The organism is Betaproteobacteria bacterium (genome assembly GCA_009377585.1).
GTDB lineage: Bacteria > Pseudomonadota > Gammaproteobacteria > Burkholderiales > WYBJ01 > WYBJ01.
The window spans coordinates 63917-105562 of sequence record WHTS01000008.1 but is presented as its reverse complement, the minus strand read 5'-3'; the positions used below and the strand labels follow the sequence as shown (position 1 = coordinate 105562).

Below are 41646 nucleotides of genomic sequence, written 5' to 3'. Positions count from 1 at the left end.
CAAACGGCGCGAAAAAGACCCTTGAGATAGAGCGCCTCGAAGAAAACGCACGAACAAAATCCACGACGTTCATCCCGACCAATTCACACGACTATCGGAACGACGATGACACCGATAGATGATCTTGCCGCCATCCTCCCGCGCGAGTCCCTCCGCGATCAGCCATTGCCGGCGCCGGGCGAGCGCGTTTCTTGCCTCCCGGCCGAACCCGCCGTCGCGGAGCGGGACCGGCGCGTCGGCAATCAGCTCGCGGTCGAGCCAGGTGGCGGCGCTTACCGTCACCTGGGCGTCGAGGTCGACGAGCGACAGCACCCGCGCGCCGAGCTGCCTGGTGCGTCCGGTATCGTAATCCCGCGCACGGCTCTCGAAGTCGTCGGGGATGCGCCAGCGCTCGGCGTCGAGGCGCTCGACGATGCCGGCCCGGCGGAGCGAACGGAAGAACCGCCTTAAGCCGCATCCAAGCTCGCCCGTGGGATCAGCCCGGTCAGCCACACCAGCGGATGCTTCGGGTCGATGATCGCCTCAGGCGCTTGCGGAACAGGTCGGCCTCGCCGGAAGACGGGCGGGACGGTCGCATCGCAAATACCCCGGAAAACGCACCTCGAACGGCGGATATCCGGCATTCTCCAATCCTTCGACCGCCAGGGGAATCCCCTGAAACCAACAGCGTGCGTGTTTTTCAGGGTGACTCTTTCGCCAATAGCCAGGGCGGCTGTCATCGAGACAGCCAGGAACGCAGCACCGCGACAATCGTGAGGCCCACGAAGAAATGGTGTGTGGCGCTTCCTGTCGCTGACCCTGCTGTCATCCAACTGTCACTTAAACGTCATACGGATGTTAGCTGCGGGCCCTAAAAAGGTGCTGGCGGTGGTCGATCGAGCGAAGGACCGAGGAAGTGCAGAGGTCCCAATCGACCCTGCCTTGGGTTCGGCGCAAACATCAAACATGGAGAGAGCCAAATGAAAAAACTGTTCCACGCCGTTGCAGCGGCCAGCTTCGCACTCGCCGCCACGCTCGCCCCGGCAATTGCTGCCGAAATCTCCGGCGCTGGGGCCACCTTTCCCTATCCGATTTACGCCAAGTGGGCGGATGCCTACAAGAAGGAGACCGGTATCGGGCTGAACTATCAGTCGATTGGCTCCGGCGGCGGCATCAAGCAGATCAAAGCCAAGACCGTAACGTTCGGCGCTTCCGATGCGCCACTCTCCGGCAAAGACCTCGAGGAGACCGGCTTGGTTCAGTTCCCCATGGTCATGGGCGGCATCGTCCCGGTCGTGAACCTTGATGGTATCACTGCTGGTGAGCTCGTGCTCGACGGCCCGACCGTCGCCAGCATCTTCCTCGGCGAGATTACGAACTGGGACGATCCCGCTATCAAGAAGCTCAATCCGAGCGCCGAACTCCCGAACCAGGCGATTGCCGTCGTTCACCGTTCCGACGGCTCGGGCACGACCTACAACTTCGCCTACTATCTGGCGGAAGTCAGCGAGAACTGGAAGTCGAATGTCGGCGTCAACACATCATTGCAATGGCGGGTCGGCATCGGCGCCAAGGGCAACGAAGGCGTCGCCAACAACGTCGCCAACACCAAGAGCTCGATCGGTTACGTCGAATTCGCCTATGCCCTGCAGAACAAGCTGACCTACACCAACATGGTCAACAAGGCAGGCAAGGTTGTCGCTCCGACGTCGGAGGCCTTCCAGGCCGCGGCCGCGAATGCCGATTGGAAGTCCAAGCCGGGCTATGGCGTGATCCTGGCTAACCAGCCCGGCGACACCTCATGGCCGATGACCGCGGCTACCTGGATCCTCATTTACAAGAATCCGCAGGATCCCGCCGCCGCCGCCGAGGCGCTCAAGTTTTTCGCCTGGTGCTATCGCAACGGCGGCAAGATGGCGGAAGAGCTCGACTACGTGCCCATGCCCGCCAATGTGGTCGAGGATATCGAGAAGACCTGGGCTGCCGAGATCAAGGACGCGAGCGGCAAGCCGCTCTCCGCTACGACCAACTGAATACCGGCCGTGCCGGGAAAGGCGTCGCCTGGCGTCTTTTCATCTCATGTCGGGCGATTTGTGCGCGCGACTGTGAGACCGCTTTACGGGCCGAACCCAGAGTGCATCTTGGACGACATCGGAGGGAAGTTGCCGCTACCGCCTATCCAGAGACATGACGCGACGGATGGGCGCTAAGGGGCGCCTTTGTGAGCGCCGCCGATTCCTTTTCACGACTCGCCGTGTTCCGGCGGTTGCGGAGCCGCGATGCCGTCTTCCGCATCCTCACCCGGACGTCCGCGCTCGGGGTGCTGATGGTCCTTGGTTCCGCGATCGTGGTGCTCGTCTCCGGGGCACTGCCGGCGCTGCGCGCCTTCGGTCTCGCGTTTCTGACGACGGAGATGTGGAATCCGGTCACTGAGAAGTTCGGCGCGCTCGCCCCGATTTACGGCACGCTGGTCACATCGGCCATCGCCATGACGATCGCGGTGCCCGTCAGTCTGATGATCGCGGTGTTCCTGACCGAGATTTGCCCCATGCGGCTGCGCCGACCGATCGGCATTGCCATTGAACTGCTCGCCGGCATCCCCAGCATCATCTATGGCATCTGGGGGTTGTTCGTGTTCGCCCCGTTCCTGCAGCACACACTGCAGCCGTTCCTGATCGAGTTGTTTGGCCCTGTTCCGGTGCTCTCCACCCTGTTTGCCGGTCCTCCTTATGGCATTGGCATCCTCACCGCGGGGCTGATTCTTGCGATCATGGTGCTGCCGTTCATCGCCTCGATCTCTCGCGATGTGTTCGAGGCCGTGCCGCCGGTGCTCAAGGAGGCGGCCTACGGCGTAGGCTGCACCACATGGGAGGTCGTCCGCTACGTCGTCCTGCCGTATGCGCGGGTGGGGGTGATCGGCGGCGTCATGCTCGGCCTTGGCCGCGCGCTTGGCGAGACAATGGCGGTGACCTTCGTCATCGGCAACGCACACCGTGTTTCTGGCTCGATCCTGGCCCCTGGCACGACCATCTCGGCAACCATCGCCAACGAGTTCACCGAGGCCGTCGGCGACCTCTACAGCTCATCCCTCATCGCGCTTGGATTGATCTTGTTCGTCATCACGTTCATCGTGCTCGCCCTCGCACGCTATCTGCTGATGCGCCTGGAGGATCGGGTAGCCCCATGAGCAATCTTTACAGATCCCGCCGCCGCCGCAACGGGCTCGCGACGTGCCTGTCACTGGCGGCGACGTTCCTTGGGCTCAGTTGGCTGGTGCTCATACTTGCGGTATTGCTGTGGAAGGGGTTCAGCGGTCTCTCCGTTCAGGTTTTCACCGAGATGACGCCGCCGCCGGGGTCAGTCGGCGGCTTGCTCAATCCGATCGTCGGCAGCTTGATCATGACGATGCTCGCCGTTGCGATCGGCACACCGGTCGGCATCCTCGCCGGCACCTATATGGCCGAATACGGACGCCACGATAAGCTGACCAGCGTGGTGCGTTTCATTAATGACATTCTGCTCAGTGCGCCCTCCATAGTGATCGGCCTTTTCGTGTACGAGATCATGGTCTATCCGATGGGCCACTTTTCCGCCTGGGCAGGGGCGGTGGCATTGGCGTTGATCGTCATTCCCGTTGTCGTGCGGACGACCGAAGACATGCTATTGATGGTATCAAACCCATTGCGGGAGTCCGCTTTCGCGCTCGGTCTGCCGCGGGCCTATGTCATTCGCCACGTTTGTTACCGGGTCGCTCGCGCTGGAATGCTGACGGGCGTTCTGCTCGCCGTCGCGCGCATCAGCGGTGAAACGGCGCCGCTCCTGTTCACAGCACTTAACAATCAGTTCTGGAGCACTAATCTTGATGCGCCGATGGCAAGTCTGCCGGTCGTCATATTCCAGTTCGCTTTAAGCCCGTACGAGGATTGGCAGAAGCTCGCCTGGACCGGCGCGCTCATTATCACCTTGGCGGTGCTCGCGCTCAGCATCGTTGCACGCGCCGTCGCAGCATCGAGAAAAGAGCCATGAACCTCGCGTCGCACTCGGCCCCGAAGGTCACCGATATGTCAATCGATGTCGATGACCTGAAGGAAAGGCTCTCGATCCACAACCTGAACTTTCACTATGGCGACAGCAGAGCGCTGAAGGATATCAACTTGTCGCTTTATCAGAACAGGGTGACAGCCATCGTCGGTCCCTCTGGCTGCGGAAAGTCGACCCTGTTGCGCGCGCTCAATCGAATCTATGATCTTTATCCCGCCCAGCGCGCTACCGGCGAGGTGATGTTCGACGGCGAGAACATCCTGTCGCCCAGGCAGGATCTCAACTTGCTGCGCTCGCGTATCGGCATGGTGTTCCAGAAGCCGACACCTTTTCCTATGTCGATTTACGAGAACATCGCCTTCGGCATCAGGCTCTACAACCGCATTCCGCGCTCCGAACTCGATGGGCGCGTCGAAGCCGCATTACAACGTGCCGCGCTCTGGGACGAGGTTAAGGACAAGCTTTCGACCAATGGCTTGAGCCTATCGGGCGGGCAGCAGCAGCGTCTGTGCATTGCGCGGACCGCGGCGCTCAAGCCGGAGGTGATCCTGCTCGATGAGCCATGCTCGGCGCTCGACCCGATCTCCACTGCCAAGGTCGAGGAGTTGATCGACGAGCTCAAGAACAACTACACGATCGTCATCGTGACCCACAACATGCAGCAGGCGGCGCGCGTCTCCGACTTCACCGCCTTCATGTATCTCGGCGAGCTCGTCGAGTTCGGCGCGACCGATCACATGTTTACGTCGCCACGTGAGCCTCGCACCCAGGATTACATTACCGGTCGCTTCGGTTGAGCCAGGACCATCACCTTTATGCATCACTGACCTGATGCTCCCCTTCGGTCCCTCATGGATAGCGAGAGTCCTTGGTCATCTTGCGCTGCTCCCCAACACGCCCTCGGTGGGCGTTAGAGTTTTCCGGCCTCGGACGCCGACGTAAAAAAAAGAAAGGCTGCACAAGCGGTTAAGCTGGTGCGGCCTCTGTTAGACTGAAGTTCCTGCTCATTGCAGTGAGCTTGAGGGCTGTAAAGGCAGGCCATTCAGCGTGTTATTAGCGCGGAGCGGGTGCAGAATGTAGCCATGTAATTGGCTTGCAATGCGTGGGAATTGGTGTAGTATGTACCCATGCATATCGACATGGTGCCGAACCGCGGCGCGCGCCCGGCGTATCTGCTGCGCGAGTCCTATCGCGAAGGCACGCGCGTTCGCAAACGCACGCTCGCCAATCTGTCCGCACTCTCCGACGAGCAGATCCTCGCCATCCGTGCCGTGCTGCGCGGCGAGCAACTCGGGCCCGTTGCGCAACACTTCGAGGCGATCGCCTCGCGCGCTCATGGCCATGTGCAGGCCGTCAGTGTAGCCATGCAAGCCCTGGGATTCGAGGCGCTGCTGGGGTCGCGACCGAGTCGGCAGCGCGATCTGGTGTGCGCGATGGTGGCCGCGCGGGTGCTCGCCCCGCACACCAAGTTGGCGACCACCCGCTGGTGGCACAGCACGACCTTGGCCGAAGACTTCGGCGTGGCCGATGCCACCGAGGACGAGCTGTACGCGGCAATGGACTGGCTGCTGGAGCGACAAGCTCTGATCGAGAAGAAGCTCGCCGCGCGTCATCTACGCTCGGGCGGGCTGGTGCTCTATGACTTGTCGTCGAGCTATTTCGAAGGCCGCTGCTGTCCGTTGGCGCGCATCGGTCACAACCGTGACGGCAAGAAGAACAAGCTCCAGGTCAACTACGCGCTGGTCAGTGCGCCCGGGGGCTGTCCGGTGGCCGTCTCGGTGTACGAGGGCAACACCGCTGACGCGCAGACGCTGCTCCCGCAGGTCAAGCGATTACGCGAGGCGTTCGGCATCGACACGCTGGTCATCGTCGGGGACCGGGGCATGATCTCGCAGAAGGCGATCGAAGAGCTTCGTGGTCAGCAAGGCGTGAGTTGGATCACCGCGCTCAAGAGCGCGCAGATTCGCTCCTTGATCGATCAGGGCGGTCTGCAGTTGGGGTTGTTCGATGAGCGCAACCTCCTGGAGCTAACGCATCCCGATTTCCCCGGCGAGCGCCTGGTGGCGTGTCGCAATCCGCAGCTTGCCCAACGCCGGGCCCACAGGCGCCAGGAGCTGTTACACGCGACCGCGGGCGAACTGGACAAGGTGCGGTTGATGGTGGAGCGCAAACGCCTGCGAGGCACCAATAAGATCGGCGTGCGCGTGGGGCGCGTGGTCGACAAGTACAAAATGGCCAAGCATTTCGAGCTCACCATCGAAGCGCAGTGCTTCGCCTTTCGCATCCGCGATGAGCACCTCGCCCAGGAAGCCGCACTCGATGGCATCTACATCCTGCGAACTGCCCTTGGCGCCAAGTCGATGGACGCGCCTCAGGTCGTGCGCAGCTACAAGTCGCTCAGCGACGTCGAGCGCGCTTTTCGCTGCCTGAAGACCGTGGACCTCAAGGTGCGCCCCATCCACCACCGACTCGCCGAGCGCGTGCGAAGCCATATCTTCCTTTGCATGCTCGCCTACTACGTCGAGTGGCATATGCGAGCGGCGTGGCGTTCGCTGCTGTTCGCCGATGAAGACCAACAGGCCAAGACCGTGCGCGATCCCGTCGCCGCAGCACAACGCTCTGTCGCCGCCGAGCGCAAAGCCCTACGCCATACCCTACCCGATGGAACCACGGCACACAGCTTCCGTACCCGCCTGGACGAACTGTCCAGCATCGTACGAAACACCTGCCGAGCTCCCAACGCCGACACCAACGCGGCTACCTTCCAAATCGTGACTACGCCAAACCCGAAGCAGAAACGCGCGCTCGATCTGCTCCATACCATTACCGTGTAGACAGAGCACCGACAACCAAAGACGGCGTAACTGCACGCCTCTTCAGCATAATCGTGCTCTCGCCAAGTAGGAACTTCAGGTTAGACGGTAACGCGCAAGAAGTTGTACGGTCCGTGGTTGCGGGAGCTCGACGCGAGTCGGCACGGCCGCCACGCGGCATCCGAGGCGCGCGCCTCGGCCTCATTAAAGGGACGAGGCGAGGGGCTTCATGGAAGGCCGGCTGTGCCCCCAGTCGGATTTCAGATCGGTACGCTTAGCGAATGTCGGTCTCGGCCAATGCGTGCCGGCGAATACATGCTGCAGGTCTGGCACCCGCGCATGGACGGCGCCGAAAGCGCCACCGCGCAGCGCATGCGAATCGATGCGGATGCCAAGGCTGCCTGGACGGTGAAGCTCAAGCCGGATCTGCGGCCGCGGCGCGCGCCGCACGCGCACGGCGGGGGCTACCACTAGGACTGCGTCATGCCCGCAAGCGGGCATCCAGAAATTCGAACTCGACCGTCCTGGATTCCCACTTGCGCGGGGGTGACGAAGAAACGGAAGCTCACCGCAACGACGCGTTGATCTTCTCGAGCGTGGTCGCGCCCGGGCAAAGCTCCTTGGCGCCGAGCGTGTTGAACGGCGTCTCGGCGGTCTTCAGGTGCGCGTGCAGGTCCTCGGGCTGCGGATCGACGAACAAGAGTCCCGTCACCACCTCGCCCTGGGCCTGGCGCTGCTGCACGAAATTCATTGCCCCGATGCGGTCGTGCGGATCGTAGTCGGCGGCGAGCTTGCGCAGCCGCAGGACCGAGCCGTCGTGCTGCGTGACCGAGACCACTTCGCCTTCGGCATAGTCGACCGTGATCTCCTCGCGCTTGGGCCAGTAGTCGAAGTCGATGCGGTTGACCGGCTCGTTGTGATCGCGCACGTATTCGTAGCTCTTGGTGCTGCCGGCGTGGTTGTTGAACGCGACACAGGGGCTGATCACGTCGATGAAGGCGGCGCCAGGGTGCACGATGGCCGCCTTGATGAGCGGCACCAGCTGGTTCTTGTCGCCGGAGAAGCTGCGCGCGACGAAGGTTGCGCCCAGCTGCAGCGCCAGCGCCACCAGGTCTACCGGCGAGTCGCTGTTCACGACCCCACGCTTGGATTGCGAGCCCTGGTCGGCGGTGGCCGAGAACTGACCCTTGGTGAGACCGTACACGCCGTTGTTCTCGACGATGTAGAGCATGTTGACGCCGCGGCGCATGACATGCGCGAACTGGCCGATGCCGATCGAGGCCGAGTCGCCGTCGCCCGAAACACCGAGATAGATGAGATCCCGATTGGCGAGATTGGCGCCGGTCAGCACCGAAGGCATGCGCCCGTGCACGCTGTTGAAGCCGTGCGAATTGCCGAGGAAGTAGTCCGGCGTCTTGGACGAGCAACCGATGCCCGAGAGCTTGGCGACGCGGTGCGGCTCGATATCGAGCTCCCAGCAGGCCTGGATGATGGCGGCGCTGATGGAATCGTGGCCGCAGCCCGCGCACAAGGTCGAAATCTTGCCTTCGTAGTCGCGCCGCGTGTAGCCAACCTTGTTGATGGGAAGCGTCGGATGATGCAGCCGGGGTTTGGCGATATAAGTCATGACACCACCTTCTTGAAAGGCACCACGGTGTGTGCGCTGGCGTGGCGCGCGATCTCGTCGACGATGTAGCGCGCGGTGATCGGCGTGCCGTCGTAGTGCAGCACCGGGATGAGCCGGTTCTGGTTCACGCCCGCCTCATTGACCAGCAAGGTCTTCAACTGCGCATCGCGGTTCTGCTCCACCACGAACACCCACGGGTGGGAGTTGCAGAAATCCACGATCTCGTCGGCGAACGGGAAGGCGCGGATGCGAAGCGCATTGACCAGGATGCCGCGCTCGGCGAGCGCGTCCAGCGCTTCGGCCATGGCCGGACTGGTGGAGCCGTAGAAGATCGCGCCGAAGCGCGCCGGTTTCGGCGCCGGCAGCAGCAGCGGCTTCGGCACCAGGGTTTTGGCCGTCTCGAACTTGCGCAGCAGCCGCTGCATGTTCTCCATGTAGTCGGGGCCGGCCTCGCTGTAGCGCGCGAACCGATCCTTGGTGGTGCCACGCGTGAAGTAGCCGCCGCGAGTCGGATGGGTGCCGGGGAGCGTGCGGTACGCTATGCCGTCGCCATCGACGTCGAGATAGCGGCCGAACTCCGTCCCGGCCTCGAGCCGCTCGTAGCTCATGAGCTTGCCGCGATCGTAGGCCTGCGCGTCGTCCCATTGCAGCGGATCGCACAGGCGCGTGTTCATGCCGATGTCGAGGTCGGTCATCACGAACACCGGCGTCTGCAGCCGCTCGGCCAGGTCGAGGGCTTGCGCCGTGAAATCGAAGCACTCCTTCGGGTCCTCGGGGAACAGCAGCACGTGCTTGGTATCGCCGTGCGAGGCATAGGCGCAGGCGAGCACATCGGATTGCTGCGTGCGCGTCGGCATGCCGGTGGAGGGGCCGCCGCGCTGCACGTCGATGATGGTCACCGGGATCTCGGCGAAGTACGCCAGGCCGATGAATTCAGTCATGAGCGAAATGCCAGGGCCCGAGGTCGCCGTGAACGCGCGCGCGCCGTTCCAGCCGGCGCCGACGACGATTCCGATCGAAGCGAGCTCGTCCTCGGCCTGGACGATCGCGAACTTGTTCTGCTTTGTTTGCGGGTCGACGCGGTGGCGCTGGCAGAAACGCTGAAAGGCCTCGGCGAGCGAGGACGACGGCGTGATCGGATACCAGGCGCATACCGTCGCGCCGCCGTAGACCGCGCCCAGCGCCGCGGCGCTGTTGCCTTCGAGGAAGATCTTGTTGCCCACCTTGTCGGTGCGGCGCACCTTGATCCCGAGCGGGCATTGCAAATTGGAAAGCGCGTAGTCGCGTCCCAGATGCAGCGCCTTCACGTTCGAATCGAGCAACTTCTCCTTGCCCTTGTATTGCTCGGAGAAGAGCTTCTCGATCACCGCCGGATCGATATCGAGCAGCGCCGACAGCGCACCCACGTAGATGATGTTCTTGAACAGCTGCCGCTGGCGCGGATCGGTGTAGGTCGAATTGCAGACCTCGGTGAGCGGCATGCCGATCACCTGGATGTCGTCGCGAAACTTCGATTTCGGCAGCGCGCGAGTCGAATCGTAGAACACGTAACCGCCGGACTCGATCTCCTTGATGTCGCGCTCCCAGGTCTGCGGATTCATCGCCACCATGAGATCCACGCCGCCGCGCCGGCCAAGATAGCTCTTCTCGGTAACCCGCACCTCGTACCAGGTCGGCAGCCCCTGGATGTTGGACGGAAAGATGTTGCGCGGGCTCACCGGCACGCCCATGCGCAGGATGGCCCGGGCGAACAGCTCGTTGGCGCTGGCCGAGCCGGAGCCGTTGACGTTGGCGAACTTGACGACGAAATCGTTTACCGCCTCGATGGGCTTCATGATGTCTCTCTTATGCCGCCTTGCGTCCGGGTGCGGGCGCCTTGCCGCGGCAGGTGGGGCCGGCTTGCGTCATTTCGAGGTAGAACTTCTGCATGTCCCAGGCGCCGGTCGGACAACGCTCGGCGCACAATCCGCAATGCAGGCAGACATCCTCGTCCTTGGCCATGATGCGCCCGGTCTTGAGCGCCTCCGAGACGTACAGGTCTTGCGTGGCGTTCGCGGCCGGGGCGTTCAGGCGCTTGCGCAAATCGGTCTCTTCGCCGTTGTCGGTGAAGGTGATGCAGTCCATCGGGCAGATGTCGACGCAGGCGTCGCACTCGATGCAGAGGCTCGTGCTGAACACCGTTTGCGCGTCGCAATTGAGACAGCGCTGCGCTTCCTTGAACGCCGTCGCCGGATCGAAGCCCTTCTCCACCTCGACCTTGATGCTCTTCAGCGTCACGCGCACGTCGTTCCACGGCACCTTGAAGCGCTGATCGAGCGAGACGTCGTTGTCGTAGCTCCACTCGTGAATACCCATCTTCTGCGACACGAGGGTCACCATCGGCGCGGGCCGCAGCGCGATGTCTTCGCCGCCGCAGAGCTTGTCGATCGAGATCGCGGCTTCGTGGCCGTGCGCCACCGCCCAGATGATATTCTTGGGGCCGAACGCAGCGTCGCCGCCGAAGAAAACGCCCGGGCGCGTCGACTGGAATGTCGTCTCGTCCACCTTCGGCATGCCCCATTCGTCGAACTCGAGACCGATGTCGCGCTCGATCCAGGGAAACGCGTTCTCCTGGCCGATCGCGATCAGCACGTCGTCGCATTCGAAGTGGTGGTCGGGCTCGCCGGTGGACACCAGGCGCCGGCGTCCGCGGGCATCGTACTCGGCCTTCACCTTCTCGAAGGTCATCCCGGTGAGCCGCCCGTTGTCGTGCACGAAGGCCTTGGGCACGAGGAAGTTGAGGATCGGAATGCCCTCGTGGGTTGCGTCTTCCTTCTCCCAGGGCGAAGCCTTCATCTCCTCGTAGCCGGAGCGCACGATCACCTTCACGTCGTCGCCGCCCAGGCGCTTGGACGAGCGGCAGCAGTCCATCGCGGTATTGCCCCCGCCCAGGACGATCACCCGCTTGCCGATCTTGTCGATGTGACCGAAGGAGACGCTCGAGAGCCAGTCGATGCCGATATGAATGTGCGCCGCAGCTTCCGCACGCCCGGGAATATCGAGGTCGCGCCCGCGCGGCGCACCGCAGCCGACGAAAATCGCATCGTAGTTCTGCGCCAGCAGCGCCTTCAGGCTGTCGATCTTCTCGCCCAGGCGCATTTCGAGGCCGAGATCGGCGATGTAGCCCACTTCCTCGTCGATCACCGTCTCGGGCAGCCGGAACTTGGGGATCTGGGTGCGCATCATGCCGCCGCCCTGCGGGTCCTGGTCGTAGACCACCAGGTGGTAACCGAGCGGCGCGAGATCGCGCGCGACGGTGAGCGATGCGGGGCCGGCGCCGATGAGCGCGATGCGCTTGCCGTTCTTCTGCTTCGGCGCCTTCGGCAGACGGGCGCGGATGTCGTCCTTGTTGTCCGCCGCGACGCGCTTGAGCCGGCAGATCGCGACAGGCTCCTTGCTCTGGCCATCCTCGACACGCCCGCGCCGGCATGCCGGCTCGCACGGACGGTCGCAGGTGCGACCCAGAATGCCGGGGAAGACGTTCGAATACCAGTTGATCATGTAGGCGTCGTCGTAACGCCCTTGTGCGATCAAGCGGATGTATTCGGGGACGGGTGTGTGGGCCGGACACGCCCACTGGCAATCGACAACCTTGTGAAAGTAATCCGGGTTTCGGATATCGGTGGGGTTCAACCCTGTTCCTCCGCGCTCGCAGTCATTCCACGTGTAGCCCGCATGCCCCGGGAAACCATTTAGGAAAGCGGGGCTTAAGCCGGCATAAACGACTTATGGTACCGCGCGGATGACGGTACTGGAAGAATCATGGCCTGCGCAGCCGGAGAAGCGACGGCCGCCTGTGACTTCCTTGACGCAATGGCCCGGGCCGTCGGGGCGCCGCACCGCCCGGGCCCCGGGCAAACGGAGGGCGCCGGATGAGGTCCGCGCCGCCCGCGCCGGCGGGTCAAAGCGCAGGCAGCCGGCTCGCCTGGCACCGTCGGCCCCCCTCGCGGTACGAAGAAGCCGCGCGTTCCGTTCCGCTCGACCTGGGCTGCGTGCACGCTGGGCAAAGCGGCACGCCGCTATGCGTTGGAGCGTTTCGCCATCGGCCGCTTCGTCGCGGACTGGGAATACGCGCTCGCCTCGGTCACGCGCCAGTCACCCCCATCCGGCGCCCACCGGATTGCGGGCATCCGCAATGCGGCGTACCGGGTTCCACAGTTCGTTGCGGAGACCGTCAGTGAAGGATGCGAATCGAAGCACGCAAATCGATACCGGAAATGCCGAGCCGAAAGAGGCGCCGCAGCCGCCCGCGCCGGACAAAGCCCATCGCGCGCGCGCCGGTAGCAGCGAGCATCACGAGAACCAACGCAGCATGGGTGTCGGCGCCGATCACGTGACCGACGCAATGCGGCGCGACAAGCGCGGTACGTTTCCATGATCGGGCGGGAATAGCCATTGCGCGATGAACCGGACAGGAAGCGGTGCAAGCCCGCGCCGCCGTCCGATCTATCCGCACCTCATTCTAAAGGAGTAGACCATGAGACTCAATCGAACCCCAATCGCAGCGGCGCTATGCTGTATGGCGCTCGCATCAGCGCCGATCGCGTTCGCAGCCGGCGATAGCAGCAGTACCAGCAGTACCAGCGGTACCTCCGGATCGACGATGAACCGTTCCGATTCCAGCATGAGCGGAAGCGGCTCCGGTACGACTTCGTCGACGGATTCGCAAACCGTGCGTCAAGCGCAGCAGGCGCTGGCGGACAAGGGCCACAATCCGGGTCCGATCGACGGCGTCATGGGGCCGCAAACGCGCGCCGCGCTGCAAAAGTACCAGCGGCAGAACAACCTCAGCGGCGCGAGCGGCCTGGATAAGCAGACGCTCGATTCGCTCGGCGTGCAAGCGAGCTCCTCCACGGGCAGCAGCGGCAGCATGGCGGGCAGGACCGATAGCGGGAGCTCCGCAGGCGGCACCGGCTCGACGACGGGCGGCTCCGGCGGGCATGCCGGCACGGGTAGCAAGTTCCCGTCGAGTAGCAGCAGCGCCGACCAGGGCACCGCCAGTGACGGAGCGGCCAACAGCCGCTACCCGACACCGGAGTCCAGGGGTGGCGGCTCGCGCGATAGCGGCGCTTCCGCCGGCGGTACCGGCTCGATGAGCGGCGGCGCAGGGGGTACGGCGCGCACACCGAATCCTTCGCCGTCGGGCAGCAATGCCTCGCAAGGCACCGCCAGCGACGGCGGGCCGACGAGCAGCAATCCCTCCGGCGGGACCAAGTAATACAGTGTCGTTTGTTCTCTTCGATGGAGCGGACCTTCGGGTTCGCTCCATTTGTCTGTCTGGTTGATCGGTGCAACGCACTCAGAGCCCACTTGGCGAATTCCGGCTGTAGCAGCGGCTCGCTCAGGTGCAGGTATGGAGCGTGCGGCCGAACCGGCGCGTCTTCTATGACGGATTCGAGGCCGGCCAACAAGGAGATCCGCCCATGGAAAGCCGCGTCAACCTGCTGGGTCATTCCGTACACCAGATGCTCGTCGTTTTCCCGCTTGGCCTGCTCGCCACCTCGGTCATCTTCGACCTGCTCTTCCTCGCGAACCGAGAGCCCGAGATGGCCATCGCCGCGTATTGGACGCAGGCCGCCGGGCTGATCGGTGGCCTCGTGGCCGCACCGTTCGGATTGCTCGACTGGACGAAAATCCCGATCGGCACCCGCGCCAAGCGGGTGGGTGCGGTGCACGGGATCGGTAACGGAGTCGTAATCGTGCTCTTTCTATGCAGCTGGCTGCTGCGCAACGATCCGTCTCATGTGCCGCCGGCATTGGCCCTGCTGCTGTCGTTTTCGGGCGCCGCGCTTGCTTTCATCACCGGATGGCTGGGCGGGGAGCTGGTAGCGCGGCACGGGATGGGCGTGCACAACAACGCGGGGCTGGATGCGCCAAGCTCGCTGCACGATCCGCATCATGGCACACACGTGCGCCACCAGCCTTGAGCAAGCCACGCAGGGGTTTCCAATCTTGATCAGGGTGCGCCTGCATGCACATTGTTCATCGCTCTTTTGGCGATGAAACAATGCAGGCGCCTTATGAGCGATGCAGCCGCCTTACTGAGCTGAGCGATGCAGCCGCCATCGTGAGGCGATGTAGGCCATCGCCCCAGCCGGGATACCCTTCCGGCTTGTTCCAAATGACGCCACGCTCACTCGAAGTGGGTATCGCGGAGCCGGTGCCGCGCTCGGTAGCGGGCAAGCGGGCTTGCGCTCATGAAACGCAATCCCGTGAAAAGACACAACGCGGCAAGTGCGAACACCAGGCCGCACAGGATCGCCGCCACGCCGCTCACGCCGGCGAGCACGGCCGCAAAGCCGAGAATCCCGCCGACGACACCGGTCCCGATCAGAATCATGCTATCGCTTTGCATGCGGCGCACTCGATGCAGAAGTGAACGAAGCTCGATGCGAAATGCATCGAGGCTCACCACTCCTTGCAACTCTCGTTCCTGTCTTGTCGTCACTGTCGCGGAAGCGGAGTCCAGAAAATACCGCAGGAGCGGATCGCTACCGACCGCTACCGACGGCTACGTCTGCTTCCGGCGCTGTACCGCGGCGGCAGGCGTGCACGCGGATTGCTGCGAGCGATCGACTGCGGCCATCCGGCCGCGCATTCACTCCGGAGTGCCGCTTCATGCCGACGCGCAAGACCAGAGGTCCCAACGCACGCGGAGGCAAGGCCGCGAGCCCCTCCAGCAAGACCGACACCGGAAAGAGCAAGGCAGACACTCGAGAGAGCAGCGCGCGCAGCACTGTAAGCGGTCCCGCAGCCGCGACTCGGGGGCGCAAGCCCAGCCCCGATCCGCTCCTGGCAAAGCTCGAAGCTTCCAACGACTTAGCGGCCTCGATGCCGTTCAACGCCAACAAGGCGCTCGAATACGGCGAGATCGCGACCGCACCGCAGCCCGGCCCGATCCAGGAAGCGCCCGACCCCGCCGCCACAGCGAGCACGCTCACCGAAACGTCCGCCTCGAACAAGGTCGGCGATGGCGAGCCGCAGCTCGGCAGCAACGCGGCCATCGCACCGCTCGATCGCGTGCGCGCTGATTCGAGCGGCCGAGAGATGACCACGAACCAGGCCGTCCCGGTCGCCGACAACCAGCACTCGCTCCGAGCCGGAATGCGAGGCCCCGCGCTGCTGGAAGACTTCATCCTGCGCGAGAAGATCACGCACTTCGACCACGAGCGCATTCCGGAGCGGATCGTGCACGCGCGAGGTTCGGCCGCTCACGGCTATTTCGAATGCTACGAGCCGCTCACGCGCTACACGCGCGCATCGCTATTCGCCCAAGCCGGCAAGCGCACGCCCGTGTTCGTGCGCTTCTCCACCGTGATCGGCGAGCGCGGATCGACCGATACCGCCCGCGACGTGCGCGGCTTCGCGGTCAAGTTCTATACCGACCAGGGCAACTGGGACCTGGTGGGCAATAACATGCCGATATTCTTCATCCAGGATGCGATGAAGTTTCCCGACCTCGTCCATGCAGCGAAGCCCGAGCCGCATTTCGCCGTGCCGCAGGCATCGACCGCGCACGACACCTTCTGGGATTTCATCTCGCTCATGCCGGAGTCGACGCACATGATGATGTGGGTCATGTCGGATCGCGCGATCCCTCGCAGCTATCGCATGATGCAGGGGTTCGGGGTGCACACGTTCCGCCTGATCAACGCGCAGGGCGAATCGCACTTCGTCAAGTTCCACTGGGAGCCGGTGCTGGGCACGCACTCGCTCGATTGGGATGAAGCGGTGAAGATCTCGGGCGCCGACCCCGACTTCCACCGCCGGGATTTGTGGGAGGCGATCGAATCCGGCCAGTTTCCCGAGTACGAGCTCGGCCTGCAGATCTTCACCGAGGAGCAGGCCGAAGGCTTCAGCTTCGACGTCCTGGACGCAACCAAGATCGTGCCGGAGGAGCTGGTCCCGGTCATGCCGGTGGGGCGGATGGTGCTCAATCGCAACCCGGACAACTTCTTCGCCGAAACCGAGCAGGTCGCCTTTTGCGCGGCGCACATCGTGCCGGGCATCGATTTCTCGCACGATCCGCTGCTCGCCGGGCGCATCCACTCGTATGTCGACACCCAGATCTCGCGCCTGGGCGGACCGAACTTCCACGAGATCCCGATCAATGCGCCGGTAGCCGAAGTTCACAACAACCAACGCGACGGCATGCACCGGCAGGCGATTCACCGCGGACGGGTGAGCTACGAGCCCAATTCTCTCGCCGGCGGCTGCCCGTTCCAGACCGGCGAGCGGGGCTTCACGTCGTTCCCGCAGGCCGAGATGGAATCGAAGGTGCGCGCGAAGCCCAAGCTCTTCGCCGACCATTACACCCAGGCGACGTTGTTCTGGAACAGCCAGACGCCGGTCGAAAAGGCGCACATCGTGCGCGCCTTCCGCTTCGAGCTCTCGAAGGTGCAGGTACGCGCGGTGCGCGAGCGGATGGTCGCCTCGCTCGTGAATGTCGCGCGCGATCTGGCCCAGCCGGTGGCGGACGGGCTCGGCATGGCGCTGCCGCCGGCGCTGCCGAAAGCGCTGGAGCAGGCGCCCAAGCCCGAGGTCGACAATTCCCCCGCACTGTCACTCATGGCGCGTCCGGGCAACGACAGCATCGCAACGCGCCGCATCGCGATCCTGGCAGCCGACGGCATGGATGGAAAGGCTGCTAGCGCGGTGCACGCCGCGCTCGTCGCAGCGGGGGCAGTGCCACGCTTCGTCGCGGCGCGGCTGGGGCCGGTGCGCACCGCACAGGGCGAGAGCATCGAGATCGAGGTCACGTTCGAGATAACACCTTCGGTGGTCTATGACGCCATGGTCGTGCCCTGCGGCAGACAAGCGGCGACGCAGCTGCTGAGCCTCGGCCATGCGCTCGAGTTCGCCAAGGACCAGTACCGGCATGCGAAGCCGATTCTCGCTATCGGCTCCGGCCGCGACTTCATCGAAGGCGCCGGCATCGCCTTCACCCTGCCCTCGGGCGATCCCGACAGCGGGCTCATCCATGCGAGCGTCGAGGAGATCGACGCCGTGCTGCCGCGGTTCATCGAAGCCGTGGCGCGGCACCGTCATCATGCCCGCGAGATGGACCCGCCCACGGTCTGATACTTGCCGCCTGGTTGCCGCCTGGGGCCAACCCATGACCCATACCACTGGAGCGATCGAATGAACGAGGCGCGCTCGAAGGAGTTGCTGCTGCAGTCGCTGGAGCACGAGAAAGGCGGTGTCAAGCTCTACGAGGCATCGGCCTCTCGCTCGTCGCCGCAATCAAGCAGGCGGGCGACCCCGAAGCAGCGCAGATCGTCGCTTGCGAGTGCATCACGCTGGCCGAGACCAAGGACCATCAGGACTGGCAGCTGATCGGCAAGTGTGCGCTGGAGAAATCGGCGCCGCAAGCGGACGCGCTGAACGACGCGTATATCGCCATCGAGGACCAGGAGGACGAGCATCTCTACCACACCCGGGGCGGGTGCCGCGAGCTGTGGCTCGATGCGCTCGGCCTGAAGTCGCTGCTGCCGCCTCCGGAGGAGCGGCGCAAGGTGCAATCGGAGGTGAGCGCCGCCAAGGTGATCAAGGACAGCGAGGCGATGCGCGCCAACGTCTGATCACCGTCTCGCTCGCCGCTCCGCTAGCGGAAGCGACCCTCGCGCTGTAACGGAAGCAACCCTGGGCAGGCGAGAGCCGAGGAAGCTCGGAATATCGTTCCAGACTCGCATGGAATACCCCGGTCGCGCCATGGTCGGCGCAGCGCGGTCGCGAATCGCCTATACCGAGACGCTGATCGCGATATCGCCCTCGCGGCGCAGGATGTCGATCCCGACGTTGTTCTGGTAGCGATTGAGGATCACGTCGACGCTCGCCTCGCCCAGCTTCAGGCGCTCGATGCGGACCCAGTCGATGAAGGGCGGGAGCCGCGGCGAGTGCAGCGAGAGGGCGCGCTTGTCGACGTCCAGGTCGATCCCCAGGCAGGCCTGCAACAGTGCGAGCACGGTCGCGGCCGCCCAGGCCTGCGGCGAGCACGCCACCGGGTAGAGGGTGGGGCCTTCGCCCGGACGGCGCGGAAAGCCGCAAAACAGCTCCGGCAGCCGATGCTGATCGAAATGCAGGCTGGCCTCGAACATGCCGGTCAGGATTCGCACCGCCGCTTCCGTATATCCGTAACGCGCCATCCCGACCGCGATAAGCGCGTTGTCGTGCGGCCATACGGAGCCGTTGTGATACGACATCGGGTTATAGCGCGCCTGCGTGGCGGCAAGCGTGCGAATGCCCCAGCCGCTGAAGAAATCAGGCGCCGTGAAACCGCCCACGATGCGCTCGGCGCAGGCGCGCGAAGCGATGCCGGTCCAGAGCGTATGACCGGCGTTGGATGCCGCCACCTCGCACTTGCGCTTGGCGCCGTCGAGCGCGATGGCGTAGGTGCCCAGGCGCTCGCACCAGAAAGCCTCCTCAAAACGAGATTTGAGCGCCATCGCTTCGGCGCATAGCCGCTGCGCCAGGATGGCGTCGCCCATCAGGCGTGCCAGATCGGAAGCCATCAGCTTCGCTTCGTACACGTAGGCTTGCACTTCGGCCAGTGCGATCGGCGCCTCGGCAAGCCTGCCGTCGGCATGGAAAATCGAGTCCTGCGAGTCCTTCCAGCCCTGTTGTACCAGACCTTCGGAGCTGGTGCGCGCATACTCGACGAAGCCGTCGCCGTCGCGATCGCCGTAGCGCTCGATCCATTCGAGCGCATGCAGGATGTTCGGCCAGATCGCGCGAATGAAGGCCGTGTCGCCCGTGCGGCGGTAATACGCGCCGGCCAAGGCGACGAACAACGGCGTTGCATCGACGCTCCCATAGTAGCGCCCGAACGGGATCTCGCCCGTGCGCGCCATTTCGTTGCGGCGCGCCTCGTGCAGGATCTTGCCCGGCTCGCAGTCGCGCTCGGCGTCCTCGACGGTTGCCTGCGTCGAGGCGAGGAATGCGAGCACGCCCTTGGCAGCCGAGGGGTCGATCCACAGACATTCGCGCGCCGTGATCGCGCCGTCGCGGCCGAACGTGGTCGAGTACCAGGGCACGCCCGCATACGGATACGGTCCGGTCGGCAGCTCGGTCGTGAGCATGGCGAGGTCGGAGAGCGAACGGTCGATCCACAGGTTGACCAGCGGATTCGAAGTCTCGATCACGCAGCGCTCCTGCTGCGTGCTGCTAAGTTCGGCGTTGCTTCTGCGCAGCGCGCGCTCGTAGTGCAGCCGGGAGGTCACGGCGCCGTTGTCGTCCCCGGCGCCCGGCTCGTCTTCGTATTCGCACACGACGGTGCAATAGAGGTGGCATTCCTGCCCCGGCGCGAGATCGATGTCGAATCCCGCGGCCGCCGCCGACAATCGGGCCGGACGCGGATCGAAGCACAGCCGCGTGCGGCGCAGCCGCGCATCGAGCCCCTGATACGGCAACGCGACTTCGGCCTCACCGACGAGAGCGGGCAGCCGCTCGCCTCGGAGCGCCCGCTTCATGCCACGCACTTCGAACAGGTCGACGAAGTCGGCGGCGAAGGTCATGCCCACGTGAGCGGAGACGGGCATGAGCCCGTAATTGGTGAACCTGATGTGCTCGTAGCAGCGGCCCTGAAACAAGAGCTTGGCGCGAAAGATGTGCAGCGTGCCCTTCGCAACGTCGACCTCCCCCTGCGGCCCGGCCGAGCGCATATCCGGGTTCATCAGCTCGATAAGGAGCAGGCTGCTGTCGTCCTTGGTGTTCGATCCGAGATGCAGCGGGCGCGCGCCGTCGATGGTGAGCTCCTGGTGCGACAGGAAGCGGGTGTCGTCGTGGTACAGCCCCTCGTCGCTCGAGCCCAGCGCCTGGACGTCGCCGAAGCGGTCGAACAGGACGAAGGTCTGCCCGTGCTTGAGGACCTGAGGGTTATCCTCGGGACGCGCCGAGGTGGCCGCGACGTACCACTGGTCTCCGATCTGTATGCGGTCCGACATTCCCCGCCCTATGGACGATCCGGAAAGTGGCCTGCATGCCGATGCGCGCACTGCAAGTGAGGGAGCGAGCGGTCAGTCATTTGAGCAAGCTCGCTACGCCACCGCGACGAGCACCTTGTTGGAGCGCCCCAGGCGGGCATACACCTCGAGGTAGCGTTGCGCCATGGTGGCCGCGGTGAAGCGCTGCTCGAAGCGCGACCGGCACCGGCTGCGGTCGATTTCATCCAATCGCCGCGCCGCAGCGAGCGCCTCTTCCTGATCGTGGACGATGTAGCCTGTAACGCCGTGCTCGACCACCTCGGGCACCGAGCCTCGGTCGTACGCGATCACCGGCGTACCGCACGCGAAAGCCTCGATCATCACCAGGCCGAACGGCTCCGGCCAGTCGATCGGAAACAGCAGCGCGCGTGCGTTGCCGATGCAGTCGTTCTTCTGCGCATCGTCGATCTCGCCGATCCATTCCACCAGGGGATTCTCCAGCAGCGGCCGTATCTCGCGCTCGAAGTAGATCCGATCGACGGGGTCGACTTTGGCCGCCACGCGCAGGCGCGTGCCGCAGGCAGTCGCGATCTCGATCGCGCGATCGAGCCGCTTCTCCGGAGAAACCCGCCCGACGAAGGCGAAGTAGTCCTGCGGCCGGCGGTGAAACGTGTAGCGATCGAGCGGCAAACCGTGGTGCACGGTCGCGCACCAGTTGGCTTTCGGCAGCGGCAGGCGCTGTGCGTCCGAAATGGAGACGACGGGATGCTCGCAGAAATGCTCGAACAACGGCGGCAGATCGGGCAGATCGAGCCGCCCGTGCAGAGTGGTGACATACGGTCTGGGACAGACACGCGCGAGCGGCATCTGCAGAATGTCCACATGGAAGTGGATCACGTCGTATGCGGCCGCAGCGGCGAAAACCCGGTCCAGCATGATCGTATGCCAGACGTGCCAGTCGGGGCACCCCGGATCCAGACGCAGCGCAGCCTTGCTGCTCGGCACGAGCTTCCCCAGGGTGCGCGAATCGCCGCTGGCGTAGAGGGTCACCTCATGCCCCGCTTGCACCAGCGCGTCGGTCAGATGCGCGACCACCCGCTCGGTGCCGCCGTAGCCCTTGGGCGGAACGCTCTCGAAAAGCGGCGCAACCTGAGCAATCTTCATGCTGCCTCCGACCCCGCTCAGCGCAGCGCGAGCGGGCCCAAGCCATTCGCCCCGGCAGGGCGCCGGCGCGAAAGCACGAAGCTGCGGGCACCGCCCCGGCGCATATGCTCGATCGCCTTTTCGGCGTGCGTAAGCAGAGTCTCGGCATCGGGCCCGTCGTCGGGGTGAAGCGCCAGACCGAACCAGGCGTACGGCAACGCCCGGCGCAGCAGCGGACAGATGCGCGGATCGATCGAGCGCGTCAGGTGCTCGGCCAAGGCGCGGGCGTAGCTGCGAAAGCCGATCGGAGCGATCACCAGCGCGAAGCGCTCCAGCCCGAGCCACGTCACGTGCAAACGTTCGGAGCGAGCGCGCTGCCGTTGATCGAGGGCATGGCGCACGCGCTCTTGCGCGCGTGCGGAATAATTCGAGCTCACTTGCATCACGATCACCGCCGCGCGGTCATGCGCGCGAACGGCGTGCGCCAGCGCCGTCAGAAGCTCCTGTCGCGTGCGCTCGCGGCTCTCGGCTGGCGCCGCCGGAGCCGCGAGCGATCTCCACGTTTTCATCTCTTTGATCTGCTCGTCCATCGTTTGCTCATCCATTTCCAAAACGCTGCGTGCGCTTGTCCTGCTTGCCGAACGCGTCCGCCAGCCGCGACTTGTTTGGCAGGCTCGAATACGGCCGGATCTCGGCTCCCGTCACCTCGGCCATGTGCCTCAACGCCGCGCGTTCGTCCGCAGCCGTTTCGGAGGCCACGCATCCGACCGGCACCCAGAGCCTATAGCGTCGCAGGTATGCGTCGTGGGCGCTGAACAGCACACAGATGTGCGCCTGCAATCCCGTCAGGATCAAACCGTCGATACGCAACTCGGCCAGCAGGAACTCGAGCGGCGTACCGTAGAAAGCGGAATGACGCGGCTTGAGGATCGAAAGATCGCCCGGCTGCGGACACAGCAGGGCTACCAACCCCCTGCCGAGCCGCGACCGCTCACAGCGTTGTAAGACCGCGTCGAAGTTCGCGCTCCAGTCTCCGAAGTGATCGTTGACGTAGATCGTCGGGACGCCTTCAGCGTGCGCCCGCTCCTTCAGCCGGCGGGTCTGCCGCGCCGCCGCCACGGCGCGCCGCGAGAGCCTGGCGCCGCCATCGAAGTCGAGCGTGTTGACGAAGTCGATGAGCAGCAGGGCCGGACGAAAGCGCACGAGCCTCTGACGTGGCGGCGGCGGTCGTGGCTACTGAACCGCCTGTTGCTTGCGTTCCTCGATCTGCTCGGCCAGGTGCTCGAGGTCGAGGCGCGCCTTGCGCACCTTCGGGAACATTTCCTTCTCTTCTTCCTTGACGTGATGCTCGACATACTCGCCCAGCACCGTTACCTTGGCGTCGTACAATTCATCGTTCGGCTGCATGCTCTGGAGTTGCGAGATCAGCTCCTTCGCCGATGCATGCTCGACCTCCGCCTCGTCCAGGAGATCCGGCTCTTCAATCGCCTCGCGCGCGGCGGGGTAGAAGATTTCTTCCTCGACCTGCGTATGCAGCGTGAGCTCCATGCAGATCTGCTGCACCAGTTCGGACTTCTCCGTATCGTCCATCTTTTCCTTCATCTTCTCGAACTGCTTGAACATCTTGCGCACCTTGGCGTGGTCTTCCGTGAGAAGATTGATCGCGTTCGGGGCGCTGCGGCTGGAACGCGCCTTGGTCCTGGCGGGGCGCGCTGCGGTTCTCGGCATGGCTCTCTCCTGATGGGTTTGTTGCGGGCAACGCGGAGATTGCACAAGCCGTACCCGGCTACGGGATTCCATCAGCATGCGCAACAACGACCCGCGCGCTACGCCGGTTTCACCACATGAGGTAGAAGACAAGCGATGAGGCGGGTGCGCAGTACATGCTGTAGCAGGGAAGGCATCGCCTCTCCGAGTGCGCGCCGCTTACCGAGACTCGACGACTTCGGTCAGGCGGACGGCCGCTGCGCGCCGGCAGGTCTTTGCAACACCGGCGCACGCCGGCTCGGCTCGTTCAGGGTGCGGGCGACCGCGCTCAGGTCGCTCACCAACTCATGGTAAGCCTCGGCGAATCGATCCTGGTCGCGCTGGCGCAGCACGTATGCCGGATGATAGGTGACGGCGACCTGCCGCTCGGGATGTTCGGGTGCGGTGTAGACCGTACCACGGAGTGTGGCGATGCGCACGGCGTGGCCCAGCACCGCGCGTCCCGCGGTCGTGCCGAGGCACACGATCAGCTTCGGCATTACCGAAGCGATCTCGGCACTCAACCAGCGGTTGCAAGCGTCGATCTCGCGCTGAGCCGGCGTCTTGTGGATGCGCCGCTTGCCGCGCGGCTCCCACTTGAAGTGCTTGACCGCGTTGGTGACGTAGACCTGATCGCGTGCAATGCCGGCCTGCTCGAGCGCCCGCTCGAGCAGCGCCCCGGCCGGGCCGACGAATGGATGCCCCTGCCTGTCTTCCTCGTTGCCCGGCTGCTCGCCGACCAACATCACCGCCGCGGGGGCTTGGCCCTCGCCGAAAACCGTTTGCGTGGCATGACGCCACAGCGGACAGGCCCGGCAGCCTTCGGCTTCGGCGCGCAAGCGTGATATCGATTCTGTGGAACTCATGCAGCCGTCACTTCCATCCAGCTGCCGCAAACGGCGTGATTCGCGGCGAAGCGCCGCGCTGCACCGCGTAACCTGCGGCCGAAACAGCAAAAAGCTGCCGCTATCCCCGTGGTCGTGCGGTTAGCGTTGGGCGGTCACGAAACCCATCCGTGGATGAGCGTCTGCCGTCGAACGGTACAACCGTTCCGACTTGATTCGGAGATGCGACAGCCTCAAGCTATTCCGCGCACCCCATGTGCCCGCGGCGGGAGGCCGCGGGCGGCAGGCCGCGCTCGTGCCGGATAGAGGACGCGCAAATCCTGACCACCGGCTCGTAAGCCTTGCCGCGGAAGTGAGATTTCAGCGGCTCGTTCTGCGTGCGCCGCGCTTTCTGCTGCTGGTCTTGCGGCTGCTGCTCTTCTTGCTGCTGCTCTTCTTGGCGCTGCTTTTCTTTGACGCGCCCTTCTTCGCCGGCACCTTCGCGCCCGCCCGGCGTGCCTCGGACAGCCCGATCGCGATCGCCTGCTTGCGGCTCTTCACCGTCTTGCCGGAGCGGCCGCTCTTGAGCGTGCCGCGCTTGCGCTCGCGCATCACCCTTGCGACTTTCTTCGATGCCTTCTTTCCGTACTTCGCCATTTGCGCTTCCTCCTCTCCATGGTTGCGACACCGGCCGCGGCCTTCGCACACAGCATGCCTCGGGTACCCGGGCGCGCGTCGTGCGGACTCTGTCGGTCGAGTGGTCTCGGGGATTCCGAAGGCCGTGATTGACGATTCTTTCAAAAGGAGATTTTCGCAATGGCGAAGAAAAAGGTGACCAAGAAGGGTGTCGAGGTCAAGGACAAGGATGCGAATCGCGATCCGATCAGCGGCGCGGCGGGTGCGCATCCGGTCGGTGTGGGTGTCGGCGCGGCGGCTGGAGGTGCGGCAGTCGGTGCCGCTACCGGCACGGTGGCGGGCCCGGTGGGTACGGCGGTTGGTGCCGCCGTAGGCGCAGTGGTCGGCGGCCTGGCCGGCAAGAGCGTCGCGGAAAAAATCGACCCGACGGTGGAGGACGCATATTGGCGCGAGCGCTATGTGCACGAGCCGTACTACGAAGAAGGCCGTGGCTGGGACGACTATGCGCCCGCCTATCGCGTCGGCTACGAGGGCCGCAGTCGCTACTACACCGAGCCACGCTCCTTCGAAGAAGTCGAGCGCGACATCGAAGCGGAATACAACCGGCGTCGCGCCGCCAACGGTTTGTCGTGGGACAAGGCGCGGCGTCCGGCGCGTGCCGCCTGGGACCGAATCGAGCACGTCATGCCCGGCGACGCCGATCGGGACGGGCGCTAACCCCGGTTAGCATTTCGCAATCAGGGCTCCGGCAGTATCGGAGCGCATCGAAAGAAGCCGGCGTTCGCGCCGGCTTCTTTGTCGATGCTCATCGCGCCTATTTTCCGCTGATTCCCGCTTGCTTGATCACCTTGGTCCACTGGTCGCGCTCCGCCAGCATATGCTGGCGGAATTGTGCGGGCGAGCTGCCGACCGCCTCGGAGCCGTCCCCGACGAGTCGCTTCATCATCTCCGGCTCGTGCATGACCTTCACGATCTCGCGATTGAGCTGGTCGACCACCGGGCGCGGCGTCCCGGCCGGGGCAAGCACGCCGTACCAGTTGGTCACCACCACGCCTTTCACGCCCGCCTCGGCCATGGTCGGAAGATCCGGGACCGCCGGCGCGCGCTTGGGCAGCGTGACGGCGAGCGCACGCAGCCGCCCCGCCTTGACATGCGCCTGCGACGAGACGATGGTCGGAAACGACAGCTCGATGTTGCCGGCGACCAGGTCCGCGTAGGCGGCACCCATGCCCTTGTACGGAACGTGCGTCATGCGGGTGCCGGTTGCAACCATGAACAGCTCGCCGCTCAGATGGATGAGGCTGCCGATCCCCGAGGAGGCGAAATTGAGCTTGCCGGGATTCGCTTTGAGGTGCTTGACGAACTCCGCCACCGAATGAACGGGCACTTTGGCCGGGTTCACCGCCAGCAGATAACCTTGCGCCGTGATCTGCGAAACCGGCTCGAAATCGCGCACCACGTCGAAGCGCGCCTTGTACAGGATTGGATAGACCAGCGAGGTCGCGCTGATGACCACGACGGTATGGCCGTCCTTGGGTGAATTGGCGGCGGTCTCCAACCCGATTGAGCTGCCGGCGCCGGGACGGTTGTCGACCACGAAGTTCTGCCCCGTCGCTTCGGTCAGCTTGTGCCCGAGTGCACGGGCAATCGTGTCCATGCTGCCGCCGGGCGCCAGCGGAACGATCATCCGTACGGGACGACTAGGATACGATTGTGCCTGTGCGACAACGCTGCCGAGCGCAGTGAGCGTGCATAATGCGACGGCCGTGAGCGGCCAGCCGAACTTGACCACCGTGAGCGGCCAGACGAACTTGGCCGCGCGCCGCGGGCCGAACCGGAACCTGTGCATCCTTACACCTCCGGAAAATCCGCGAGGATGCCTTGTTCGGGACCGCTGTTCAAGCCGAGGCCGTACGTCGAAGCCTTGCACTCAGGCCCATACGGCCCGCGAGACGCAGCGAAGGACGCCGCGGGTCCGCGCTCGCCGGAACGACGCGAGGCAATCGACATGCCCGCTCTGGCGGTCACCGAGGGCCCGGGAACTTCGGTTGCAGTCCTGTATCCCATCCGGTACATCGACGCCAGCTGACAAGGACATCAAGAGGAAAGGCGGGAGGCGGGGGGCCAGTCCCAGATTGGTCCAGCCCGGCCGATCAACGTGCTGACCGATCACGACATCTACCTCTTCCGCGAGGGCACGCATAGCCGGCTTTATCGCCATCTCGGCTGCCACTTCGGCAGCCAAGACGACGCGTCCGGCGCGCACCCCGGGGCGCATTTTGGTGTATGGGCGCCGAATGCGCGCCACGTCGCCGTCATCGGCGAATGGTCCGACTGGCGACCCGACGTCCACCCACTCGTGCCTCGCGCCGACAGCTCCGGCATCTGGGAAGGATTCGTTGCCGGCATCCGGCCCGGCCAGGCCTACAAGTACCGCATCGAATCGCAGCGGCAGGGATACGTCGGGGAAAAGGCCGACCCGCTGGCGTTCTACGCCGAGCAGCCGCCTGCCACCGCATCGCGCGCATGGAATCTCGACTACAAGTGGGAGGACGCGGACTGGATGCAGCGACGCGCGCGCGCCAATGCGCTCGATGCGCCGATGTCGACCTACGAGCTGCATCTCGGCTCGTGGCGGCGCAAGCCCAACGGCGACTGGCTCGGTTATCGCGAAGCCGCGCATGCGTTGGCCGATTACGTGCAGCGAGTGGGCTTCACTCACGTCGAGCTGCTGCCGATCACCGAGCATCCCTTCTATGGCTCGTGGGGCTACCAGACCACCGGCTACTTCGCTCCGACCGCCCGCTACGGCAACCCGCAGGACTTCATGTATCTGGTCGATACATTGCACCAGGCCGGCATCGCGGTCATCCTCGACTGGGTCCCGTCGCATTTTCCGAACGACGCGCACGGCCTGCATTACTTCGACGGCACGTTCCTGTACGAGCACGCCGATCCACGGCAGGGATTCCACCCGGAATGGAAGTCGTACATCTTCAACTACGGCCGCAACGAAGTGCGCGCGTTCCTGCTCTCGTCGGCCATGTTCTGGCTGGATCGCTATCACATCGACGGGCTGCGCGTCGACGCGGTCGCCTCGATGCTGTATCTGGACTACGGGCGCAAGGCGGGCGAATGGATCCCGAACCGCTACGGCGGCAGGGAGAACCTGGATGCGATCGAGTTTTTGCGCAAGTTGAACGAAACGGCCTATCGCGACCATCCGGGCGTGCAGGTGATCGCCGAGGAGTCGACCGCATGGCCGCAGGTGTCGCGCCCGGTCTATACCGGGGGCCTGGGCTTCGGGCTGAAGTGGAACATGGGCTGGATGCACGACACGCTCGACTACATGGCGATCGATCCGCTCTATCGCAGCTACCATCACCACCGCCTCACCTTCTCGCTCGTCTACGCCTTCCACGAGAACTTCGTGCTGCCGCTGTCGCACGACGAGGTCGTATACGGCAAGCGCGCGCTGCTGGAGAAGATGCCGGGCGACGAGTGGCAGAAGTTCGCCAACCTGCGCCTGCTGTTCGGCTACATGTGGACCCACCCGGGCAAGAAGCTGCTCTTCATGGGCGCAGAGATCGGCGAGCGGCGCGAGTGGTCGCACGACGGCTCGATCGATTGGCACCTGCTCGACTACGCTCCGCATGCCGAGCTGCAAACCTGGATGAGCGATCTCAACGCGCTCTACCGGGCGCAGCCGGCGCTGCACCAGCGCGACTTCGACGGCTCCGGGTTCGCCTGGATCGACTGCAACGATGCGCACACCAGCGTCATCAGCTATATGCGCTACGGCGGCGAGAACACCAAGCCGATGCTGGTGGTGTGCAACTTGACCCCGGTGCCGCAGCACAACTACATCGTCGGCGTGCCGTTCGCCGGCTACTGGCGCGAATTGCTGAACAGCGATGCCCCGCGCTACGGCGGCAGCGGCATGGGCAACCTCGGCGGGATGGAGACGAGCCCGGTGCCGGCGCACGGACACCTGCGCTCGCTCACGCTCACGCTGCCGCCGCTGGCGGCGCTGATCTTCGGAGCGCCCGATGTCTGAAGCCCGGGCCGGGGGCCGCTCGGCGGCTCGGCAACGCAGCGCGCCCGCGCGCGCCGAGGGCCAGGTGGAAGCGGCGTGCCCGAGCCTGCCTGCGGAAGGCCGCATCCGCGCAGTCATCGAGGCCGTCTCGCCTTCGGTCGACGGCGGCCGCTTCCCGATCAAGCGCGTTCAAGGCGAACGCGTCGGGGTCGAGGCCGATTGCTTCACCGACGGCCATGACGCGCTCGTATGCCTGCTGCGCTGGCGCCACGAGACCGAAGCGCAATGGCATGAAGTGCACATGCTGGCGGCACCCAACGACCGCTGGCACGGCGAATTCCGCGTCGGGCGTCCGGGGCGATACTTGTATAGCGTCGTGGCCTGGGTGGATGCGTTTCTTTCCTGGCGGCACGACTTCGAACGCCGCGTCGAGGCCGAAGACATTCGCAGCGCCGCGCTCGCGGGTGCCGAGTTGATCGGTCAGGCTGCGCAGCGCGCCGGCCAAAGCGAACCCGGGGCGCGCCTGCAAGCCTGGGCCGAACAACTTCGCAAAGAACAGGACATCGACACCCTTCGCACCCTCGCCCTCGACCCCGAGCTCGCCGAGCTGGCGCTGGCCCATCCCGACCGGCGCTTCGAAACGTCGTGGCCGCGAGAGCTCGCCGTCATCGTGGATCGCAAGCGGGCCCGCTTCAGCACCTGGTACGAGCTCTTTCCGCGCTCGACAGGCCCGGACGGCCGCCATGGCACGTTCGACGACGTGATCGCGCGCCTGCCTTACGTCGCCGCCATGGGCTTCGACGTGCTGTATCTGCCGCCCATCCATCCGATCGGGCGCGAACGGCGCAAGGGCCGCAACAATACGCTCGTCGCCACTGCCGACGACGTCGGCAGCCCGTGGGCAATCGGCGCCGCCGAGGGCGGGCACACTGCCGTGCACGCGCAGCTCGGCACGGCTGCCGATTTCCAGCGCCTGCTCGCTCAAGCGGGCCAGCACGGGTTGGAAGTTGCGCTCGACCTGGCCTACCAGTGCGCGCCCGACCACCCGTATGTCGAATCCCATCCGCAGTGGTTTCGCCACCGGCCCGATGGCAGCGTGCAATACGCGGAGAATCCGCCCAAGAAATACCAGGACATCTATCCCTTCAATTTCGAGTCGGACGACTGGCCAGCGCTGTGGAAGGAATTGCGGCAAGTGATCGAGTTCTGGCTCGAGCAGGGCGTGCGCATCTTTCGCGTCGACAACCCGCACACCAAGGCCTTCGCCTTCTGGGAGTGGGCGATCGCAGATGCCAAGCGCGCGTATCCCGACGCGATCTTCCTGGCCGAGGCGTTCACGCGCCCGAAGGTCATGCACCGGCTTGCCAAGCTAGGGTTCAGCCAGTCGTACACCTACTTCGCCTGGCGCAACACCCGGCACGAGCTGACCGAGTATTTCACCGAGCTCGCGCACGGCCCCGGGCGCGAATATTTCCGTCCCAACGTGTGGCCGAACACCCCGGACATCCTGACGGAATATCTGCAGTTCGGCGGACGCGCGGCATTCGTGACGCGCGCCGTGCTCGCGGCAACGCTGGCGGCCTCCTACGGCATCTACGGGCCGGCCTTCGAGCTCATGGAACATGCGCCGCGCGAACCGGGTAGCGAGGAATATCTGGACAGCGAGAAATACCAGATCCGGCAGTGGGACCTCGGCCGCGAAGACAGCCTGGCGGAGCTGATCGGGCGACTCAACCGCGCGCGCCGCGACAACCCCGCGCTGCAGTCGGACTGGAGCCTCGCCTTCCATGGCATCGACAACGACGCCATGATCTGCTATTCCAAGTCCGACGGCGACAACGTGGTGTTGGCGATCGTGAATCTCGATCCGTATCACGTCCAGTCGGGCTGGACCGAGCTCGACCTGGACGCGCTCGGGCTCGACTCGTCCGCGCCCTACCAGATGCACGAGCTGATCAGCGGCGCGCGCTACCTGTGGCAAGGCGCGCGCAACTTCGTCAGCCTCGATCCAGGCCGCGTGCCGGCGCACGTGTTCCGCCTGCGCCGGCGCGTGCGCACCGAGCGCGACTTCGACTATTTCCTCTGATTGCCCCCAGCCCATGAACGACCAAGCCGTGCTCGATCCGACGCTCGTCGCCGCCAAGACCGAGGACACGCTCTGGTACAAGGACGCGATCATCTACGAGCTGCACGTCAAGGCGTTCTTCGATGCCAACGACGACGGCATCGGCGACTTCAGAGGGCTCACCGAGAAGCTCGACTACATCCAGGACCTCGGCGTCACGGCGATCTGGCTGCTGCCGTTCTATCCCTCGCCGATGCGCGACGACGGCTACGACGTGGCCGACTATCACAACGTCTATCCGGCCTACGGCACGCGCAACGACGTGCGCCAGCTGGTGCGCGAAGCGCACCGGCGGGGCTTGCACATCATCACCGAGCTGGTCGTGAACCATACCTCCGACCAGCATCCCTGGTTCCAGGCGGCGCGGCGCGCGCCCAAGGGTTCGGCCAAGCGCGACTACTACGTGTGGAGCGAGGACCCGAAGAAATACGCCGGCACGCGCGTCATCTTCACCGACACTGAGACCTCCAACTGGGCCTGGGACGAGGTCGCGCAGTCGCATTACTGGCACCGCTTCTTCTCCCACCAGCCGGATCTGAACTTCGACAATCCCAACGTACTGAAAGCGGTGTTCCGCACCATGCGCTTCTGGCTCGACATGGGCATCGACGGCTTTCGCATGGACGCGATCCCGTACCTGATCGAGCGCGAAGGCTCGATCAACGAGAACCTGCCCGAAACGCACGCCGTCATCAAGAAGCTGCGCGCGCTCATGGACGAGCACTACAGCGACCGGATGCTGCTCGCCGAAGCGAACCAGTGGCCCGAGGACGTGCGCGAATACTTCGGCGCGGGCGACGAGTGTCATATGGCGTACCACTTCCCGCTCATGCCGCGGCTGTTCATGGCGATGGCGATGGAGGATCGCTATCCCGTGGTCGAGATCATGCAGCAGACCCCCGAAATCCCCACGACCTGCCAGTGGGCGATCTTCCTGCGCAACCACGACGAGCTGACGCTCGAGATGGTCACCGACCGCGAGCGCGACTACATGTACCAGATGTACGGAGCCGAGCAGCGCATGCGCGTGAACGTCGGCATCCGCCGCCGCCTTGCGCCGCTGCTGGAGAACAGCCGCGACCGCATCGAGCTGATGACCTTCCTGCTGATGACCATGCCCGGGTCGCCCATCCTCTATTACGGCGACGAGCTCGGCATGGGGGACAACATCTACCTGGGCGATCGCAACGGCGTGCGCACGCCGATGCAGTGGAGCCTCGATCGCAATGCCGGCTTCTCGCGCGCCGACCCGCAGCGGCTGTACCTGCCGGTCAACATGGACCCCGTGTACGGCTACCAGTCGATCAACGTCGAAGCGCAGGCCCGCAATCCCTCGTCGCTGCTCAACTGGACGCGCAAGCTCATCGGCGAGCGCAAGAAGCATCGCGCCTTCGGCCGCGGCTCGATCTCGTTCCTGCGTCCCGGCAATCGCAAGGTGCTGGCCTATTTGCGCGAGCACGATGGCGATACCATTCTGTGCGTGGCCAACCTCTCGCGCTATGCGCAGGCGGTGGAGCTGAATCTGGCGCGCTTCGAGGGCTGCGTGCCGGTCGAGCTCGGCGGCAAGACCTCGTTCCCGCCGGTGGGGAAGCTGCCCTACCTGCTGACGCTGCCCGGCCACGGCTACTATGCCTTCCAGCTCTCCGCCGAGGCGCCGCCGCCCACCTGGCATGCGCAGGTGCTGCCGCTCAAGGAGCTGCCGACGCTGGTGCTGCTGGAGAGCTGGCGCGATCTGTTCTCGGGCCGCGGCGGCGCCAAGGAGGTCCTGCGCGCGATTTCCAACACCACGCCCGACAAGCTGCGCGACGAAGTCCTGCTGCCGTTCCTCGAGTCGCGGCGCTGGTTCGCGGGCAAGGGCAATCGCATGACCGGCATGGCGCTGGCCGACATAGGCGCCTGGCGTACCCCCGAGGGGAGCTGGCTGTTCGCCGTCTTGAAGCTGGAGTTCGCCGAGATCCCGCCCCAGGTCTATTTCCTGCCGCTCGCCATCGCCTGGGAAGAAACCGGCGCGGACCTGATGCCGAAGTACGGCGCCTGGGCGCTGGCGAAGGTTCGCCACAAAGGCCGCGTGGGCATGCTCTACATGGCGTTCGGCAACCCGGATTTCTGCCGCGCGCTGCTGCGTTCCATGGGTTCGCCGGGCGACCTGCCGCTCGGCGCGGGGAGGCTGCGTTTCATCCGCACCGGCGTCTACGAACACTACATCGATGCCGAGGCGCTCGCGGCCGAGATCCAGTACCCAGCCGAGGAGCAATCCAACATCGGCGTGTACTTCGGCATGCGCGCGTATCTCAAAGGCTACATGCGCCTGCAAAGCGGCGTCAATTCCGAGGTCGAGATCGGCCGCTTCCTCACCGACGAATCGCCCTACCCGAACATTGCGAGCGTGCTGGGCGCGATGGAATACGTCGGCCGCGACGGGTCGTCGACCGCGCTCGCGATCGGCCAGCGCTTCGTGCGCAACCAAGGCAGCCTCTGGACCTATAGCCTGGAATACCTCGACCGGCATATGGGGGCAACCGCGGGCGGCAACGCGGTCCCCGCCGAGGCCCAGGCGCCGGTCGCCCCTGTCGATCCGCACGCCCTATACACGACCCAGGCGCACAAGCTCGGCATGCGCGTGGGCGAGTTGCATCGCGCATTCGCCGCCCACACGGGCAATCCCGCGTTCGATCCGGAACCGGTCACCGCTGCCGACCTGCAAGCCTGGATCGAAACGGTGCGCGCCGACACCATCAATACCTTCGACCGGCTGGAGCGCAAGCGCCCCGAGCTGGACGAGGCGGTACGCAGCCTCGCCGACGAGTTGCTCGCACGCCGGCGCTACCTGCTCGATCGCCTGCAGCAAGCATCGGTCGGGATCGAGGGCCTGGTGAAGACCCGCTATCACGGCGACCTGCACTTCGGCCAGGTCCTGATCACGGCCAACGATTTCGTCATCATCGACTTCGAGGGCGAGCCGATGCGCCCGGTGGAAGAGCGGCGTGCCAAGGCGAGTCCGCTGCGCGATGTTGCCGGCATGGTACGCTCGGCCAGCTATGCCGCCCACGCGACCGCGGAGCGCCTGGCTGCACAGCATCTGGACCGGCATGCGGAGTTCCGCAAGGACGCGCTCGAATGGCAGACCGCCGTCACAGGCGCGTTTCTTGCGGGATACAAGGCCGCCACCGTCGGGCTTCTCTCGGTCCCACAGGACGCAGCGGCGTTCAAGCGATTGCTGGACCTGTTCGTGATCGAGAAGGGGCTCTACGAAATGCGCTACGAGCTTGAAAGCCGCCCGCAGTGGGCCGCGATCCCGATCCGCGGCCTCTCCGAGCTGATCGAAGGTAACCTGGCGTGAGCGCGCGCAACAGCGTGCTGGGCATCGTGCTGGCCGGCGGCGAAGGCACCCGGCTCTCTCCCTTGACGGCCGAGCGCTCGAAGCCCGCAGTTCCTTTCAGCGGGCGCTACCGCATCGTCGACTTCGCGCTCTCGAACCTGGTCAATTCGGGCATCTATTCGATCTACGTCCTGGTGCAGTACAAGTCGCAATCGTTGATCGAGCACATCCGCGAGGCGTGGGTGCTGGGTCCGACCATCCCGTCGCATTTCATCACGGTGGTGCCGCCGCAGATGCGCGAGGGCCAGGAATGGTTCCAGGGCACCGCCGATGCCGTCTATCAGAATCTTGCGCTGATCGAGGCGAACGATCCCGACGTGGTGGCGGTATTCGGCGCCGATCACGTGTATCGCATGGACCTGCGGCAGATGATCGATTTCCATCTCGCCTGCGATGCCGACGTGACGGTGGCCGCATTGCCGGTGCCGCTCGCGCAAGCCACGGCCTTCGGCGTGATCGACTGCGATGCGAGCGGCCGCATCCGCGAGTTCGTCGAGAAGCCGCCTGCCCCGCCCACGATGCCGACCGACCCCACGCGCGCGTACGCCTCGATGGGCAACTACATCTTCCGCACCCGCACCCTGATCGAGGCGCTGGTCGAGGCTCGCGACCGCAGCGGCACCGATTTCGGCCGCGACGTGCTGCCGCGGCTGATCAAGACGCAGCGCGTATTCGCCTACGATTTCGCGCTGAATGCATGCCCCGGCATGCATTCCTACGAGGAAGCGAACTACTGGCGCGACGTGGGCACCATCGAGGCCTATTTCGACGCCACCATGGATACGCTCGGCGCCGAGCCGCGGTTCGATCTCATGAATCCGCGCTGGCCCATTCGCTCGAGCAACTACCAGGGTCCGCCGGCAAGCTTCGGCGCCGCGCGTATCGAGGACAGCGACATCGGCGCGGGCGTGCTCATCCAGGATGCCACGCTCACACGCAGCGTCGTCCGTGCCGGCACCGTGGTCGGCAAGAACGTCGCGATCGAGGATTCGATCGTGTTCGATTCGTGCACCATCGGCGACGGCGCGCGCATCCGCCGCGCCATCATCGATCGGCACAACACCATCGCGCCCGGCGCGCGCATCGGCTACGACCGGGATCAGGATGCGAGGCACTACACGGTCACCGACTCGGGAATCGTGATCGTGCCGCTGGCGCCGCTCGATGAGCGCCATCCCCGCTTCCGCTCATGAGCACGGTCAGCGCGATCTGGCCGGGGCGCTCGTACCCACTTGGCGCAACCTGGAACGGCGAGGGTGTCAACTTCGCGCTGTTCTCGGAACACGCCGAGAAGGTGGAGCTGTGCCTGTTCAGTGCCGACGGGCGGCGCGAAACCCAGCGCATCGAAGTGCGCGAGAACACCGACCATGTCTGGCATTGCTATCTGCCGGAGGCGCGGCCGGGATGGCTCTACGGCTATCGCGTGCACGGGCCGTATCGGCCGGAAGAAGGCCATCGCTTCAACCCGGCCAAGCTGCTGCTCGATCCCTATGCACGCAACATCGTCGGGGGCTTGCGCTGGAGCGACGCGATGTTCTGCTACACGATCGGCAACCGCCGCGACGATCTTTCCTTCGACCGGCGCGACAGTGCCCGCGGCATGCCCAAGTGCAAGGTGATCGACCCGGCGTTCACCTGGGACGACGACCGCGCGCCCGGTGTCCCGTGGCACGACATGGTGATCTACGAGCTGCACGTGCGCGGCTTCACCATGCTCAATCCGCACGTTCCCGAGCCCTTGCGCGGCACCTACGCGGGACTGACGACCGCGCCGGTGATCGACTACCTCAAGCGGCTGGGCGTCACGACCGTCGAGCTCATGCCCGTGCACACGTTCCTCGACGACCGCTATCTGGTCGAGCGGGGCCTGCGCAACTACTGGGGCTACAACACCATCGGCTTCTTCGCTCCCGAAGCGCGCTACAACGCCTCGGGCAAAGTGAACGAGTTCAAGACCATGGTGCGCGCGCTGCACTCGGCCGGCATCGAAGTCATCCTCGACGTGGTCTACAACCACACCGCCGAGGGCAACCACATGGGGCCGACGCTCTCGTTTCGCGGCATCGACAACAAGTCGTACTACCGGCAGGCGGACGAGGACGCGCGCTACTACAAGGACTACACCGGCTGCGGCAACACGCTCGACATGCAGCATCCGCGCGTGCTGCAGCTCATCATGGATTCGCTGCGGTACTGGGTGAGCGAGATGCACGTCGACGGCTTCCGCTTCGACCTCGCGGCGGCCCTGGCGCGCGAACTGCACGCGGTCGACCGCCTGGGTGCGTTCTTCGACATCATCCGGCAGGACCCGGTCCTGAACCGCGTCAAGCTCATCGCCGAGCCCTGGGACCTCGGCGAAGGCGGCTACCAGGTCGGCAACTTTCCGCTCGGCTGGGCGGAATGGAACGACCGCTATCGCGACACCATGCGGGCCTACTGGAAGGGCGACGAGGGCCTCATCGGCGAGTTCGCCGCGCGCCTGACCGGCTCGAGCGACCTGTACGGCCGCAGCGGCCGCCGGCCCTTCGCCAGCGTCAACTTCATCACCGCGCACGACGGCTTTACGCTGCACGACCTGGTCTCGTACAACGACAAGCACAACGAAGCCAACGGCGAGGAGAATCGCGACGGGCACAATCACAACCTGTCTTGGAACTGCGGCGTGGAAGGTCCCACCGACGATCCCGAGATCCGCGAGTTGCGCAACCGCCAGAAGCGCAATCTCCTCGCCACGCTGCTGCTGTCGCAGGGCGTGCCGATGCTGCTGGCGGGCGACGAGATCGGCAACAGCCAGTCGGGCAACAACAATGCGTACTGTCAGGACAACCCGATCGGCTGGATCGACTGGAGCCTGGAGGAACACAATCGCGATCTCGTGGACTTCGTGCGGCGGCTGGTCGCGCTGCGCCATCGGCATCCGGCGTTTCGCCGCCGCGATTTCTTCCAGGGCCGCCCGCTGCATGGAGGCCCCCTGAAGGACATCGTCTGGCTCAGGCCCGACGGCGCCGAGATGTCCGAGGAGGAATGGCAGCAGGAGTTCGCCCGCTGCCTCGGCGTGCTGCTCGCCGGCGATGCCTCCGACCAGGTCGACGACCGCGGCCGACCGGTGGTCGATCGCTCTTTCGTCGTGCTGTTCAACGCGCACCACGACGACATCGAGTTCACCCTTCCCCCGTGCATCGGAGCCCGCCAATGGCTGCAGATGGTCGACACCACCGAGGCCCGGGCCGCGGAAGACCCGCCGACCTTCGCCGGCAACGCCCGCTATCCCTTGCGCGGGCGCTCGCTGGCGCTGCTGACGCAGATCCGCTCCGACCGCCCGAGCGAAAGCGGTTTGCGCATGCGCCGTCTCATCGGAGCCGATGATGAGATATAGGTATTCGATGCCGTTCGGCGCCGAGCTCGCCGAAGACGCAACCGCGCATTTCCGGCTGTGGGCGCCGGCGGCAACCGAGGTGGAAGTCGAGATCACCCAGGGCCAGAATCGCATCGGCGCGGCGCTCGCCGCGGCCGAAGGCGGCTGGTTTCGCGGCGCCGTCGGCAACGTGCATGCGGGAGCCCGCTACGGCTTTCGCATCGACGGGGGCCTGCTCGTGCCCGATCCCGCCTCGCGCTTCAATCCCGAGGACGTGCATGCGCCGAGCATGATCGTCGATCCGCTGGCGTTCTCGTGGGGCGAGCTCGCCTGGAACGGCCGCCCGTGGGAGCAGGCGGTGATCTACGAGCTGCACGTCGGCACCTTCACCGAGAAGGGCACCTTCCGCGCCGCCATCGAGCGCCTCGATCACCTCGCCTCGCTGGGCGTGACCGCAATCGAGCTGATGCCGCTGGCGGATTTTCCCGGCACGCGCAACTGGGGTTACGACGGCGTGCTGCCATTCGCGCCCGACGCCTCCTACGGAACGCCCGAAGACCTGAAGCTGCTCGTGCAATGCGCGCATGCACGCGGCCTCATGGTATTCGTCGACGTCGTCTACAACCATTTCGGCCCGGAGGGCAACTACCTCAACGCCTACGCGCCCGCCTTCTTCAACCCGCAGCGGCATACGCCCTGGGGCGCGGCGATCGACTTCGACGGCCCGCACTCGCGCACGGTGCGCGACTTCTTCATCCACAATGCGCTCTACTGGCTGGAGGAGTACTGCATGGACGGGCTGCGGCTCGATGCCGTGCACGCGATCGTCGACGAGACCCAGCCCGATTTCGTCACCGAGCTGTGCGCGACGGTGCGTTCGCGCACGCGCCCCGGGCGGCACGTGCACATCATCCTGGAGAACGAACGCAACCAGGCACGCTATCTGGGGCGCGATGCGCAGCGCCAGCCGATCCTGGCGACCGCGCAGTGGAACGACGACATGCATCATGCCGCCCACATCGTGCTCACCGGCGAGAGCGACGGCTACTATTCGGACTATGCGCGAGCGCCGCTGTGGTATTTCGGCCGCTGTCTGGCCGAGGGCTTCGGCTACCAGGGCGAGGCTTCCGCCTTTCGCGACGGCGCCGAACGCGGCGATCCGAGCGTGCACCTGCCAGCGGCCGCGTTCGTCTCGTTCCTGCAAACGCACGACCAGGTCGGCAACCGCGCGTTCGGCGAGCGCATCGGTCATCTCGCCCCGCGCGAGAAGCTGCAGGCCGCGATTGCGTGCTGGCTGCTCGCGCCGGCGCCGCCGATGCTGTTCATGGGCGAGGAATTCAACGCCTCGAGCCCCTTCCTGTACTTCTGCGACTTCGGACCGGAGCTCGCCGCGGCCGTCGCCCGCGGCCGGCGCGAGGAGTTCGCCCGCTTCGCGCGCTTCGCCGATCCGCAAGCGCGCGAGTCGATCGCCGACCCGACCGATCCCGAAACCTTCCGCCGCTCCAAGCTCCACTGGGACGATGCTCGCGAGCCCAACGAATATCTCGACCTCTATCGCCGCTGCCTGGCTGCACGCCATCAATACCTCATGCCGCACCTGGCGCAGCAGCCCCCGAGCGGCGCGTTCACGGTCGACGACGAGCGCGTGCTGGCGGTCGATTGGGCGCTGAGCGAGGGTGCTGCGCTGCACCTGCGCGCGAACTTTTCCGCCGAGGCAAGCGCACGCATGCAGCGCCCGCGCGGGCAGGCGTTGTTCGAGTCGGGACCGCTCGGCGCCGACGCAGCAGGGTTCGTCCGCCTCCCAGCCTATGGCGTGATCTGCGCGCTGGAAACCGAACCCTGACAATGAACGACAAGCTGCTCGAGCTGGCGCGCGCATACGGCGTCATTCTCGAGTACTACGATATCTGGGGACAGCAGCATCACACCGGGGAGCACGCGTTGCGTTCGGTCCTGCAAGCCATGGGGATCGAGGCCGCCGACGATGCCGCCGTCGAGGCATCACTCACGCGCACGCAGCAGGCGCGCTGGGCACGCGTCCTGCCGCCGGCAACCGTCGTTCGCCGCGACGCGAGCCCGTGGACGATCCGACTGCAGCTGCCGGCCGCAAGTCTTGGCGACGAGCTCGCCTGGACGGTGCGCGAGGAGGACGGCGACCGGCACGAAGGCCGCTTGCAGCCGGCGAGCCTGCACTCGATCGAGCGCGTTTCGGTCGCAGGCTGCGACTACGTGGCCCTCGAATGGCGGCTCGCGTTCGAGCTGCCGTTCGGTTATCACCACGTGCGCGTACGCCACGGCGAGGCCGACAGCACCGAGATGCGCACCGATATGCTGCTCGCGGTCACGCCCGAGCGCTGCTATTGCCCGCCAGCCCTGCAAGGCGAGGGGCGAGTCTGGGGCGCGACCTGCCAGCTCTACGGCGTGCGTTCCGAGCGCAACTGGGGCATCGGCGACTTCACCGACCTGATGACGCTGGTGCAGCAATGGGGCACGCGCGGCGGCGGCGTGATCGGGCTCAATCCCCTGCACGCGCTCTATCCGCACAATCCCGCGCACGCGAGCCCGTACAGCCCTTCGAGCCGGTTGTTCAAGAACTGGATCTACATCGACGTCGAGGCGTGCGCGGATTTTCACGCCAGCGAGGAGGCGAGAGCGCTGGTGCGCAGCGCCGTCTTTCAGACGCGCCTGAAGAGCTTGCGCGAAGCCGAGCTGCTCGACTACCCAGCCGTCGCCGCGGCCAAGCGCCAAGTGCTCGATTTGCTCTACGCCTATTTTCGCAAGCACCATATCGAGCGCGGCACCGAGCACGCGCGCCGCTTTCGCGGCTTCCAGGCCGAAGGCGGCGAGGCGCTGCGCCGGCATGCGCTGTTCGATGCGCTGCAGGAGAGCCTCTCGCGCGAATCGACCGACGTCTGGGGCTGGCCGGTATGGCCGCAAGCGTTTCGCGATCCCGCCTCCGAAGCGGTTGCCGCGTTTTGCGCCGAACGCCTGGACCGGGTCGAGTTCTTCGAATACCTGCAATGGCAGGTCGACATCCAATACGGTGCGGCGGCCCGGCGTTCGTTCGAGCTCGGCTTGGGCGTGGGCATCTACGAAGACCTGGCCGTATCGATCGATCGCGGCGGAGCGGAAGCCTGGGCGAACCAGGACATCTACGCGACCACCGCCGGCGTCGGCGCACCCCCCGACGACTTCGCGCCCAACGGTCAGAACTGGGGCTTGCCGCCGATGATTCCGCACCGGCTCGAGGCCCGCGCCTACGAGCCGTTCATCGCGACGTTGCGCGCGAACATGCGCCACTCCGGGGCGCTGCGCATCGATCACGTGATGGGTCTGATGCGGCTATTCTGGGTGCCCCCCGACGGCAAGGCCGCCGAAGGCGCCTATGTGCGCTATCCGTTCGAGGATCTGCTCGGGCTGACCGCGCTGGAAAGCGAGCGCAACCGCTGCCTGGTGATCGGGGAAGACCTCGGCACGGTGCCGGACGAAGCGCGTGAGGCGCTCGCGCGCACGGGCGTGCTGTCCTATCGGCTGCTCTACTTCGAGCGCCAGCCGGGCGGCGAATTCAAGTCCCCGCGCGACTATCCCGCGCAGGCGATCGTCGCGGCGTCCACCCATGACCTGCCCACCCTGGCCGGCTGGTGGGAAGGACGCGACCTGAGCCTGCGCTCGCAGCTGGGGCTGTTTCCGAACGAGGCGATGCGCGAAGCGCAGATCGTCGGCCGGGCGCAGGACCGCGCCCGCCTGCTGCTCGCCTTGGAGCGCGAGAACCTGCTGCCCCAGGGGGTGGCGCCCGACCCGGTCGCCGTGCCGGCGATGACGCCGGCATTGAGCGCCGCCATCCACGCCTACCTCGCCGCGACGCCGGCCAAGGTCATGGTGCTGCAGCTCGAGGACGTGGCGGGAAGCGCCGATCAGGCGAACCTGCCCGGGACCACCGACCAGTATCCGAATTGGCGGCGGAAGCTCCCGCTGGAGCTCG

The 41646-nt window shown here is 65.3% G+C and carries 30 protein-coding genes (1 of these 30 running past the window's edge); 17 read left to right on the top strand and 13 right to left on the bottom strand.

What is annotated here, in order from left to right; all coding sequences use genetic code 11:
- Positions 1-69 precede the first annotated feature (69 nt).
- Positions 70-492 carry a DUF3363 domain-containing protein gene (locus tag GEV05_04920; protein ID MPZ42745.1) on the bottom strand — a complete coding sequence of 141 codons (423 nt, stop codon included), beginning with the start codon at positions 490-492 and terminating at the stop codon, positions 70-72.
- Between the two features lie 467 nt (positions 493-959).
- Between GEV05_04920 and pstS the strand changes: the two genes are divergently transcribed.
- From pstS to GEV05_04895, 5 genes are all read left to right on the top strand, one after another.
- Positions 960-2012, top strand: coding sequence for a phosphate ABC transporter substrate-binding protein PstS (pstS, locus tag GEV05_04915; protein MPZ42744.1), 1053 nt, complete (start codon positions 960-962; stop codon positions 2010-2012).
- A 188-nt stretch (positions 2013-2200) separates the two neighbouring features.
- Complete coding sequence (pstC, locus tag GEV05_04910; protein ID MPZ42743.1) at positions 2201-3166, top strand: phosphate ABC transporter permease subunit PstC; 966 nt, start codon at positions 2201-2203, stop codon at positions 3164-3166.
- Positions 3163-4005, top strand: a complete 843-nt coding sequence (pstA, locus tag GEV05_04905) for a phosphate ABC transporter permease PstA (GenBank protein MPZ42742.1) — start codon at positions 3163-3165, stop codon at positions 4003-4005. The genes pstC and pstA overlap by 4 nt, the downstream gene beginning before the upstream one ends.
- A gap of 35 nt (positions 4006-4040) precedes the next feature.
- A complete protein-coding gene (gene pstB, locus GEV05_04900; GenBank protein ID MPZ42741.1) occupies positions 4041-4817 on the top strand; it encodes a phosphate ABC transporter ATP-binding protein PstB in 777 nt (258 codons plus the stop codon).
- Positions 4818-5147: 330 nt separating this feature from the next.
- Positions 5148-6854 carry an IS1634 family transposase gene (locus GEV05_04895; GenBank protein ID MPZ42740.1) on the top strand — a complete coding sequence of 569 codons (1707 nt, stop codon included), beginning with the start codon at positions 5148-5150 and terminating at the stop codon, positions 6852-6854.
- Between the two features lie 544 nt (positions 6855-7398).
- Here the strand turns inward: GEV05_04895 and GEV05_04890 are convergent.
- Genes GEV05_04890 through GEV05_04880 form a run of 3 tightly spaced genes read right to left on the bottom strand, consistent with a single transcriptional unit; the run spans position 7399 to position 12132 of the window.
- On the bottom strand, positions 7399-8460 hold the full coding sequence (locus GEV05_04890) for a 2-oxoacid:ferredoxin oxidoreductase subunit beta (protein MPZ42739.1): 1062 nt from the start codon (positions 8458-8460) through the stop codon (positions 7399-7401).
- Positions 8457-10295 (bottom strand): 2-oxoacid:acceptor oxidoreductase subunit alpha, encoded by a 1839-nt coding sequence (locus GEV05_04885; GenBank protein ID MPZ42738.1) that lies wholly within the window; start codon positions 10293-10295, stop codon positions 8457-8459. The genes GEV05_04890 and GEV05_04885 overlap by 4 nt, the downstream gene beginning before the upstream one ends.
- Positions 10296-10305: 10 nt before the next feature.
- Positions 10306-12132 carry a 4Fe-4S dicluster domain-containing protein gene (locus GEV05_04880; GenBank protein MPZ42737.1) on the bottom strand — a complete coding sequence of 609 codons (1827 nt, stop codon included), beginning with the start codon at positions 12130-12132 and terminating at the stop codon, positions 10306-10308.
- A gap of 544 nt (positions 12133-12676) precedes the next feature.
- Between GEV05_04880 and GEV05_04875 the strand changes: the two genes are divergently transcribed.
- The 3 genes from GEV05_04875 (at position 12677) to GEV05_04865 (ending at position 14426) form a co-directional block, all read left to right on the top strand.
- A complete protein-coding gene (locus GEV05_04875; protein ID MPZ42736.1) occupies positions 12677-12877 on the top strand; it encodes a hypothetical protein in 201 nt (66 codons plus the stop codon).
- A 99-nt stretch (positions 12878-12976) separates the two neighbouring features.
- Positions 12977-13717, top strand: coding sequence for a hypothetical protein (locus GEV05_04870; GenBank protein ID MPZ42735.1), 741 nt, complete (start codon positions 12977-12979; stop codon positions 13715-13717).
- A gap of 205 nt (positions 13718-13922) precedes the next feature.
- The gene (locus tag GEV05_04865) at positions 13923-14426 is read left to right on the top strand and encodes a DUF2231 domain-containing protein (GenBank protein ID MPZ42734.1); all 504 of its coding nucleotides are present in this window, start codon (positions 13923-13925) and stop codon (positions 14424-14426) included.
- Between the two features lie 206 nt (positions 14427-14632).
- Here the strand turns inward: GEV05_04865 and GEV05_04860 are convergent, their stop codons facing one another.
- On the bottom strand, positions 14633-14854 hold the full coding sequence (locus GEV05_04860) for a hypothetical protein (GenBank protein MPZ42733.1): 222 nt from the start codon (positions 14852-14854) through the stop codon (positions 14633-14635).
- A gap of 263 nt (positions 14855-15117) precedes the next feature.
- Here GEV05_04860 and GEV05_04855 point away from each other — a divergent pair, with 263 nt between their 5' ends.
- On the top strand, positions 15118-17580 hold the full coding sequence (locus tag GEV05_04855; GenBank protein ID MPZ42732.1) for a catalase: 2463 nt from the start codon (positions 15118-15120) through the stop codon (positions 17578-17580).
- A gap of 659 nt (positions 17581-18239) precedes the next feature.
- Here the strand turns inward: GEV05_04855 and GEV05_04850 are convergent.
- The 7 genes from GEV05_04850 to GEV05_04820 all read right to left on the bottom strand — a co-directional run bounded on the left by GEV05_04850 (position 18240) and on the right by GEV05_04820 (position 24790).
- A complete protein-coding gene (locus tag GEV05_04850) occupies positions 18240-20441 on the bottom strand; it encodes an amylo-alpha-1,6-glucosidase (GenBank protein MPZ42731.1) in 2202 nt (733 codons plus the stop codon).
- 93 nt (positions 20442-20534) lie between these two features.
- The gene (locus GEV05_04845; GenBank protein MPZ42730.1) at positions 20535-21584 is read right to left on the bottom strand and encodes a glycosyltransferase; all 1050 of its coding nucleotides are present in this window, start codon (positions 21582-21584) and stop codon (positions 20535-20537) included.
- A 17-nt stretch (positions 21585-21601) separates the two neighbouring features.
- On the bottom strand, positions 21602-22153 hold the full coding sequence (locus tag GEV05_04840; GenBank protein ID MPZ42729.1) for a hypothetical protein: 552 nt from the start codon (positions 22151-22153) through the stop codon (positions 21602-21604).
- A gap of 7 nt (positions 22154-22160) precedes the next feature.
- Complete coding sequence (locus tag GEV05_04835; protein ID MPZ42728.1) at positions 22161-22766, bottom strand: isochorismatase family protein; 606 nt, start codon at positions 22764-22766, stop codon at positions 22161-22163.
- Positions 22767-22796: 30 nt separating this feature from the next.
- Positions 22797-23291, bottom strand: coding sequence for a hemerythrin domain-containing protein (locus GEV05_04830; GenBank protein MPZ42727.1), 495 nt, complete (start codon positions 23289-23291; stop codon positions 22797-22799).
- 221 nt (positions 23292-23512) lie between these two features.
- Entirely contained in the window at positions 23513-24175 is a 663-nt protein-coding gene (locus GEV05_04825) for a UdgX family uracil-DNA binding protein (GenBank protein ID MPZ42726.1), read from the bottom strand.
- Positions 24176-24514: 339 nt separating this feature from the next.
- The gene (locus tag GEV05_04820) at positions 24515-24790 is read right to left on the bottom strand and encodes a hypothetical protein (protein MPZ42725.1); all 276 of its coding nucleotides are present in this window, start codon (positions 24788-24790) and stop codon (positions 24515-24517) included.
- Between the two features lie 159 nt (positions 24791-24949).
- On the opposite strand from GEV05_04820, the gene GEV05_04815 reads away from it, so the two are divergent.
- Positions 24950-25486, top strand: a complete 537-nt coding sequence (locus tag GEV05_04815) for a hypothetical protein (GenBank protein ID MPZ42724.1) — start codon at positions 24950-24952, stop codon at positions 25484-25486.
- A gap of 97 nt (positions 25487-25583) precedes the next feature.
- Here the strand turns inward: GEV05_04815 and GEV05_04810 are convergent, their stop codons facing one another.
- Positions 25584-26618 carry a tripartite tricarboxylate transporter substrate binding protein gene (locus GEV05_04810; GenBank protein MPZ42723.1) on the bottom strand — a complete coding sequence of 345 codons (1035 nt, stop codon included), beginning with the start codon at positions 26616-26618 and terminating at the stop codon, positions 25584-25586.
- Positions 26619-26927: 309 nt separating this feature from the next.
- On the opposite strand from GEV05_04810, the gene glgB reads away from it, so the two are divergent.
- The 7 genes in view from glgB to GEV05_04775 are tightly spaced (at most 13 nt apart) and all read left to right on the top strand, a layout consistent with a single transcriptional unit that may run on beyond the window.
- Positions 26928-28826: a 1,4-alpha-glucan branching protein GlgB gene (glgB, locus tag GEV05_04805; GenBank protein ID MPZ42722.1), complete on the top strand. Its 1899-nt coding sequence runs from the start codon at positions 26928-26930 to the stop codon at positions 28824-28826.
- The gene (locus tag GEV05_04800) at positions 28819-30891 is read left to right on the top strand and encodes a DUF3416 domain-containing protein (GenBank protein MPZ42721.1); all 2073 of its coding nucleotides are present in this window, start codon (positions 28819-28821) and stop codon (positions 30889-30891) included. Before glgB ends, GEV05_04800 begins: the two co-directional genes overlap by 8 nt.
- Positions 30892-30904: 13 nt before the next feature.
- Positions 30905-34270, top strand: a complete 3366-nt coding sequence (gene treS, locus GEV05_04795) for a maltose alpha-D-glucosyltransferase (protein MPZ42720.1) — start codon at positions 30905-30907, stop codon at positions 34268-34270.
- A complete protein-coding gene (gene glgC, locus GEV05_04790; protein MPZ42719.1) occupies positions 34267-35502 on the top strand; it encodes a glucose-1-phosphate adenylyltransferase in 1236 nt (411 codons plus the stop codon). The genes treS and glgC overlap by 4 nt, the downstream gene beginning before the upstream one ends.
- Positions 35499-37685, top strand: coding sequence for a glycogen debranching protein GlgX (gene glgX, locus GEV05_04785; GenBank protein ID MPZ42718.1), 2187 nt, complete (start codon positions 35499-35501; stop codon positions 37683-37685). Before glgC ends, glgX begins: the two co-directional genes overlap by 4 nt.
- On the top strand, positions 37675-39507 hold the full coding sequence (treZ, locus tag GEV05_04780; GenBank protein ID MPZ42717.1) for a malto-oligosyltrehalose trehalohydrolase: 1833 nt from the start codon (positions 37675-37677) through the stop codon (positions 39505-39507). The genes glgX and treZ overlap by 11 nt, the downstream gene beginning before the upstream one ends.
- A 2-nt stretch (positions 39508-39509) precedes the next feature.
- On the top strand, positions 39510-41646 hold the 5' portion of the coding sequence (locus tag GEV05_04775; protein MPZ42716.1) for a malto-oligosyltrehalose synthase. The gene runs 3008 nt beyond the window's last position; the window shows 2137 of its 5145 coding nt (coding positions 1-2137); it begins with the start codon at positions 39510-39512; its stop codon lies off the right edge, out of view.

Excerpts from the sequence above, each read along its gene's own strand:
- treS (MPZ42720.1), top strand. The coding sequence starts at position 30,905 with ATGAACGACCAAGCCGTGCTCGATCCGACGCTCGTCGCCGCCAAGACC.
- GEV05_04885 (MPZ42738.1), bottom strand. The coding sequence starts at position 10,295 with ATGAAGCCCATCGAGGCGGTAAACGATTTCGTCGTCAAGTTCGCCAAC.
- pstS (MPZ42744.1), top strand. The coding sequence starts at position 960 with ATGAAAAAACTGTTCCACGCCGTTGCAGCGGCCAGCTTCGCACTCGCC.
- GEV05_04850 (MPZ42731.1), bottom strand. The coding sequence starts at position 20,441 with ATGTCGGACCGCATACAGATCGGAGACCAGTGGTACGTCGCGGCCACC.
- GEV05_04820 (MPZ42725.1), bottom strand. The coding sequence starts at position 24,790 with ATGGCGAAGTACGGAAAGAAGGCATCGAAGAAAGTCGCAAGGGTGATG.
- glgX (MPZ42718.1), top strand. The coding sequence starts at position 35,499 with ATGAGCACGGTCAGCGCGATCTGGCCGGGGCGCTCGTACCCACTTGGC.
- GEV05_04815 (MPZ42724.1), top strand. The coding sequence starts at position 24,950 with ATGGCGAAGAAAAAGGTGACCAAGAAGGGTGTCGAGGTCAAGGACAAG.
- GEV05_04840 (MPZ42729.1), bottom strand. The coding sequence starts at position 22,153 with ATGGACGAGCAGATCAAAGAGATGAAAACGTGGAGATCGCTCGCGGCT.
- GEV05_04810 (MPZ42723.1), bottom strand. The coding sequence starts at position 26,618 with ATGCACAGGTTCCGGTTCGGCCCGCGGCGCGCGGCCAAGTTCGTCTGG.
- GEV05_04830 (MPZ42727.1), bottom strand. The coding sequence starts at position 23,291 with ATGCCGAGAACCGCAGCGCGCCCCGCCAGGACCAAGGCGCGTTCCAGC.
- GEV05_04855 (MPZ42732.1), top strand. The coding sequence starts at position 15,118 with ATGCCGACGCGCAAGACCAGAGGTCCCAACGCACGCGGAGGCAAGGCC.
- GEV05_04890 (MPZ42739.1), bottom strand. The coding sequence starts at position 8,460 with ATGACTTATATCGCCAAACCCCGGCTGCATCATCCGACGCTTCCCATC.
- GEV05_04870 (MPZ42735.1), top strand. The coding sequence starts at position 12,977 with ATGAGACTCAATCGAACCCCAATCGCAGCGGCGCTATGCTGTATGGCG.
- GEV05_04800 (MPZ42721.1), top strand. The coding sequence starts at position 28,819 with ATGTCTGAAGCCCGGGCCGGGGGCCGCTCGGCGGCTCGGCAACGCAGC.
- GEV05_04825 (MPZ42726.1), bottom strand. The coding sequence starts at position 24,175 with ATGAGTTCCACAGAATCGATATCACGCTTGCGCGCCGAAGCCGAAGGC.
- GEV05_04845 (MPZ42730.1), bottom strand. The coding sequence starts at position 21,584 with ATGAAGATTGCTCAGGTTGCGCCGCTTTTCGAGAGCGTTCCGCCCAAG.
- GEV05_04860 (MPZ42733.1), bottom strand. The coding sequence starts at position 14,854 with ATGCAAAGCGATAGCATGATTCTGATCGGGACCGGTGTCGTCGGCGGG.
- GEV05_04865 (MPZ42734.1), top strand. The coding sequence starts at position 13,923 with ATGGAAAGCCGCGTCAACCTGCTGGGTCATTCCGTACACCAGATGCTC.
- treZ (MPZ42717.1), top strand. The coding sequence starts at position 37,675 with ATGAGATATAGGTATTCGATGCCGTTCGGCGCCGAGCTCGCCGAAGAC.
- GEV05_04895 (MPZ42740.1), top strand. The coding sequence starts at position 5,148 with ATGCATATCGACATGGTGCCGAACCGCGGCGCGCGCCCGGCGTATCTG.
- pstA (MPZ42742.1), top strand. The coding sequence starts at position 3,163 with ATGAGCAATCTTTACAGATCCCGCCGCCGCCGCAACGGGCTCGCGACG.
- pstB (MPZ42741.1), top strand. The coding sequence starts at position 4,041 with ATGTCAATCGATGTCGATGACCTGAAGGAAAGGCTCTCGATCCACAAC.